Annotated in this window: 51 protein-coding genes and 2 pseudogenes (1 of these 53 cut by a window edge); 23 read left to right on the top strand and 30 right to left on the bottom strand. The window is 72.0% G+C overall.

Annotation, left to right across the window (positions count from 1 at the left end; all coding sequences use genetic code 11):
- Positions 1 to 401, bottom strand: partial view of a hypothetical protein gene (locus tag ACFYZZ_RS13465; protein WP_389174853.1) — the start only. 1024 nt of this gene lie to the left of the window's left edge; only the first 401 of its 1425 coding nucleotides appear in the window; it begins with the start codon at positions 399 to 401; its stop codon lies beyond the left edge, outside the window.
- Between the two features lie 211 nt (positions 402 to 612).
- Between ACFYZZ_RS13465 and ACFYZZ_RS13460 the strand changes: the two genes are divergently transcribed.
- Positions 613 to 1029: a VOC family protein gene (locus ACFYZZ_RS13460; protein WP_389174851.1), complete on the top strand. Its 417-nt coding sequence runs from the start codon at positions 613 to 615 to the stop codon at positions 1027 to 1029.
- A gap of 60 nt (positions 1030 to 1089) precedes the next feature.
- Here the strand turns inward: ACFYZZ_RS13460 and ACFYZZ_RS13455 are convergent, their stop codons facing one another.
- From ACFYZZ_RS13455 to ACFYZZ_RS13425, 7 genes are all read right to left on the bottom strand, one after another.
- Positions 1090 to 2079, bottom strand: a complete 990-nt coding sequence (locus tag ACFYZZ_RS13455; RefSeq protein WP_389174849.1) for an N-acetylglucosamine kinase — start codon at positions 2077 to 2079, stop codon at positions 1090 to 1092.
- Positions 2070 to 3335 (bottom strand): 6-phospho-beta-glucosidase, encoded by a 1266-nt coding sequence (locus tag ACFYZZ_RS13450; RefSeq protein WP_389174847.1) that lies wholly within the window; start codon positions 3333 to 3335, stop codon positions 2070 to 2072. Before ACFYZZ_RS13450 ends, ACFYZZ_RS13455 begins: the two co-directional genes overlap by 10 nt.
- Positions 3336 to 3341: 6 nt before the next feature.
- On the bottom strand, positions 3342 to 4235 hold the full coding sequence (locus ACFYZZ_RS13445; protein WP_389175752.1) for a carbohydrate ABC transporter permease: 894 nt from the start codon (positions 4233 to 4235) through the stop codon (positions 3342 to 3344).
- 2 nt (positions 4236 to 4237) lie between these two features.
- A complete protein-coding gene (locus tag ACFYZZ_RS13440; RefSeq protein WP_389174845.1) occupies positions 4238 to 5179 on the bottom strand; it encodes a carbohydrate ABC transporter permease in 942 nt (313 codons plus the stop codon).
- Between the two features lie 2 nt (positions 5180 to 5181).
- Entirely contained in the window at positions 5182 to 6525 is a 1344-nt protein-coding gene (locus ACFYZZ_RS13435; protein WP_389174842.1) for an ABC transporter substrate-binding protein, read from the bottom strand.
- A 60-nt stretch (positions 6526 to 6585) separates the two neighbouring features.
- A complete protein-coding gene (locus ACFYZZ_RS13430) occupies positions 6586 to 7797 on the bottom strand; it encodes an ROK family protein (protein ID WP_389174840.1) in 1212 nt (403 codons plus the stop codon).
- Positions 7798 to 8013: 216 nt separating this feature from the next.
- On the bottom strand, positions 8014 to 8841 hold the full coding sequence (locus ACFYZZ_RS13425) for a hypothetical protein (RefSeq protein ID WP_389174837.1): 828 nt from the start codon (positions 8839 to 8841) through the stop codon (positions 8014 to 8016).
- Positions 8842 to 9087: 246 nt separating this feature from the next.
- Here ACFYZZ_RS13425 and ACFYZZ_RS13420 point away from each other — a divergent pair, with 246 nt between their 5' ends.
- A complete protein-coding gene (locus ACFYZZ_RS13420; RefSeq protein ID WP_389174834.1) occupies positions 9088 to 9729 on the top strand; it encodes a hypothetical protein in 642 nt (213 codons plus the stop codon).
- On the opposite strand, the gene ACFYZZ_RS13415 is transcribed toward ACFYZZ_RS13420, so the two are convergent.
- On the bottom strand, positions 9698 to 10798 hold the full coding sequence (locus ACFYZZ_RS13415; RefSeq protein ID WP_389174831.1) for a mechanosensitive ion channel family protein: 1101 nt from the start codon (positions 10796 to 10798) through the stop codon (positions 9698 to 9700). The genes ACFYZZ_RS13420 and ACFYZZ_RS13415 overlap by 32 nt on opposite strands.
- 316 nt (positions 10799 to 11114) lie before the next feature.
- On the opposite strand from ACFYZZ_RS13415, the gene ACFYZZ_RS13410 reads away from it, so the two are divergent.
- Complete coding sequence (locus tag ACFYZZ_RS13410; RefSeq protein WP_145878278.1) at positions 11115 to 11651, top strand: HNH endonuclease; 537 nt, start codon at positions 11115 to 11117, stop codon at positions 11649 to 11651.
- 98 nt (positions 11652 to 11749) lie between these two features.
- On the opposite strand, the gene ACFYZZ_RS13405 is transcribed toward ACFYZZ_RS13410, so the two are convergent.
- The 5 genes from ACFYZZ_RS13405 to ACFYZZ_RS13385 form a co-directional block, all read right to left on the bottom strand.
- Entirely contained in the window at positions 11750 to 13105 is a 1356-nt protein-coding gene (locus tag ACFYZZ_RS13405) for an ABC transporter permease (protein WP_389175750.1), read from the bottom strand.
- A 74-nt stretch (positions 13106 to 13179) separates the two neighbouring features.
- On the bottom strand, positions 13180 to 13878 hold the full coding sequence (locus ACFYZZ_RS13400) for an ABC transporter ATP-binding protein (RefSeq protein ID WP_389174828.1): 699 nt from the start codon (positions 13876 to 13878) through the stop codon (positions 13180 to 13182).
- Positions 13875 to 14408 (bottom strand): PadR family transcriptional regulator, encoded by a 534-nt coding sequence (locus ACFYZZ_RS13395; RefSeq protein WP_389174826.1) that lies wholly within the window; start codon positions 14406 to 14408, stop codon positions 13875 to 13877. Before ACFYZZ_RS13395 ends, ACFYZZ_RS13400 begins: the two co-directional genes overlap by 4 nt.
- A 134-nt stretch (positions 14409 to 14542) precedes the next feature.
- Entirely contained in the window at positions 14543 to 14794 is a 252-nt protein-coding gene (locus ACFYZZ_RS13390) for a hypothetical protein (protein WP_389174823.1), read from the bottom strand.
- Complete coding sequence (locus tag ACFYZZ_RS13385; protein WP_389174821.1) at positions 14787 to 15140, bottom strand: hypothetical protein; 354 nt, start codon at positions 15138 to 15140, stop codon at positions 14787 to 14789. Before ACFYZZ_RS13385 ends, ACFYZZ_RS13390 begins: the two co-directional genes overlap by 8 nt.
- 86 nt (positions 15141 to 15226) lie before the next feature.
- Between ACFYZZ_RS13385 and ACFYZZ_RS13380 the strand changes: the two are divergent.
- From ACFYZZ_RS13380 to ACFYZZ_RS13365, 4 genes and pseudogenes are all read left to right on the top strand, one after another.
- Positions 15227 to 15595 (top strand): annotated as a pseudogene (locus ACFYZZ_RS13380) (DUF397 domain-containing protein); the annotation flags it as partial.
- Positions 15596 to 15704: 109 nt separating this feature from the next.
- Positions 15705 to 15959, top strand: a complete 255-nt coding sequence (locus tag ACFYZZ_RS13375; protein ID WP_389174818.1) for a hypothetical protein — start codon at positions 15705 to 15707, stop codon at positions 15957 to 15959.
- A complete protein-coding gene (gene malQ, locus ACFYZZ_RS13370) occupies positions 15960 to 18041 on the top strand; it encodes a 4-alpha-glucanotransferase (RefSeq protein ID WP_389174816.1) in 2082 nt (693 codons plus the stop codon). It abuts the gene before it with no gap.
- Positions 18042 to 18088: 47 nt separating this feature from the next.
- Positions 18089 to 18343, top strand: coding sequence for a hypothetical protein (locus tag ACFYZZ_RS13365; RefSeq protein WP_386571671.1), 255 nt, complete (start codon positions 18089 to 18091; stop codon positions 18341 to 18343).
- 149 nt (positions 18344 to 18492) lie between these two features.
- Here ACFYZZ_RS13365 and ACFYZZ_RS13360 read toward each other — a convergent pair whose 3' ends face one another.
- Positions 18493 to 19089: a TetR family transcriptional regulator gene (locus ACFYZZ_RS13360; protein ID WP_389174813.1), complete on the bottom strand. Its 597-nt coding sequence runs from the start codon at positions 19087 to 19089 to the stop codon at positions 18493 to 18495.
- Between the two features lie 114 nt (positions 19090 to 19203).
- On the opposite strand from ACFYZZ_RS13360, the gene ACFYZZ_RS13355 reads away from it, so the two are divergent.
- A complete protein-coding gene (locus ACFYZZ_RS13355; RefSeq protein WP_389174811.1) occupies positions 19204 to 20676 on the top strand; it encodes an FAD-dependent monooxygenase in 1473 nt (490 codons plus the stop codon).
- A 28-nt stretch (positions 20677 to 20704) separates the two neighbouring features.
- Here ACFYZZ_RS13355 and ACFYZZ_RS13350 read toward each other — a convergent pair whose 3' ends face one another.
- On the bottom strand, positions 20705 to 21223 hold the full coding sequence (locus ACFYZZ_RS13350; RefSeq protein ID WP_389174808.1) for a MarR family winged helix-turn-helix transcriptional regulator: 519 nt from the start codon (positions 21221 to 21223) through the stop codon (positions 20705 to 20707).
- A 118-nt stretch (positions 21224 to 21341) separates the two neighbouring features.
- Between ACFYZZ_RS13350 and ACFYZZ_RS13345 the strand changes: the two genes are divergently transcribed.
- The 3 genes from ACFYZZ_RS13345 to ACFYZZ_RS13335 all read left to right on the top strand — a co-directional run bounded on the left by ACFYZZ_RS13345 (position 21342) and on the right by ACFYZZ_RS13335 (position 24751).
- Positions 21342 to 22631, top strand: a complete 1290-nt coding sequence (locus ACFYZZ_RS13345) for an MFS transporter (protein ID WP_389175749.1) — start codon at positions 21342 to 21344, stop codon at positions 22629 to 22631.
- 34 nt (positions 22632 to 22665) lie between these two features.
- Positions 22666 to 23625, top strand: coding sequence for an EamA family transporter (locus tag ACFYZZ_RS13340; RefSeq protein WP_389174805.1), 960 nt, complete (start codon positions 22666 to 22668; stop codon positions 23623 to 23625).
- 274 nt (positions 23626 to 23899) lie between these two features.
- Positions 23900 to 24751 (top strand): DMT family transporter, encoded by an 852-nt coding sequence (locus tag ACFYZZ_RS13335; RefSeq protein ID WP_389174802.1) that lies wholly within the window; start codon positions 23900 to 23902, stop codon positions 24749 to 24751.
- Positions 24752 to 24814: 63 nt separating this feature from the next.
- On the opposite strand, the gene ACFYZZ_RS13330 is transcribed toward ACFYZZ_RS13335, so the two are convergent.
- On the bottom strand, positions 24815 to 25267 hold the full coding sequence (locus ACFYZZ_RS13330; RefSeq protein WP_389174799.1) for a DUF5707 domain-containing protein: 453 nt from the start codon (positions 25265 to 25267) through the stop codon (positions 24815 to 24817).
- A 168-nt stretch (positions 25268 to 25435) separates the two neighbouring features.
- Between ACFYZZ_RS13330 and ACFYZZ_RS13325 the strand changes: the two genes are divergently transcribed.
- Positions 25436 to 26350 (top strand): LysR family transcriptional regulator, encoded by a 915-nt coding sequence (locus ACFYZZ_RS13325; RefSeq protein WP_389174796.1) that lies wholly within the window; start codon positions 25436 to 25438, stop codon positions 26348 to 26350.
- Positions 26351 to 26389: 39 nt separating this feature from the next.
- Here ACFYZZ_RS13325 and ACFYZZ_RS13320 read toward each other — a convergent pair whose 3' ends face one another.
- Positions 26390 to 27241, bottom strand: coding sequence for a GNAT family N-acetyltransferase (locus ACFYZZ_RS13320; protein WP_389174793.1), 852 nt, complete (start codon positions 27239 to 27241; stop codon positions 26390 to 26392).
- A 71-nt stretch (positions 27242 to 27312) separates the two neighbouring features.
- Complete coding sequence (locus ACFYZZ_RS13315) at positions 27313 to 27792, bottom strand: DUF1203 domain-containing protein (protein ID WP_389174791.1); 480 nt, start codon at positions 27790 to 27792, stop codon at positions 27313 to 27315.
- A 228-nt stretch (positions 27793 to 28020) separates the two neighbouring features.
- Here ACFYZZ_RS13315 and ACFYZZ_RS13310 point away from each other — a divergent pair, with 228 nt between their 5' ends.
- Positions 28021 to 29250, top strand: a complete 1230-nt coding sequence (locus ACFYZZ_RS13310) for a M14 family zinc carboxypeptidase (RefSeq protein WP_389174789.1) — start codon at positions 28021 to 28023, stop codon at positions 29248 to 29250.
- Positions 29251 to 29342: 92 nt separating this feature from the next.
- On the opposite strand, the gene pepN (ACFYZZ_RS13305) is transcribed toward ACFYZZ_RS13310, so the two are convergent.
- The gene (gene pepN, locus ACFYZZ_RS13305) at positions 29343 to 31916 is read right to left on the bottom strand and encodes an aminopeptidase N (RefSeq protein WP_389174785.1); all 2574 of its coding nucleotides are present in this window, start codon (positions 31914 to 31916) and stop codon (positions 29343 to 29345) included.
- Between the two features lie 183 nt (positions 31917 to 32099).
- On the bottom strand, positions 32100 to 33119 hold the full coding sequence (locus ACFYZZ_RS13300; protein WP_389174782.1) for an aspartate-semialdehyde dehydrogenase: 1020 nt from the start codon (positions 33117 to 33119) through the stop codon (positions 32100 to 32102).
- Between the two features lie 333 nt (positions 33120 to 33452).
- Between ACFYZZ_RS13300 and ACFYZZ_RS13295 the strand changes: the two genes are divergently transcribed.
- Together ACFYZZ_RS13295 and ACFYZZ_RS13290 are read left to right on the top strand one after the other, a co-directional pair.
- Positions 33453 to 33998, top strand: coding sequence for a sigma-70 family RNA polymerase sigma factor (locus ACFYZZ_RS13295; protein WP_389174779.1), 546 nt, complete (start codon positions 33453 to 33455; stop codon positions 33996 to 33998).
- Position 33999: 1 nt separating this feature from the next.
- Complete coding sequence (locus ACFYZZ_RS13290) at positions 34000 to 34875, top strand: hypothetical protein (RefSeq protein WP_389174776.1); 876 nt, start codon at positions 34000 to 34002, stop codon at positions 34873 to 34875.
- 54 nt (positions 34876 to 34929) lie between these two features.
- Here the strand turns inward: ACFYZZ_RS13290 and ACFYZZ_RS13285 are convergent, their stop codons facing one another.
- Complete coding sequence (locus tag ACFYZZ_RS13285; RefSeq protein ID WP_389174773.1) at positions 34930 to 38232, bottom strand: S8 family serine peptidase; 3303 nt, start codon at positions 38230 to 38232, stop codon at positions 34930 to 34932.
- A 157-nt stretch (positions 38233 to 38389) separates the two neighbouring features.
- Positions 38390 to 38932: a CGNR zinc finger domain-containing protein gene (locus ACFYZZ_RS13280; protein WP_389174770.1), complete on the bottom strand. Its 543-nt coding sequence runs from the start codon at positions 38930 to 38932 to the stop codon at positions 38390 to 38392.
- 105 nt (positions 38933 to 39037) lie between these two features.
- Here ACFYZZ_RS13280 and ACFYZZ_RS13275 point away from each other — a divergent pair, with 105 nt between their 5' ends.
- From ACFYZZ_RS13275 to ACFYZZ_RS13250, 6 genes are all read left to right on the top strand, one after another.
- A complete protein-coding gene (locus ACFYZZ_RS13275; RefSeq protein WP_389174768.1) occupies positions 39038 to 39484 on the top strand; it encodes a VOC family protein in 447 nt (148 codons plus the stop codon).
- A gap of 2 nt (positions 39485 to 39486) precedes the next feature.
- Positions 39487 to 40440 (top strand): pyridoxamine 5'-phosphate oxidase family protein, encoded by a 954-nt coding sequence (locus tag ACFYZZ_RS13270; RefSeq protein ID WP_389174765.1) that lies wholly within the window; start codon positions 39487 to 39489, stop codon positions 40438 to 40440.
- A 9-nt stretch (positions 40441 to 40449) separates the two neighbouring features.
- Complete coding sequence (locus tag ACFYZZ_RS13265) at positions 40450 to 40896, top strand: NUDIX hydrolase (protein ID WP_386571711.1); 447 nt, start codon at positions 40450 to 40452, stop codon at positions 40894 to 40896.
- Positions 40897 to 41127: 231 nt separating this feature from the next.
- Entirely contained in the window at positions 41128 to 42882 is a 1755-nt protein-coding gene (locus ACFYZZ_RS13260; RefSeq protein WP_389174763.1) for a TIGR03767 family metallophosphoesterase, read from the top strand.
- 94 nt (positions 42883 to 42976) lie between these two features.
- A complete protein-coding gene (locus ACFYZZ_RS13255; protein ID WP_389174760.1) occupies positions 42977 to 44092 on the top strand; it encodes a serine hydrolase domain-containing protein in 1116 nt (371 codons plus the stop codon).
- A gap of 151 nt (positions 44093 to 44243) precedes the next feature.
- A complete protein-coding gene (locus ACFYZZ_RS13250) occupies positions 44244 to 45611 on the top strand; it encodes a glycosyltransferase (RefSeq protein ID WP_389175747.1) in 1368 nt (455 codons plus the stop codon).
- Here ACFYZZ_RS13250 and ACFYZZ_RS13245 read toward each other — a convergent pair.
- The 3 genes and pseudogenes from ACFYZZ_RS13245 to pepN (ACFYZZ_RS13235) form a co-directional block, all read right to left on the bottom strand.
- Positions 45561 to 45929 (bottom strand): annotated as a pseudogene (locus tag ACFYZZ_RS13245) (GNAT family N-acetyltransferase); the annotation flags it as partial. The gene ACFYZZ_RS13250 and the pseudogene ACFYZZ_RS13245 sit on opposite strands and share 51 nt — an antisense overlap.
- Before the next feature lie 110 nt (positions 45930 to 46039).
- On the bottom strand, positions 46040 to 47077 hold the full coding sequence (locus tag ACFYZZ_RS13240) for a hypothetical protein (protein WP_389174758.1): 1038 nt from the start codon (positions 47075 to 47077) through the stop codon (positions 46040 to 46042).
- A 207-nt stretch (positions 47078 to 47284) separates the two neighbouring features.
- Positions 47285 to 49864, bottom strand: coding sequence for an aminopeptidase N (gene pepN / locus ACFYZZ_RS13235; RefSeq protein ID WP_389174755.1), 2580 nt, complete (start codon positions 49862 to 49864; stop codon positions 47285 to 47287).
- 139 nt (positions 49865 to 50003) lie between these two features.
- On the opposite strand from pepN (ACFYZZ_RS13235), the gene ACFYZZ_RS13230 reads away from it, so the two are divergent.
- Entirely contained in the window at positions 50004 to 50666 is a 663-nt protein-coding gene (locus tag ACFYZZ_RS13230) for a DsbA family protein (RefSeq protein WP_389174752.1), read from the top strand.
- 38 nt (positions 50667 to 50704) lie between these two features.
- On the opposite strand, the gene ACFYZZ_RS13225 is transcribed toward ACFYZZ_RS13230, so the two are convergent.
- From ACFYZZ_RS13225 to ACFYZZ_RS13210, 4 genes are all read right to left on the bottom strand, one after another.
- Entirely contained in the window at positions 50705 to 52132 is a 1428-nt protein-coding gene (locus ACFYZZ_RS13225; RefSeq protein ID WP_389174750.1) for an FGGY family carbohydrate kinase, read from the bottom strand.
- 11 nt (positions 52133 to 52143) lie between these two features.
- On the bottom strand, positions 52144 to 53166 hold the full coding sequence (locus ACFYZZ_RS13220) for a 2-hydroxyacid dehydrogenase (RefSeq protein ID WP_389174748.1): 1023 nt from the start codon (positions 53164 to 53166) through the stop codon (positions 52144 to 52146).
- Positions 53163 to 53339, bottom strand: a complete 177-nt coding sequence (locus ACFYZZ_RS13215) for a hypothetical protein (protein WP_389174746.1) — start codon at positions 53337 to 53339, stop codon at positions 53163 to 53165. The genes ACFYZZ_RS13220 and ACFYZZ_RS13215 overlap by 4 nt, the downstream gene beginning before the upstream one ends.
- 157 nt (positions 53340 to 53496) lie before the next feature.
- Positions 53497 to 54276, bottom strand: coding sequence for a DeoR/GlpR family DNA-binding transcription regulator (locus ACFYZZ_RS13210; RefSeq protein WP_389175745.1), 780 nt, complete (start codon positions 54274 to 54276; stop codon positions 53497 to 53499).
- A gap of 177 nt (positions 54277 to 54453) precedes the next feature.
- Between ACFYZZ_RS13210 and ACFYZZ_RS13205 the strand changes: the two genes are divergently transcribed.
- Positions 54454 to 55878: FGGY-family carbohydrate kinase (locus ACFYZZ_RS13205; protein WP_389174744.1), on the top strand; the 1425-nt coding region annotated here is incomplete at its 3' end.

The raw sequence follows: 55878 nt of genomic DNA, 5'->3' as shown, positions 1-55878 counted from the left end.
CGGTCGCGCGAGTCCGCGCTCTCCTGCCCGCCGGCCAGGAACCCGCTGGAGGCGGCCGTGTTGGCGTCGGCCAGCGAACGGTAGATGCCGGCCGCGCCGGAACTGAGCGGCTGGCTGCGGTGCAGCACGTCGTCGGCGGCGGCCGCCCGCTCGGAGGCCTGCCAGGCGGTGACCGCGCCGAACGCGACGACCAGCAGCGCGAGGACGGCCCCGATGATCCGCAGCCGCCCCGGCTCGGTGGTCGCGGCGGCCCGCACCTGCTCGACCCCTTCGGCGAAGGCGGTACGACGCGGGACCGGGGGCGGGCCCACCCGTGCGGGCGAGCCGGGCTGAGAGGGGATCGCGGGCATGGCGGGGCCCGCCGGTGGCGGCGCCGCGCTGCTCTTCGGCGGGTGTGTCACTTGACCTCCCCCATGGTCATCCGTTCGCCGCCAAGTATCACCGCCCGGACTGACATCCGCACCAGCCTTCACTCGATCTTGATCGGATCGCAGCGCAACCCACGGCGTGACGGCGCGGGGCGCTGGCCGCACCCCCCCCGCTGATGAACACGCCGGGTGCGGCGGATCGGTTCCCCCGCAACCCACGGCACTGCTTGTACCCTTCGCCGACATGCACGGTCGACCGAGCCACGAGCCGGGCTCTCCCCGCATGTCACGCCACGACTGGTGGGGGGTGGTCCTCGAAGCCCCCGACCCCCACGCCCTCGCCCGCTTCTACTCCGAACTCCTCGGCTGGGAGATCGCCAAGCAGGACCCCGACGGAGCGGCCATCACCCCACCGGAAGGCGTCGCCTACCTCGCCTTCCAGCGCGCGGACGACTACGTCCCCCCGGTCTGGCCCGCCCGCGAGGGCACCCAACGCATCACCATGCACCTCGACTTCGAGGTGACGGACCTGCCGGCCGCGGTCACCCACGCCCTCGAACTCGGCGCCCGAGAAGCCGACCACCAGCCCCAGGCCAACGTCAGGGTGCTGCTCGACCCGGCCGGGCATCCGTTCTGTCTCTACCTGGACGACAGCGACTGATCTCGATGGGTCGGTCATGAGGCGGGAACGCCCCTGGGCGCTGTTGCGCGCGCCCGGCGTTCAGTCCCCCCTCTCCCAGTAGGCCCGCGCCCGCTCCTGCGACCCCGCACCCGCCCCCAGCCGGTCCAGGCCCAGCAGTGCCGCGCCCAGGACGGGGCTGGCCGTCACCACCCGGACGTCGGCCTTGGGGGCGCGGGACGACAGCAGGTCCTGGACGGTGTCGTTCAGCTGGGTGTGGCCGGCGGTCAGGACGCTGCCGCCGAGGAGGACGGGGGTCTGCTCGGTGAGGAGGTCCAGGCGGGTGAGGGCGACCGTGGCCATCGTCGCGACCTCCTCCGCGAGGCGGTGCACGATCGAGCGGGCGACCGGGTCGCCCTGTGCGGCCGTCTCGAAGAGGACGGGGGTCAGCTCGTGGCGGCGGCTGTGTTCGATGTGGTCGAGGTGCAGGGCCTCGATCAGGGCGTACATGGAGGGGAGGTCGAAGTGGGCGGGGAGGGTGCGGGACAGCGCCGTCGGCTCGCCGCGGCCGTCCTCGGCGCGGGCCGCGTACCAGAGGGCCTCCTCGGCCAGGCCCCAACCGCCGCCCCAGTCGCCGGAGATGCGGCCGATGGCCGGGAAGCGGGCGGTGCGGCCGTCGGGGCGCATGCCGACGCAGTTGATGCCCGCGCCGCACACCACGGCCACGCCCCGGGGCTCGGCCACGCCCGCCCGCAGGATCGCGAAGGTGTCGTTGCGGACCTCCACCGAGGTGCCCCACGCGCGCGCGTGCAGTGCGGTCGCCAGCTGCTCCTCCTCGACCGGCAGATCGGCGTTGGCCAGGCAGGCGGAGACGTGCGAGGCGGCGGGCAGGCCCGCGTCCGAGAGGGCTCGGGTGACCGGGTCGGCGAGGGCGTCCATCGCTGCCGCGACGCCCACCGCCGGCGGGCGGAAGCCCCCGCCGCGGGCCGTGGCCAGGACCTCGCCGTCGGCGGTGACCACGGCCACGTCGGTCTTGCTGTTGCCCGCGTCGATGGCGAGAACACTCCCGCATTCAGGTGTGGTCAGGCCCACGCCAGGTGCTCCCGGTTGTGCGCGACGAGTTGGTCGGTGAGGGCCTCGGCGTACTCGTACTGGCCGATCAGGGGGTGGGACAGCAGCGCCCGGAAGACACGGTCCCGGCCGCCGCGCAGCGCCGCCTCCAGGGCCAGCTCCTCGTACGTCGTCACGTTCGACACCAGGCCCGCGTACAGCGGGTCCAGGTCCGGGACCGGCAGCGGCACCGGGCCCGTCGGGCCGACCGCCGCCTGGACCTCGATCACCGCGTCGTCAGGGAGGAACGGCAGGGTGCCCTTGTTGAGCGTGTTCACCACCTGGTACGGGCTTCCCCCTCCGCCCAGCAGGGCCGCCGCCAGGTCCACCGCCGCCTCCGAGTAGAAGGCGCCGCCCCGCTTGGCCAGCAGCGCCGGCTTCTCGTCCAGGGCCGGGTCGCCGTACATCGTCAGCAACTCGCGCTCCATCGCGGCGACTTCCTCCGCCCGGGAGGGCTTGGTGCGCAGTTCCCGTACCACCGCGTCGTGCGCGTAGAAGTAGCGCAGGTAGTACGAGGGGACCACGCCCAGGCGGTCCAGGAGGGGGCGGGGCAGACGCAGGTCGTCGGCGATGGCGTCGCCGTTCTCGGCCAGCAGCTTGGGCAGCACGTTCGCGCCCTCGGGGCCGCCGAGGCGCACCCCCGTCTCCCAGGTGAGGTGGTTCAGGCCCACGTGGTCCAGGTGGACGTCCTTCGGGTCGGTGCCCAGCATCGCCGCGAACTTGCGCTGGAAGCCGATCGCCACGTTGCACAGGCCCACCGCACGGTGGCCCGCCTGGAGCAGGGCGCGGGTGACGATGCCGACGGGGTTGGTGAAGTCGATGATCCAGGCACGGGGGTTGGTGCGGCGGACGCGTTCGGCGATGTCCAGGACGACCGGGACCGTGCGCAGCGCCTTGGCCAGACCGCCGGCTCCCGTCGTCTCCTGGCCGAGGCAGCCGCACTCCAGCGGCCAGGTCTCGTCCTGCCGGCGGGCCGCCTGGCCGCCGACGCGCAGCTGGAGCAGTACGGCGTCGGCGCCCTCGACACCCGCGTCCAGGTCGGAGGTGGTGACGATCCGGCCCGGATGGCCCTGCCTGGCGAAGATCCGGCGGGCCAGGCCGCCCACCAGCTCCAGGCGTTCGGCCGCCGGGTCCACGAGCACCAGTTCCTCGACGGGCAGGGTGTCCCTGAGGCGCGCGAAGCCGTCGATGAGTTCGGGGGTGTAGGTCGAGCCTCCGCCGACCACAGTGAGTTTCATGTCTGGTTAACCCTTCACTCCGGTGAGCGTGACGCCCTCCACGAACGCCTTCTGGGCGAAGAAGAACACGAGGATCACGGGGGCCATGACCAGCACGGTCGCGGCCATGGTGAGGTTCCAGTCGGTGTGGTGCGCGCCCTTGAAGGACTCCAGGCCGTAGGAGAGGGTCCAGGCGCCGGGGTTCTCCGAGGCGTAGATCTGGGGGCCGAAGTAGTCGTTCCAGGCGTAGAAGAACTGGAAGAGGGCGACGGCGGCGATGCCCGGCTTCGCCATCGGCAGCACGACCCGCAGCAGAGTCCGCAGGTCACCGCAGCCGTCCACCTTCGCCGCGTCGACGTACTCGTTCGGGATCGTCATCAGGAACTGGCGCAGCAGGAAGATGGAGAACGCGTCCCCGAACGCCATCGGGATGATCAGCGGCCACAGCGTGCCGGACAGATCCAGCTGCTTCGCCCAGAACAGGTACATCGGGATGATGACCACCTGCGGGGGCAGCATCATCATCGAGATCACCAGCATGAGTGACAGGTTGCGGCCCCGGAAGCGGAACTTCGCGAGCGCGTACGCCACCGGAATGGACGACACGACGGTCAGCACGGTGCCGAGACCGGCGTAGATCAGGGTGTTCTTCCACCAGGTCAGAAAGCCGGGCGTGTCGAAGACCCTGCGGTAGTTGCCCCACTCCCAGGTGTGCGGGATCAGGTCCCGGCTGAGCGCCTGCGAGTCGCTCATCAGCGAGGTCAGGAACACGAACACGAACGGGAGCGTGAAGAACAGCGCGGCGGCGATCCCCAGGGAGTGGACGGCGATCCATTCGAGCAGCGCCCGGCGGCGGGCGGTCCGCTCCGCCCCGGACACCGGCGGCGCCGGCTTCACCGGCTGGTCCAGTACTTGGGTTATGGTCAGTCACCTGCCTGGATGAGACCGCCCCGGCGCCGCATCAGGAACGCGGTGAACACCATCGACAGGGCGAACAGCACCAGAGCCACCACACAGGCCGAGCCGTAGTCGAAGCGCTGGAAGCCAAGGTTGTAGACGAGCTGGGGGAGGGTGAGCGTGGACTTGTCCGGGTAGCCGGGCTCGAACTGGGTGCCCGCGCCCTGGATCACACCCGAGGCGACCTTCCCCGCGATCAGCGGCTGCGTGTAGTACTGCATCGTCTGGATCACGCCGGTGACCACGGCGAACATCACGATCGGGGAGATGTTCGGCAGGGTGACGTAGCGGAACCGCTGCCACGCCGACGCGCCGTCCAGCTCGGCCGCCTCGTACTGCTCCGTCGGCACGTCGAGCAGCGCGGCCATGAAGATGACCATCAGGTCGCCGATGCCCCACAGCGCCAGCAGGGTCAGGGCCGGCTTGGACCAGGCGGGGTCGTTGAACCAGCCCGGCGCCGGGATGCCCACCTTCTCCAGGATCGAGTTGACCGGCCCCGTACCGGGGTTGAGCAGGAAGGCGAAGGCCATCGTCGCCGCCACGGGCGGGGCGAGGTAGGGCAGGTAGAAGAGGGTGCGGAAGATGCCAGCGCCCGTCTTGATCTTCGTGATGAGCAGGCCCACACCGAGTCCGAAGACGACCCGGAGGGTCACCATCACCAGCACCAGCCACAGGGTGTTGCGCAGGGCGGGCCAGAACAGCGGGTAGTGCTCGAAGACGTACGTCCAGTTCTTCGTTCCGCTCCACGTCGGCGGTTTGAAGCCGTCGTAGTGCATGAACGAGAAGTAGACCGTCGAGATCAGCGGGTACGCGAAGAAGACCGCGAAGCCGATCAGCCAGGGCGACATGAAGGCGGCCGTCCGAAGCGTCGCCCTGCGGCGCTTCGAGGCGAGCGTGATCGTGCTCATGGCTACTTCGCCTGCGCGATGTCCGTGTCGATCTGCGCGGCCGTCTTCTTCAGACCGGCCTTGAGATCGGTGACCTTGCCGCTCTCGTAGTCGTAGCCGAACTGCTGGATCGTCACCAGGTACTGGCCGCCGTTGATCGAGGCGGGACTCGTGGTCGAGTCCGGGTTCGCGGCGATGTCCAGGAAGGTCTTGAACCGCGGGTCGTACTTCAGCTTCGGGGACTTCAGCGCGGCCAGGGTGGAGGGCACGTTGTGGATGTCGTTGGCGAAGCCGACCACCGCATCCGTGTCCGTGGTCATGTACTTCACCAGCTCCCAGGCCGCGTTCTGCTTGTGGCTGGTGGCCGCGATGCCCGCGATGGTGCCGGTGATGTAGCCCTTGCCGTACTGGCCGGCCTGGTCGTCCGGTACGGGCAGCGGAGCCACGCCGATCTCGAACTTCGGTTTGGTGTCGAGCGCCATGCCGAGCCGCCACTCGCCGTCCAGCTGCATGGCCACCTGGCCGGTGTGGAAGGGGTGCTTCGGACCCCACTCGTCGCCGAGGGTGGCCCGGAACTTCTCCAGCTTCTGGAAGCCGCCGAGTTCGTCGACGAGCTTCTTCTGCAGGGTGAAGCCCTTCTCGAACGCCGGGTCCTCGGCCACGGCGGACTTGCCGGCCTTGTCGAAGTACGTCGGCGAGAACTGCCCGAAGTAGTGCTCGGTCGTGGACTCCCAGCCGTGGTAGTCCGGCATGAAGCCCAGCTGCTTGTACCCGTCGCCCTGCGGGACCGTCAGCTTCTTGGCGTCGGCCTCGAACTCCGACCAGGTCTTCGGCGGGGCCGTGATGCCCGCCTTCTCGAACGCCGTCTTGTTGTAGTAGAGGCCGTACGCGTCGCCCAGCAGCGGCACCGAGCAGCGGTTGCCGTCGAACTGGGTGTACTCGTTCATCGCCTTTGGGAAGGTCGTCTCCGGGTCGATGTCCGACTTCTTGAAGAAGGGGTTGAGGTCCACCAGCGCGCCCGAGGAGCAGAACTTGCCCACGTTGTTGGTGGTGAAGGAGGAGATCACGTCCGGGGCCTTGTCGCCGCCGGAGCGCAGCGCCTGGTTGATCTTGTCGTCGGTCATGTTGCCGACGACGTTCACATGGATGTTGGGGTGGGCCTTCTCGAAGCCGGCGACCAGGGACTTGACCGCCTTCACCTCGTTCGGCGCGCTCCACGCGTGCCAGAAGTTGATCGTCGTGTCCTTGGCGGCGTCGTCGGTGGCGCCGGAGTTGGACTGGCCGGTACAGGCGGTGGTGAGCAGGGCGAGCGACGCGGTTACGGCAAAAGCCGCCTTTCGGGCAACAGAGGGTATGACTTCGGGCATGGCGAGGTCTCCCGGGGCAGGGGTGGGTGAGAAGAGGGGGACTGCGGAGGGGGGCGGGGCTCAGTGCGAGGTGTCGAAGACCTCGTCGCGGGTGGCCGCGAGCGCGGACTCCAACGCACCGCGCAGCACGGGGTGTTCACGGACGTCGCCGACGACGAGCCGGGGGCGGGCCGCCGCCAGCTCCTCCAGCTCGGCCTGGACGAGGGTGCGCAGCACCTCGCCGCCGGCCGTCAGGACGGAGCCGCTGAGGACGACGAGGTCGGGGTCGAGGACGGAGACGAGCGAGGCGAGACCGGTGGCCAGCCGGGTCGCGTAGGTCGCGAGCAGCTCCCGGTGGGGCCCGCTCGCATGGTCGGCGGCGCGGGCCAGGAGTTCCGCGGCGGCCTCGGCGTACGGCCCCGACGGCACGTCCTCGATGCCGAGTTCGCGGGCCAGCTTCGGTACGGCCTGGGAGCCGGCCAGCTCCTGGTAGCCGCCGCTGTTGGCCTTGGTCACCTGGCGCACCAGGGGGGTGCCGGGCACGGGGAGGAAGCCGACCTCGCCCGCGCCGCCGGTCCAGCCGCGGTGCAGCCGGCCGCCGAGGACCAGGGCGGCGCCGAGGCCCTCCTGGTTCCACAGCAGCACGAAGTCGCTGTGGCCCCGGGCCGCGCCGAGCCGCTGCTCGGCGAGGGCGACGAGGTTGACGTCGTTCTCGTACTCGACCGGCATCGGGAGCGCCGCCGCGAGGTCGTCGAGCAGCGCGGGGGAGTGCCAGCCGGGCAGGTGGGAGGCGTAGCGCAGCCGGCCGGTGTTGGGGTCGAAGGCGCCGGGGGTGCCGATGACCAGCCGGTGGACGTCGTCCCGGGCCAGCCCGGCGGACTTCACGGCGCCGTCGAGGGCGTCGGTGACCTGCCGGACGACCGGGTGGGCGGGGCGACGGCCGGGGGTGGGCAGTTCGTACTCACCGACCGTGCGGCCGGTGATGTCGGCGACGGCGGCGCGGATGCGCTCGGGGGTGACGTCGAGCCCGGCGGCGTACGCGGCCGTGGGATTGACGGCGTACAGCTGGGCGTTGGGGCCCGGCCGGCCCTCGCTGGTGCCGGTGACCCGGACCAGACCGGCCGCTTCCAGGCGGGCCAGCAGCTGGGAGGCGGTCGGCTTGGACAGGCCGGTGAGCTTGCCGATCCGGGTGCGGGACAGCGGCCCGTGCTCCAGCAGGAGATCCAGGGCGGCGCGGTCGTTCATGGCGCGCAGCACGCGAGGGGTGCCCGGCGTACCGGCGGTTCCTGCCATGGGGGTCGACACCTGCCTTTCCAACTGCCCAGCTTCCCAGTGACCTGGTCATGACGTCCAGTCTTGATCAACGGCCGCCCGAAGATCACTGTTAGGAAACTTTCCTATTCGGGTGGGAGGAACGTAAGCCCAGGACGAAGAGGGCGTCAATAGACAACGCCCCCGAGGCAACAGAGTCGTTACCTCGGGGGCGTGCCCGTAAGGGGTGCTGCCGGTCTAGTTGACCGTCACGTGGTCACCGGCGGAGGCCTTGGCCGCGGTGGTGGCCGTACCCGTGAAGACGAAGCGGTAGGTGCCGCTCTTGGTCGCCGTCACCGTGGTGGACAGGGCGCCCCCGGTGCCGGAGGTGATCGCCTTGACGTTCTTGTACGAGCCGCCGTCCGCCTTGAACTGGAGCAGGACGGTCTGACCCTTGTAGCCCGTGTACTTCTCGCTCATCCAGTCCGCCCGGGTCAGCGAGCCCTTGACGGTGATCGTCTTGCCCTTGACCGCGGGCTCCGGGGAGGCGTTCACGGTCACCTTGGCCGCGCGCTGCACCGTCACCGGGGCGAGGTTGCCCCACAGGGTTACGTCCATCTCGTTGTGCAGGTAGTCGTCCGAGACGGTGCCGTCGGTGTGGGCGTACAGGCCCGCGGCCTTCCAGGTGGTGGCGTCCGCGGCCTCCCACAGGGAGTCTCCCGGTTCCACGACGATCGTCTCGGTGCAGCTCTCGGTGACCGTCGTGTCCGTCGTGGCGGTGGTCGAGCAGCTGGGCGCCGCCTGCGGGTCCAGCTCGTTGCCGACGTTCCGCAGCGTGCCGCGGTAGAGGACGACCGCCTGGAACGTCTTCTTCTGGTCGATGACCAGGTCCTTGGGCCGGGTCAGGGTGTACGTCACCGGCACGCTCACGGCCTTGCTGACACCGACGACGAGCGGCTTGCCGTTGTTCACGGTCACGCCGGCGAAGGTCAGGTCGGGCGTGCCGGACGCGGAGGCGACGGGCGCGGCCAGGCCGGTCAGAGCCAGGGCACCGGACAGGGCGGTGCCTATGGCGAGCTTTCTCATGTATCCCCACATTCGCAACGGGCCCCCGGGCGGCATCGCGCTCCAGAACCAGGGCCCGTCGTGCAGGCGACACTAAAGGATCACCGGATGCGGAGGGAATACGGGGTTCCTGTGAAGACGATCTGAACCCTTGATCGTCACGAGTGCGTCACGGACCTGGTTTCCGCTGGTCAGAGGACCTAGATTCACCGTTCGCGCGAGTGCGTTCGTGGCGCTGTGTCAGATGGTGGGGATGGTGGGGGCGGAATGGGAAGGCGTCACATCGCGGCGGCGGTGGCGCTGCTGCTGGGGGCGGTGGCGTGCACGGCGCAGGAGAAGCCGGTCGCGCACGCGGTGCCCTCCGCGTCCGCCCCCTCCTGCCGGTCCGGAGCCATCCACTGGCGTACGACCGCGACGGAATGGCGGCTCACCGAGGTCTCCCCGGTGGTGACGGTCGGCAAGAGCGACGTCAGGGCCAAGAAGTACGCGCACTTCGAGTTCCCGGCCGTCCACGTGCGCACGGTGACGGCGAGCGTGGAGACCAGCGCGCCGAGCGTCTCGGGCCGGCGCGTGCTGGCCTCGCTCGCCGACCGCCTCGGCGAGGACGTGTCCATGCTGGGCAGGCCCGGCCGGACGACCGTGCACCGGAAGCAGGACCTGGTCACGGTCGACCTCCGCGGAGTCCCGGGCCGCTTCGTCGAGGCCGACGGCGTCCACGTCGTACAGGCGAGCTTCACCGTCACCTGTCCCGGCCGTGACACCGACCTCTACGGCAGCGTGACCACCTGGGACGGCGACGGCAGCGCGCTCCTGCGGTGCGGAGAGCACCCCGGCAAGGACGCCTGGGTCCGCGAGGGCTACCGCCTGGCCTGCGGAACTACTTCGACGCCGGCCGCTGCTGCGGAGTGATCGGCGAAGCGGCCGCCGCCTGCGGCGAGTCCGCGTTGGAGTACACCGAAGGAGCCGCGACCGAGGCCGTCGGGTCCGGGACGTCCTCGACGTTCTCAGTCGCCGTCGCCCCGCCCACGATGCGGACGCCGGCCGCGTCGAACGCCCGCTTGATGCGCCAGCGCAGCTCGCGCTCCACCGCCAGCGACTTGCCGGGCATGGTCCTGGCCGAGACCCGGACCACCATGGAGTCGATCAGCACGCTGTCCAGGCCGAGCACCTCGATCGGCCCCCACAGCAGCTCGTTCCAGGGCTCTTCCTTGGCCAGCTGCTCGGCGACCTCGTCCAGCGTGGCCTTCACCCGGTCCAGGTCCTCGCTCGACCGCACGGTCACGTCGACCCCGGCGGTCGCCCAGCCCTGGGAAAGGTTGCCGATCCGCTTGACCTCGCCGTTGCGGACGTACCAGATCTCGCCGTCGGCGCCGCGCAGCTTGGTCACCCGCAGCCCGACCTCGATCACCTCGCCGGAGGCAATGCCCGCGTCGATCGAGTCGCCGACGCCGTACTGGTCCTCCAGGATCATGAACACGCCGGAGAGGAAGTCCGTGACCAGGTTCCGGGCGCCGAAACCGATCGCCACACCGGCCACACCGGCCGAGGCCAGCAGCGGCGCCAGGTTGATCTTGAAGGTGGACAGCACCATCAGCGCGGCCGTGCCCAGGATCAGAAAGCTGGCCACCGAGCGCAGCACCGAGCCGATCGCCTGCGAGCGCTGCCGGCGCCGCTCGGCGTTGACCAGCAGCCCGCCCAGCGCGGTGCCGTCCACCGACTCCACGGTGCGGTTCATCCGGTCGATCAGCTTGGTGATCGCCCGCCGTACCGCCGCTCTGAGCACGAACGCCACGACCAGGATCAGCAGGATCTGCAGGCCCATCGCGAGCCAGGTCGACCAGTTCTGCTCCACCCAGCTCGCCGCGTTCGTCGCGCTCTCCTGGGCGTCCTGAAGGTTCGGCACGGCCGGGGCCGTCGCCCCCGAGGGAGACGGGGTCGGCGTCGCACCGGCGGCCACTAGGACGACGGGCAAGGACACGGCAGGTACCTCCAACGTGCTGCACGGTCCGTCCGGTGGGGCGGTCAAGGTCACGAAAAGGTCACCGGGCGGACAGGACCACCACACTAACGGGGCATTGTGTGTGCACCACCCCGTTCCGCACAGGAGGGCCACAGGAGAGACCGGTCTCACCCGGGCTTGAACAGGCCATGATCCGGGGGATGAACCAGGTGTGGTCGAAAACACTCCCAGCCCGTTACCGGGACATGGTGGCGCTTCCACCAGGCATGAGGGGAGACTGACTGCAGATCGTCCCGGCGCGAGCCACGCGCCGCCGACGCCCAAGGAGGCACCCGTGCCGCATGTCCTGGTCCTCAACGCGTCGTACGAGCCGCTCGGCGTCGTACCGCTCCGTCGCGCGCTCGTCCTCGTCCTGGAGAACAAGGCTGTCTCCCTCGAGGAATCCGGCGCCTATATGCACAGCGCAACCGTCACAGTCCCCGCACCCAGCGTGGTCCGGCTCAAGCGATTCGTCCGGGTTCCCTATCGGGGGCCCGTTCCTCTTACCCGCAGGGCGCTGTTCGCCCGCGACGGGGGCCGGTGCATGTACTGCGGTGGCGTCGCAACCAGCGTCGACCACGTCATCCCGCGCAGCCGCGGGGGCAAGCACGTCTGGGACAACGTGGTGGCCTCCTGCCGCCGCTGCAACCACGTGAAGGCCGACAAGCACCTCGTCGAGATGGGCTGGCGGCTGCGTCACAAACCGGCCCCGCCCACCGGTCTGGCCTGGCGCATCATCGGGACCGGCCATAGGGACCCGCGCTGGCTGCCCTACCTGCAGCCGTACGGCGCGGACGACGCCATGGCCCGGATCGACGGCATCTCAGCCTGACGATCCGGGCCTTCGCGTACCCGGGGCGGCACCCCGGGCACCCGCGTGGTCCGGCCTCGGGGACCCCCGTACCCCGGGGCCGGACGTTCCGGTGGCGGTCAGGCGTAGCGCAGCTCCGCCGGGTGCACCGAGCGGCGCAGCAGGGGCAGCGAGGTGGCCGCCGCCAGCAGGCAGCAGGCGTACACGCCCACCGGGACCAGCAGCGCGGCGTACGGCACGGCCTGGCTGACGTACTCCTGGGTCACCAAGCCGTACCAGATGCCGATCGCCATCCCGCCCGCGCCGGCCAGTGCGACCGCCGGAGCCAGCGGCAGTGCCGTCTCCAGGAGCAGCGCCCGGCCGAGCACCGCCCGCGGCACCCCGGCAGCGACCTGTGCGGCCAGGCCGCGGCGGCGGTTCGCCAGGGACTCGGCGGTGCCGACGGCGAGGCCGGAGAGGGTGATCACCAGGGCGACGAGGATGGCGGCGCCGGTCAGGTTGATACCGGTCGTGTAGAAGGACACGGGCATGCCGAGGTGATTCCCGCGGCTCATGGCGTGCAGGTCGGCGAGGAACGCCTGACGGACGCCGACGAAGCCCGTGCCGACGATCGTGACCAGCAGGACGGCCGCGTGGGTGCGGGCCGCGGCCCACGGGTCGTCGCGCAGCCGCTCCGCCGCGATCAGTGTCGCCGCGGACCGGGCGCGGCCCGCCAGCACCCGTCCGACCAGTCCGGCCGTGCCCCCGGCCAGCCACACCGTGCCCGCCCCGACCGCGATGACCAGCCCGAACACCGTCAACGGCACCTGCCCCCGGTCCGTGCTCGAGGTGTTCGCGACCGCCCAGAGCGCCAGCAGCAGGACGACCAGCACCCCGCCGACGAACAGCAGCCCCGGCCCCCGGCCGCTGCCGGGCCGCACCCGGCGCACCCACCCGAGCGGGGAGGCCACCACCCGGCGCAGCGCCAGCGCGCCGGTCGCCGCGCCCAGCACCGGCACCCCGAGGGCGACCAGTGCGAGTCCGGCCCAGGCCGCGGGAGTCGGGCTGTCCCACAGGTCCAGCAGGACCGGCACCGCGACGGCGGTGGCGAGGACCGAGCCCAGCAGGCAGGCCGGCCCCGTCTCCAGCGCGGCGATCCGGCGCACCTGGGCCGGGCCGGCGCCGGCCAGCCGCAGCCCGGCCAGCCGCCGGTCGCGGTGCACGGCGCCGATCCGGGCGCACTGTCCGAGGAACCCCAGTACCGGCACCAGCAGAAGCAGCAGGCAGACGATCACCCCCGAGCGCTCGCCGGGGTTGTTCAGCAGACCGTGGCCGAGGGGCACCTGGTGGTACCCCCGGAGCGAGGCCAGGGCGACGGCGGCGAGGGCGAACCCCGTCGCCAGCGCGGCCCCGGCCGCGGTCAGCCCGGCCCGCCACCACTCCTGCCGGTCGGAGCCGCGGATGAGCTGCCAGGCGAGGCGCACATCGGCGGTCACGGTGCCGCGCGTACGGATCGCGGTCAAGGTGCCGCGCGTACGGGGCGCGGTCACGGTGTCGCGCGTACGGGTCGTCACACCGCCACCTCCGCCGGCACCGCGAGCCCGTCGCTCATCCGCGTCTCACGGTCCGCGTAGGCCGCGACCTGGGCGTCGTGCGTGATCAGCAGCACCGCCGTGCCCGCCTCGCGGGCCGTGTGCACCAAGGCCGTCATCACCTGCTCGGTCGCCAGCGAGTCCAGGGCGCCCGTCGGCTCGTCCGCGAAGACCACCTTCGGGCCGGTCACCAGCGCCCGGGCCAGGGCCACCCGCTGCGCCTGGCCCCCGCTCATCTCGCCCGGCCGCAGCTCCTCCTGCCCGCGCACTCCGAACCGCTCCAGCCACGCGCCCGCTCGTTCCCGGGCCCCCGCGCGGTCGGTGCCGGCCAGCAGCAGCGGCAGCGCGACGTTGTCCAGGGCCGTCAGCTCGGGAATCAGCTGCCCGAACTGGAACACCACACCGAAGTCGGTACGGCGCAGCTCGCTCAGCCGCTTCTCCGGCAGCCGGTCGAGCCGCTGCCCGTCGTAGGCCACCGCGCCCTCGTCCGGCCGGACGATCCCGGCCAGGCAGTGGAGCAGCGTCGTTTTTCCGCTGCCGCTGGCACCGGTCACCGCGAGGATCTCGCCCGCGCGCAGTTCGACCGAGGCGCCGCGCAGCGCCTGGGTCCTCCCGTGCGCCTTGACCAGATCCCGGCCCGCCAGAAGCGGCACCGAGGAATCCGCCCTGTTGCTCATGTTGCGTCGACCTCCGCGGTCAGAGTGGTCAGCCGGGCCGCCGTGGTGTTCATCCAGCGGAGGTCGGCGTCGAGATGGTTGAGGGCGTAGTCCGCCGAAAGCACGGTCGCCAGATCGGCGCCCGGGCCCGTCTTCACGGCCGTGAGCTGCCGCATCCGCTCCATGTGCGCGGCACGCTGGGCGCGCAGGTAGGCGGCCGGATCGCCGCCGGAGAGGATCGAGACCACGACCTTGGCGAAGATCTCGTTCGCCACGAACGGCGCGGGCGGGGCGATCTCCCCGGCCCACCGGGCCAGTTCGCGCGCTCCGTCCTCGGTCGACCGGTACAGCGTCCGCTCCGGCCCGCCGTCGGCGTCGGTCCCGTCGACCTCCGCGAGACCGTCCCGGACCAGGCGCTGCAGGGTTGTGTAGACCTGCCCGTACGCCAGCGGACGAGCCTGGGGGAAGCGTTCGTCATGGCGCCGCTTGAGGTCGTAGCCATGGCTCGGCCCTGCCTCCAGCAGCCCCAGAAGGATGTGCCGAGTGCTCATGGAGATCAGTATGCACTGGATACATGTACTGAGTGAATAGTGGTCGCCGGGAAACCCCGACCGGGTTGTCGTTCGGCACTCTCAGCGGGAGTGGGTGCTGTGCCTGGCGCCTGATCCCCGGGGTACGCCGCGCCTCAGCCGAACCAGCTCACCTGGACCAGGACGATCCGCTCGCCGCGCACGTCCGTCAGGTAGGTGAGCATGAGCAGGCCACGAGTCTCGGTCCGTACGCCAGGTCCGGGGCCGGTGTACGCGGCTCCTTCCAGAAACACCATCGACTCGCGTACGGCGATCTCGTTGGCCAGCCGCTCGGTCTCGGCGCGGGCCGCATCCGGGAGCCCGTCCAGCAGGTCGTCCTGGAACTGCTCCCAGTGCCAGTCAGCCACCGGCGACCTCGCGGTGTGCCGCGCGTACGATCTCCCCGGCCTCGCGGATGGCGCGCTCGCGCACGTCCGGGTCGGGGCTGCTGATGGCCTGCTCGGCGGCGTGCAGCCGCCGGGCCGTCACCGGGTGCCGCTCGATCTCGACCACGACGCCCCACTGCCGGTAGAACATCCGGATCGGTACGACGCTGTCCTCGTCCCCGGCGCGTACGAAGGCCTTCTGCAGGTCCTCGAAGAACTCGGGCAGGCGGGAGGGTGCGACCGTGGCCACGGCCTGCCGAAGCGCCGACAGGGTCAATTCGGGCTTGGGGATGAGTGGACCGTTCCCGTCCGCGTACGGCATGGTCATCGGCCGCCCCTTCCGCTCGTCCAGCGCCCATCCGGCACGGCCCCACGCTAGCGCCATTCCCGTCACTTCCGTGTGCGCGTGTGTAGATCGCCACCGCGGAGGGTGAGGCCGAGGCTCCACTCCGCCCAGACCGCGTCCATGCCCGACGCCAACCCCGCCCCCGGGTGAAGCGCCAGGCTCGGCTGTCGGGGCCCGAGCCGCTTCAGGTGTACGCGGTGATCTGGGAAGCTGCGCTTCGGCAGCAGATCGGTGGTCCCGGGGTCATGCGCGCACAGTTGCAGCGCCTGCTCGAGGTGGCCCAACTCCCCAACGTGCGCATCCAGGTGCTGCCCTTCCATGCGGGCGGCCACGCCTGCGTGGCGGGAGCCTTCAAGTCCAGTTACAGCAGCGGCAGCGGCGAATGCGTCGAAGTCGCCCGCAACATCGCCGTCCGCGACTCCAAAACCCCGCACGCTTGTGACCTCATACTCAGAAGCACGCTGTTCGGTCGCTTATGCCTGTCTTCGCGCCCGCTGGGTAGGGCTGCGGTGTCCACCTCATGCCGTGCTCGACAAGGAGACCCCCGTGGCCGCACCGGCTCATCTCTCGATCCCTACCCAGTGGAAACCCACGGCGGAGCCGTCCGCCGAGACCCACGAGGCGTCCGGCGGCGTACTCAGCGTATTCAGCGCGGAGAGCGCGAGCGCCGAGGCGCCGCTGACCAGCGAGCCGCCGCTGCCCGACGCCGAGCCCCTCACCAGCGAGCCACCGCTCGCCGACGCCGCCCCGCTGACCAGCGAGTCCGACCCCGTCCCGGACTTCTTCGGCGCGGGGTTGTAGATGACCGCGGCGCGCGAGGACGAGGAGCTGTCCCGGCTCGCCGGGCTGCACGGGGTCGCCACCTCCTACAGCCCCGCCCCGGACCGTACGGTCGCGGTCTCCGCCTCCGCCGTGGTCGCCGCCCTGGCCGCCCTCGGCGTCGACGCGAGCACCCCCGACGCCGTCCGCACCGCACTCGCCGAACGGGAGCGCGAGCTGCGCGCGCGGCTGCTGCCGCCCACCGTGGTCCAGTGGACCGGTGCCCAGGAGCCGCCCGCCGCCTTCGCCGCGCTGCCGCCCGGCACCCGGCTGCGCGTCGAGACCGAGCAGGGGGAGGAGCGGGACGGGATCGAGGGGCTGCCCACGGGTGTGCACCGGGTGAGCGCCACCGCACCCGACGGGCGCACCGGACACGCCCACCTCATCGTCGCCCCCGACCGGCTGCCCGCCCCCGCCACCCGCTCCTACGGCCTCCTCGTGCAGCTGTACTCACTGCTCTCCCGGCGCTCCTGGGGCATGGGCGACCTCGGTGACCTCGCCGAACTGGCCGGCTGGGCCGGGCGCACCGCCGGAGCCGGGTTCGTGCAGGTCAACCCGCTGCACGCGGCCGTACCCGGGACCCCGACCGACCCGTCCCCGTACCGGCCGTCCTCGCGCCGCTTCCCCGACCCCGTGCACCTGCGGATCGAGGAGATCCCCGAGTTCGCGCACATCGAGGACCAGGGCCGCGTCCGCGCACTGCTGGAGCGTGCCGAGCGGCTGCGCGCCGACGTCCTCGACAAGGGTGCCCTCATCGACCGGGACGCGGTGTGGGAGCTGAAGCGGCAGGCCCTGGAGCTGGTCGTCCGGGTTCCGCTCGGACCAGGACGGCAGGCGGCGTACGACGCCTTCCGCGCCGAGGAGGGGCAGGCGCTGGAGGACCACGCCACCTGGTGCGCCCTCGCCGAGACCCACGGCCCCGACTGGCACGGCTGGCCGGAGCCCCTGCGCGACCCACGCTCCGCCGAGACCGCCCGCGCCCGCGCCGAACTGGCCGACCGGGTCGACTTCCACGCCCGGCTCGCCTGGCTCACCGACGGCCGGCTCCGCGCCGCCCAGCGTGCCGCCCGGGACGCTGGTATGCCCGTCGGTATCGTCCACGACCTCGCCGTGGGCGTGCACCCCGGCGGCGCAGACGCCTGGGCCCAGCAGGACCACTTCGCCGCCGGCATGTCGGTCGGCGCCCCGCCCGACGCGTTCAACGCCCGCGGCCAGGACTGGGGTCTGCCGCCGTGGCGCCCCGACCGCCTCGCCGCCTCCGGCCACGCCCCCTACCGCCACCTCCTGCGCGCCCTCTTCCGCTGTGCCGGCGCCCTGCGCATCGACCACGTGATGGGCCTGTTCCGGCTCTGGTGGGTGCCCCGGGGCTGCCCGCCCACCGAGGGCACCTACGTCCGTTACGACACCGACGCCATGCTCGCCCTGCTCCTCCTGGAGGCCTCCCGCGCCGGATCCGTGGTGATCGGCGAGGACCTGGGCACCGTGGAGCCCGGCGTGCGCGAGACGCTGCAGCGGCGCGGGGTGCTCGGCACCTCCGTGCTGTGGTTCGAGCGGGACTGGGAGGGCGACAGCCGCCCGCTGCCGCCGGAGCGCTGGCGCGCCGACTGCCTGGCCACCGCCACCACCCACGACCTGCCGCCCACCGCCGCCCGGCTCACCGGCGACCATGTCGACCTGCGCGACAGCCTCGGCCTGCTGACCCGCCCCGCCGCCGAGGAGCGCGCGGAGGCGACCGCGGACACCGCGGAGTGGCTCGCCCTGCTGGGCAGCCTGGGCCTGCTCGACTGCCCGGCCGCCGGGCCCCCGGGATCCGACGAGGAGGCGGAGATCCAGGGCGTGTACCGCTTCCTGCTGCGCACCCCGGCCCGCCTGATCGGCGTCTGGCTCCCGGACGGTGTCGGCGACCGCCGCCCGCAGAACCTGCCGGGTACGTGGGACCAGTACCCGAACTGGCGCCTGCCGATCGCCGACGCGGAGGGCAGGCCGGTGCCCCTGGAGGACCTGACGGCCTCGCCCCGGCTGCGGGCACTGCTGGCGGCTCTGAGGGAGGGCGGGCCTGCATAGGGCACCCCGGACGCGCGGCCTTCCTGGGCGTTCGCTAACTTGAGAGCGTGGACAAGAAGAACGCCCTGCGCGCCGGCGCCCTGGCCGCCGGTACGACGCTGATGATGCTGCTCATGTCGTCCCCCGCGCTCGCGCTGACCCGCGACGACGGTGACGACCCCGGCACGGGCCTGAGCGTCGGCGCGACGCTGGGCCTGTACGTGCTGCTTCCGGTGGCACTGTTCGCGGTCATCACCGGCCTGGTGATGGTCCTGGACAAGTCCAAGACGCGCGTGACCAAGCCCGGCAAGGCGAAGGCCTGAGGGCGAACCTGATCTCTGCCGAGGGCGCCGTCCTGCCGCATGTGTGCGGTGGGGTCGGCGCCCTCGGTGCTTTTCCGGGCCGGGCCTGTTGCGCGGGGCTTGTTCGGCCCAGCGCCTGTTTCGCGAGGCTTGTTCGGCCCGAGGCCGGCTCAGGGGTTGGGCGCCGTCAGATAGCGCTGCACCGTGGGCCCGAGCCACGCCACGATCTCCTCGGGACGGAGCGCCACGGTGGGCGGCAGGCGCAGTACGTAGCGGGTGAGGGCCAGCCCGAGCAGCTGTGAGGCGCACAGCGCGGCCCGCGTGGGCACCTGCTCTGGGTCGGGGCACACGTGGAGGGCCACCGGCAGCACCTGGTCCCGGAAGATGCCCTGCATGCGCTCGGCCCCGGCCTGGTTGGTGGCGCCGACCCGGAGTACGGCCGTCAGCTCCTCGTTCTCCTCCCACAGGCTGAGGAAGTGGGTCACGAGGGCCCGGCCGGCCTCGTCCGGCGGTACCCGGGTCAGGTCCGGCAGCCGCAGGTCGAGCGCGACGGCCGCGGCGAACAGGCCGTCCTTGTTGCCGAAGTACCGCATCACCATCGACGGGTCGATCGCTGCGTCCTTGGCGATGGCGCGGATGGTGGCCCGCTCGTAGCCGTCGGCGGCGAAGCGCTCGCGGGCGGCGGTGAGGATCGCGGTGCGGGTGGCGTCGGAGCGGCGGCGGGCGCCGGAACCGGAATCTGTGCTGCTGCTGTCACTGCCATTCATGCCAACGATCGTAGGCCAACATTCGTAGGCCAACAAGCGTTGACACTTCTCGGGGGGCGTAGCTAATCTCGTCAACGAGCGTTGGCAAACAAGCGTTGGCAACAGGAGGTCATCATGACCGGCATCAACAACAGCAGCATCAGCCGCACCGACAGCACCCCGGGCCCCGTGATCATCGTCGGCTCCGGCCCCACAGGCCTCCTCCTCGCCGGCGACCTCGCCACCGCCGGCGTCCCGGTCACCGTCCTCGAAAAGCGCCCGCACGAGATCAGCAACCTCTCCCGCGCCTTCGTCCTGCACGCCCGCACCCTCGAACAACTTGACGCCCGCGGCCTCGCCGACGATCTGGAAGCCGTCGGCCAGTCCCTGGACCGGCTGCGCCTCTTCGGCCGGCTCACCATCGACCTCGACACCCTCCCCTCCCGCTTCAACCACCTCCTCGTCCTCCCGCAGTACGAGGTGGAGAAGGTGCTGGAGCGGCGCGCGGTCGAGGCGGGCGTCGACTTCCGGTACGAGACCGAGCTGACCGGCCTCACCCAGGACGCGGACGGCGTGACGGTGGAGGCCCGCGGACCCGAGGGCCGGACGGAGAACCTGCGGGCCGCGTACGTCGTCGGCGCCGACGGCATGCGCAGCGCCGTGCGGGACGCGATCGGCCTGCCCTTCCCCGGCAAGTCGGTGATCCGCTCCGTCGTCCTCGCCGACGTGCGGCTCGCCGAGAAGCCCCCGACCCTGCTCACCGTCAACGCCGTCGGCGACGCCTTCGCCTTCCTCGCGCCCTTCGGTGACGGCTACTACCGGGTGATCGGCTGGCACCGCGGCCGCAATGTCCCCGACGGGGAGCCGCTGGACCTGGCCGAGGTCAAGGAGATCACCCGCCTCGCGCTCGGCCGGGACTTCGGGATGCACGACGCCCGCTGGATGTCCCGTTTCCACAGCGACGAGCGCCAGGCGCCCGCCTACCGGGTCGGCCGGGTCTTCCTCGCCGGGGACGCCGCGCACGTGCACACCCCGGCCGGCGGCCAGGGCATGAACACCGGGCTGCAGGACGCGGCCAACCTGAGCTGGAAGCTCGCCGCGGTCGTCACCGGCCACGCGGCCCCGGAGCTGCTCGACACCTACCAGGCCGAGCGCCACCCGGTCGGCAAGGCGGTGCTGCGCAGCAGCGGTGGCATCGTCCGCCTCGCCATGGCCAAACGCCCCTGGACGCTGGCGGCCCGCGCCGCGCTCACCACGTTCCTCAACACCGTGGGCCCCGCCCGCCGCAAGGTCGCCGGCCAGGTCGCCGGCGTGGGCTACCGCTACCCCGCGCCCCGTGGCGCGCACCGCCTCACCGGAACCCGCGTCCCGGACGTCGCCCTGGCCGACGGCGGCCGCCTCTACGAGGCCCTGCGCGGCGGCCGCTTCGTCCTGGTCACCCCGGAGCCGTACGAGGGCCGGCGTGGGGAGCGGCTCACCGTGGCACGGTGGGCGAGCGACCGCCGTACGACGGTGCTGGTGCGCCCCGACGGATACGTGGCGTGGGCGGCGGACGCCGCGGACACGGGGCGGATCGAGGCGGCCGTGGCCGAGTACGTCGGAGGTTAGTGACGCCGGAGGTTAGTCACGCCGGAGGTCAGTGCTCCGTCCCCTGAGTCCCCGCGAGCAACTCCCGTAGCAGGCCGGCCAGTTGGTCGGCCTGTTCGGTGTCGAGGGAGGACAGGGCCGCGGTCTGGACGGCGAGGCCCGCGCCGACTGCCTGGTCGATGACGTCCAGCCCCTTCTCGGTCAGTGTCACCTGGAGGCCGCGGCGGTCGTGGGGGTCGGGGGAGCGGCGCAGCAGGCCGGCCCGTTCCAGCTTGTCGAGGCGGCCGGTCATGCCGCCGGTCGTCAGCATCAGGGTTGCCGAGAGCTGGCGCGGGGAGAGGGTGAACGGCTCGCCGGAGCGGCGCAGGGTCGCGAGGACGTCGAACTCGCCGCGCGAGATGCCATAGGGGGCGTAGGCCTTCTCCATGCGGTCGCCCATGGCGCGGGAGAGGCGGTAGATCCGCCCGAAGACCTCCATCGCCTTCGTGTCCAGGTCGGGCCGCACCGCCGCCCACTGGTCGATGATCGCGTCGACGGGGTCCCTGTGCTGCTGCCGGCCTGCGCTCATGGGCCGAGTATCGCCGTCCGGACGGTCACCCGCAAGAAAGTAGCTTGACGGAAAGTAGCTTAGGGCTAAGCTACTTTCCATCGAGTTAGTTCGAAGGGGGAGGCAAGCCGTGAAGAGGATGAACGAGGAGAGCGAACGCGTACCGGGGGAGTGGGCCCTGCCCGTCGCCGCCGCGGTCAACGGCGTCGGCACCGGCATGTACATCCCGTTCACGCTGGTGTTCTTCCACTACGTCACCGGGCTGTCCTTCACGGTCGTGGGTGCCGTGCTCACGGTCACCGGCCTCCTGGGCATCGGCGCCCTTCCGCTCGCCGGGACGGCCGTGGACCGGTACGGCGCGAAGCGCGTGCTGTACCTGCTCTACGGCGTCCGGGTCGTCGGCTTCGCCCTCTTCCCTCTAGCCCAGTCCCTCGCCGCCTTCGCGGCCGTGGCCCTGGTCACCGCGGCCGCCGACCGTGCCTTCCCCGCCGCGCAGCAGTCCCTCATCGGCGAGGTGGCGCGCGGGGGCGGGCGGGACCGGCTGCAGGCGTCCACGCGCGCGCTGCAGAACGCCGGCAACGGCGCGGGCTCGCTGCTGGCCACGCTGGTCATCGCCTTCGCGGGCAGCGCCGGTTACACCTACGCGGCCTGGGGCAACGCCCTCTCCTTCGCGCTGGCGGCGCTGCTGCTGCGCCCGCTGAGGCCGGTGCGCGCGGCCGAGGGGACCGCGGCCCCGCTCCCGCGCCGGTCCGGCGCCGGATACCGGCTCGTTCTCGCCGACCGGCCCTTCCTGGTCGTCACCGGCGCCAACTTCCTGAACGCGCTGAGCTATTCGGCACTGTCCGTCCTCTTCCCGCTGTTCGTCGTGGAGTGGCTGCACGGGCCCGCGGTGTTCACCGGTGCCGCGTTCACCGTCAACACCGTGCTGTGCGCGGTGGCCGGCGTCTTCGTCGGCGCGCGGGTCCGGCGGGCGGGCGCCCGGCGCACCCGGGCCGCGGCGCTGGGCGGGGCCCTGTTCGCGGCCGCCTTCGCCGCGCAGATGGTGCTCGGCACCCTGCGTCCCCGCTCGGGCACGGTCCTGGGCGTCGCCCTGGTCGCCGTGGTCCTCGTCTACACCCTCGGCGAGCTGATCCACAGCCCGGCGGCCGAGGTGCTCGCCGTGTCGGCGGCGCCCGAGGCGGTGCGGGGCCGGTACATGGCGGCCTATCAGATGTCCTGGTCGCTGGCGAAGGCGGTGGCGCCGTCCCTGTTCACGTCCCTGCTCGCGCTGGACGGCCGGGCGCCGTGGGCCGTCCTCGTCCTCACCTCGGCGGTGGCCGCCGCCCTGCTGATCCGGGTGGAGCGCCGACTGCCGGCGGAGGCGGTACGTCCCCAGCCGGTGACCGTGACCCAAGGCGGCGCCCCGGCTCCCTCGCCCGTCACGGCGTAACACCCACCTCTCCCGAATCCGAAGGGACTCGGTCATGAAACGCCCCGCGACTATGACCATCCTGCTCACCGCCCTCGCCCCGGTCTCCTGGGGCACCACCTACGCCGTCACCACCGAGTTCCTGCCGCCGGACCGCCCCCTGTTCACGGGCCTGATGCGGGCCCTGCCGGCCGGGCTGCTGCTGCTCGCCCTCACCCGGGTGCTGCCGCGCGGCGTCTGGTGGGCGAAGGCGGCCGCGCTGGGCGCGCTGAACATCGGCGTCTTCTTCCCGCTGCTGTTCGTGTCGGCGTACCGGCTGCCCGGCGGGATGGCCGCCGTGGTCGGCTCGGTCGGACCGCTGTTCGTCGTGGGCCTCTCGGCGCTGCTCCTGGGGCAGAGGCCGGCCGCGCGCACGCTGGTCGCCGGGGTGGTCGCGGCGTTCGGTGTGAGTCTCGTCGTACTCAAGGGGGCCGGTGCCCTGGACGTGGTCGGGGTGCTCGCGGCCGTCGCCTCCACCGCCTCGATGGCCGCCGGGACGGTGCTGACCAAGCGGTGGGGCCGCCCGGACGGGGTCGGTCCGCTGGTGCTCACCGGCTGGCAGCTCACCGCGGGCGGCCTGCTCATCGCGCCGGTCGCCTTCCTGGCCGAGGGCGCCCCGCCCGCGCTCGACGGCCGTGCGGCCGGCGGCTACCTCTACCTGGCGCTGGCGAACACGGCGCTCGCGTACTGGCTCTGGTTCCGCGGCATCGGCCGGCTCAACGCCACCCAGGTCGGCTTCCTCGGCCCGCTCTCCCCGCTGACCGCCGCCGTGGTCGGCTGGGCGGCCCTCGGGCAGGCACTCGCGCCCCTCCAAGTGGCCGGCATGGCGCTGGCGTTCGGGGCGACGCTGGCCGGGCAGCTGGGCGCGGGGCGACGTGCGGGACGACGTGCGGGACGGCCCCCATCGTTCAGCTTTGCTGAAAAGACCGCTCGAAAAGATTCGATGGACCTGACAGGTCAGGCGTTGCGACGGTAGGTGCACACCCACCACCGAAAGGACCTCCGTGGCCACGGCCTCGCACCAGACCGCCACCACCCCTGTCACTCACCCCTGCACGGCCACCACCCGGGTCGCTCACCCCCGGAAGGCCACCACCGCGGTCACTCACCCCTGCACGGCCACCACCCGGGTCGCTCACCCCCGGAAGGCCACCACCCCGGTCACTCACCCTCGGAAGGCAGCCACCCCGGTCGCTCGCCCCCAGAAAGCCACCACCTCTGTCACTCACCCCCAAAGAGCCGCCGCCCCGGTGCTCGGCCTCGCCCTCGCCGCCCTCGCCACGGTCGTCTGGTCCGGCAGCTTCGTCACCTCCCGCGGACTGGCCGACAGCGTCCCGCCGATCCAGCACGCCTTCTGGCGCTGGGTGATCGCCCTGGCGGCCGTGGCCCCCTTCGGCGCCCGCCAGGCCTGGCGGCAACGGAACCTGATCCGACGCCACCTCCGCTACGTCCTCCTCGCCTCCCTGCTCGGTGTCGCCGTCTACAACACGCTCGTCAACCAGGCGGGTCTGACCACCCCGGCCGCCACCATGGGCATGATCATGGCCGCCTCGCCGGTCCTGATGGCGGTGTTCGAGCGGCTGGGCGGCGTACGGCTCGGAGCGCGGCGGACCGCCGGACTGCTGACCGCCTGCGCGGGCGTGCTGCTGCTCATGGGCGGCGGTGCGAGCTTCGGCGCCGGTGACCTGTGGATGATCGCCGCGTCCTGTTGCTTCGCCGCCTACAGCGCGCTGCTCCGCCGCAGGCCCGCCGAACTGGACGGCACCGGCTTCCTATTCACCACGTTCCTGATCGGCACAGCCTTGCTGCTGCCCGTACAGACGGCGAGCGTGGCGGTACAGGGCGGCTTCACGCCCACGCCCGCAACCGTCCTGCCGTTGCTGTACGTCGGCGTGGCCTCCTCCGCGATCGCCTTCTTCGCCTGGGGCAGGGCCATCGCCCTGATCGGCGCGGCCCGCGCGGGCATCGTCTACTACCTCCAGCCCATCGGCGTGGCCGTGCTCTCCTGGGCATTGCTCGGCGAGAGGACCGGCCTGCCCCAACTCCTGTGCATGGCACTGATCCTGGGCGGTGTCATGCTGGGCGCGGGCTCCCGTCGGTGACGGCGCCGGGCAGCCCGGACCGCCGCGCGACGACACTGCTCGGGACGGCGGACGCGACCCGGCTCAGCCGACGGTGAAGCCCGCCGCCTTGGTGTCCAGGGTGGTGGTGCCGTCCTCGGCGGTGGCGAGCACGGCGACGCGCCAGGGACCGCGCGGGGACGACGCGGCGTCGGCGCCGGTCACCTCGGTCGTGTAGACGCAGCGCACGGTGTCCTTGCCGGCGGGCTTGCAGGTGGCCGGCTCCGCCGCAGCCATCTCCTTGGCGGTCGGCGCCTTCTTGGCGAGGGAGGAGTTCGCCGGCCAGGCCAGCACCTTCAGGCTCTTGACGCCGGAGGACGCCGTGACCTCGGTGGTGAAGGTGAACGATCCGTCCTGGTGGCCGTCGGGCGCGGTGTAGCGGGCGGCGCTGTGCGCCAGGGCGGGGGGCTGGTTCTCGGCGTGGGCGATGGCGAAGGCTCCGGCGCCTCCGAGGAGGACGACGCCGGCGGCCAGGGACAGGGCGACACGTCGGGACATGGCAGGTTCTCCGTAACTGTCTCAGTGGTGTGGAACCGGCGCTCTCGGCTGCGCCGCTGCATCGATACTCGCGGCGCGGGGCCGGCCCGGACCTGAGCCCGGATACTCAATTCGGCCTAGGCGGATTCGCTTGGCCCGGCTGCCCTTTCGGCCCTGTAGCGTGCCCGCATGACCGAGTGGGACCTGAGGAAACTGCAGATCCTGCGTACCTTGCGTGAGCGGGGCACCGTGACCGCGACGGCCAAGGCTTTGCACATGACCCCGTCCGCGGTGTCCCAGCAGCTGACGAACCTCGCCGCCCAGCTCGGTGTGCCCCTGCTGGAGGCCCACGGCCGCCGGGTCCGGCTGACGGACGCCGCCCGGCTGGTGCTGCGGCACACCGAGCCCGTCTTCGAGCAACTGGAGCGCACCGACGCGGCGTTGGCGGCCTACGCGCAGGGCGAGGCGGGCGAGGTGCGGGTCGGCGCCTTCTCCACGGCGGTGCCCGCCCTCGTCGTACCGGCCGTACGTTCCCTCCGGGCGACACACCCCGGAGTGACCGTACGCGTCCGGGAGGCGGAGGCAGCCGAGGCCTACGACCTCCTGTCCGCCGGCGAGGTCGACCTGGCCCTCTCCCTCGCCGCCGAGGCCCCGAGCGCGGCCGACCCCCGCTTCACCCGCCTGCCCCTCCTGACCGACCCCCTGGACATCGCCCTCCCCCCGGACCACCCCCTGGCCGCCGCCCCGGAGCTGACCCTCACCGACCTCGCCGCCGAACCGTGGATCTTCGGCGGCAGCGGCCCCTGGTCCGACATCACCCGCCGCGCCTGCGAGTCCGCCGGCTTCAGCCCCCACCAGGGCCACTCGGCCTCCGGCTGGACCGCGATCCTGGCCATGGTCGAGGCGGGCATGGGCGTCGCCCTGGTCCCCCGCATGGCCGCGGCCCGCCGCGAGGGCGTGCTGATGCGCGAACTGGGCGCGGACCGTCCGGTACGGCATGTGGTGGCGGCGGTGCGGAAGGGGGCGGAGGGGGGAGCGGCGGTGGGCAAGGTGTTGGAGGCCTTGCAGGCGGCGGCGGGTCCGTCGGCGGTCACTCGGGTGTGAACTCGTCCTGCGGTACGCGGAGGTGGTCGGCCTGCACCTTCACGACCGTGCGGGTTGGTCGGCGATCAGCAGGGTGATACCGGCAGCGCGGAAGCCCAAGCGGGCGTAGATACGGGCGATGCTGTCCTCCGCGTAGGCGAGGAAGACGGTGCGCACTCCGTGGTCGCGGGCGTGGCCGGCCAGGGCCGCCGTGACGGCTGCGGCCAGGCCCTGGCGGCGAGCGGTGGGCAGGGTGCCGACGCCGCCGATCTCGGTGGTGCCGTCGGCCGGGTGATAGTGGCCGGCGGCGAGTGGGGTGCCGTCCGGGGCCAGGGCCGCGATGAGGATCTTGTGCCCGGCACGGATGCTGGGGCGGGTCGTCTCGACCGTGCCGTCCGCGGTGAGTTCTTCTGCCACCGCCGACAGTTCCGCACGGCCTGCCGCGCCCACCGCGGTGCCCGTCGAGGCGAACGCCAGGCGGGGCAGGGCGAGAGTGGCCGGCAGGGCCGGGTCGTCGGCCGTCAGCACCCGCATCGTCACACCGTCCGGCAGGGCCTGCTCAGGTACCGGATGATCCGGCGCGAGGGCCATCAGCGGGCGCTCCTCCACCGGGCGGCCGCCGGTCTCGATGCGGGCGCGCAGCGTCGGCGCTGCCTCGGCGAGCCACTCGAAGGACTCCGGCACGCCCAGTTCGCGCTGCCTGGCGCGCACCCGGGCGATGTCAGCGGCGGTGACGATCGAGCCTTCCGCGGTGGGTTGAGCGTGGCTCGGACCGCCGTAGTACGGCTTTCCCGGCTCCTTCCGTACGAACAGCCGCAACGGGCCGAACTCCTCCGCGTCGGCGAACAGCAGGGGCACGGTGGCGTAGTACCGCTCGATACGCGTAAGAAGCGAATTGCTCATGCGGCGCATCCCACCATGGAACAGCGGCGGGCCGCACCCGAAAATGGCCGTCCGGAACACAGGGGCGGCTCGCCAACGGCCTATTGAGGGCGCCGCACCTCATACAGAAAGCACCCGAACTCCACCGCCCGCACATGCACCAGCGCCACCTCGGGGTCCGCGAACGCCTCCGCGAACGCCGGCTCGAAGGCGGTCGGGTCCTCGATCAGGCGGCCGCCCAGGATGCGGCCGTCCGTGGAGTAACGACGCACCGTGCGGTGGGCGTTGGTGAAGGGCAGGGCGGTGTCGGCCGGGCCGGGGCAGTCGTCGGCGTGGATGAAGACGGGGCCCTGCTCGTCGTAGGCGCCCGGCTCGGCCCCCGTCTCGGCCGCCCAGCGGCGCAGGGGTGCGTACGAGACCAGGGCGATGCGCTCACCGGGTGCGCTGCGACGGAGGCAGCAGCGCAGGGGCGCATCGCCCTCGGCGTCGGTGAAGGGGCGCATGGGGCGGCCCGCGTCGTCGCTGGTGCGTAGCTCCTTGAGAACCGGAGGCGTCAGGGGGCGTGCGAGGTAGGTGGTCATGGCTTCAGCGTGGCGCGCGGACGCGCCCATGACCGGCGGGATTCGGACGTGGGGCTGGTGACACCCGTCCTCGTCGGACTGCGCGACCGGCGCCTTGGTCAACGTCATCGGCGGCTGGTTCCCGGGGTGACCTGACGGTGACCTGACATCGCGGGTCACCCTTGACGGGTCCTGCTCCCGACGCTCCCATGGAACCGCTCAACATCCGGTGGCGGAAGTGGAGTTGCCATGGGCTATCCCGGTGTCGGCGAACTGGAGCGGCGGGCTCGCGAGCTGGTCGGCGCGGCCCCCGGCGTGCTGTGGCTGCGCGCCGTCGGCGAGAGCCGGGCCGGCCGGCCGCTGTGGCTGCTGTCCGCCGGGCATGGGGAGCGGCAGATCCTCACCGTCGCCGGGGCGCACGCCAACGAACCGGTGGGCGGCGCCTCCGCACTCCGGCTCGCCAGGCTCCTCGCCCACCGGCCGGAGTATCTGGAAACGCTCGGCTGCACCTGGCACTTCCTGCTGTGTCTCGATCCGGACGGGGCCCGGCTCGCGCACGGCTGGCAGCCCGAGGAGCCCGCCCCCTCGCTGGAGGAGTGCCACCGGCACTTCTACCGGCCCGCGTTCGCCTGTCAGCCCGAGTCGCCGCCCGCCCCCGGCACGGGACGGCAACCGCTGCCCGAGTCGGCGGCGCTCGTGCGGATGCTCGACGAACTGCGGCCCGTGGCCCAGTTCACGCTGCACGGCATCGAGTTCGGCGGTGCGTTCATGATGCAGTCCAGGCGGGTGTCCGGTGCCGCGCGCACCTTCCGGGAGGCGGCCGGGCTCCTGCGCATTCCGCTGGACGACCATCCGTGCGACGGGCCCGACTGGCACTGCGACCCGCCCGGTGTTCTGCGGTTGCCGGAGGAGAGCACCGGAAGCGAACGCGATCCGAGCGGATTCGTCGCCGAGAGCACGTGGCTGTACCCGCGGCGGTACGGCACCCTCACCGTCCTGGTCGAGGCACCCGCCTGGGCCGCCCCGGCGGTGAGCGACCCCCGGCCCGCGCCCGACCCCGAGCGGGAGGTCGCACAGGTCGGTGAGTTGCTGCTGAGTCGTACCCGGGAGATCGCTGAGCTGCTGCAGGACGGCGTACCCGACGAGGAACTGCTGCCGCTGGACACCGCCGCACGGGAGCTGCTCGGCGTGGCGCCGTCGCTCGCCGCCACCTGGGCCGTCGAGGAACGCTCCGGCTCCCGGGGCCACTTCGCGACCCTCGGGCTGGCCGCCCGCCGCCTCCCGCTGCGCGCCGCGGCCATGCTGCGCCGGGCCCTGGCCGGCACCGCCCTCGGGACCGCCTGCGCCCTCACGGAGCTGGTGCACGAGTGGTGCCGGGAACTGGAGAAGACGTACGAGCCGCGGTGGATCCCGGTGTCCGCGCAGACCGGTCTGCATGTGCGGACCATGCTGGACGTCGCCCACCGGGTGTGCGGCTGAGCAAAGGGAAGAGGGAAAAGGGAAAGGGCGCCCCGGTGCACTCGCACACCGGGGCGCCCTCAGCGCCGTACGGGTGACGGCTACGACTGCCGCTACTCGGCCGCCGCGTCCGCCGCCTGGGCCTTCAGCGCCCGCTCGATGCCCGAGCGGGACTCCGAGACCAGCCGGCGCAGGGCCGCGCTGGGCTCGGCCGCGGCCAGCCAGGTGTCCGTCTTGGCCAGGGTCTCTTCGGAGACCTGGACCGACGGGTACAGGCCGACCGCGATCTGCTGGGCGATCTCGTGCGAACGGGAGTCCCAGACGTCCTTGACGACCTCGAAGTACTTGTCCGTGTACGACGCGAGCAGCTCACGCTGGTCGGTCTGCACGAAGCCGCTGATCACGGCCTCCTGCACGGCGTTGGGCAGCTTGTCGGAGTCGATGACCGACGCCCACGCCTCCGCCTTGGCCTCCGGGGTCGGACGGGCCGCGCGGGCGGTGGCCGCGTGGCGCTCACCGGCCGCGGTCCTGTCCCGCTCGTACTCGCCCGCGATCTCCGCCTCGTCGAAGCGGCCGGCCGCAGCGAGCCGCTCCACGAACGCCCAGCGCAGCTCGGTGTCGACGGCCAGGCCCTCGATCGTGTGGGTGCCGTCCAGCAGGCCCTCCAGGAGGTCCAGCTGCTCCGGCGTCCGGGCGGTCGCCGCGAAGGCGCGCGCCCAGGCCAGCTGGTGGTCGCCGGCCGGCTCGGCGGCCCGCAGGTGGGCCAGCGTGGCGTCGGTCCAGCGGGTCAGCAGGGCCTCGCGGGTCGAGGGGTCGGCGTACAGGTCGATCGCCAGCTTCACCTGGCGGTGCAGCGACTGCACGACACCGATGTCCGACTCCTTGCTGATGCCGGACAGCACCAGGGACAGGTAGTCGCGGGTCGCCAGCTCGGCGTCTCGCGTCATGTCCCAGGCCGACGCCCAGCACAGGGCGCGCGGCAGCGAGGCGTCGAAGTCGCCCAGGTGCTCGGTGACGAACGCCAGCGACTCCTCGTCCAGGCGGACCTTGGCGTACGACAGGTCGTCGTCGTTGAGGAGGATGACGGCCGGGCGGCGCCTGCCGGCCAGCTGCGGTACGGCGGTCAGCTCGCCGTCGACGTCCAGCTCGATGCGGTCGGTGCGCACCAGCTTGCCGCTCGCCTCGTCGAGGTCGTAGAGGCCGATCGCGATGCGGTGCGGGCGCAGCACCGGCTCGCCCTTGGCGCCGGCGGGCAGGGCCGGGGCCTCCTGGCGGACGGCGAAGGAGGTGATGACACCCTCGGCGTCCGTGGCGATCTCGGGGCGGAGGACGTTGATGCCCGCCGTCTCCAGCCACTTCTTCGACCAGGTCTTCAGGTCACGCCCCGAGGTCTCCTCCAGGGCGCCCAGCAGGTCGGACAGGCGTGTGTTGCCGAACGCGTGCCGCTTGAAGTAGGCCTGCACGCCCTTGAAGAACTCGTCCATGCCGACGTACGCGACGAGCTGCTTCAGGACCGAAGCCCCCTTGGCGTACGTGATGCCGTCGAAGTTGACGAGCACGTCGTCCAGGTCGCGGATCTCGGCCATGATCGGGTGTGTGGAGGGCAACTGGTCCTGCCGGTACGCCCACGTCTTCATGGAGTTGGCGAAGGTGGTCCAGGAGTGCGGCCACCGGGACTCGGGGGCGTACGCCTGGCAGGCGATGGACGTGTAGGTGGCGAACGACTCGTTCAGCCACAGGTCGTTCCACCACTCCATGGTGACCAGGTCGCCGAACCACATGTGGGCCAGCTCGTGCAGGATCGTCTCCGCGCGCACCTCGTACGCCGCGTCGGTCACCTTGGACCGGAAGACGTACTGGTCACGGATGGTCACCGCGCCCGCGTTCTCCATCGCGCCCGCGTTGAACTCGGGCACGAAGAGCTGGTCGTACTTCGCGAACGGGTAGGCGTAGTCGAACTTCTCCTGGAACCAGTCGAACCCCTGCCGGGTGACCTCGAAGATGGCGTCCGAGTCCAGGAACTCGGCGAGCGAGGGACGGCAGTAGATGCCGAGCGGCACGCTCTGCCCGTCCTTCTCGTACACGCTGTGCACGGAGTGGTACGGGCCGACGATCAGCGCCGTGATGTACGACGAGATGCGCGGCGTCGGCTCGAAGGCCCAGACGTCGTCCTTGGGCTCGGGCGTCGGCGAGTTGGAAATGACCGTCCAGCCAGTCGGTGCCTTCACCGTGAACTGGAAGGTGGCCTTCAGGTCGGGCTGCTCGAACGAGGCGAAGACCCGGCGGGCGTCCGGCACCTCGAACTGGGTGTAGAGGTAGGCCTGCTCGTCGACCGGGTCGACGAAGCGGTGCAGGCCCTCGCCGGTGTTGGTGTAGGCGCAGTCGGCGACGACCCGGAGGACGTTGCGGCCCTCCAGCAGGCCGGGCAGCCCGATCCGCGAGTCCGCGAAGACCTCGGCGGGGTCGAGCGTGTCGCCGTTCAGGGTCACCTCGTGGACCGCCGGCGCGACCAGGTCGATGAAGGACGTGGCGCCGTTTTCGGCTACGTCGAAGCGCACCGTGGTCACGGACCGGTAGGTACCGCCCTCCTGCGCGCCGGAGAGGTCGAGATCGATCTCGTACGAGTCAACGGTGAGCAGCGCGGCCCGCTGCTGTGCCTCTTCGCGAGTCAGGTTTGTGCCAGGCACGCGGTCATCTCCTCGTTATGTGTGCGTTCGGTCATCCTTCCACGGCACCTGTACGGAGGGCGACGTCCTGCGGCTGCGCGGCGCAGCCCTAGGGAAAGCCCTATGGGCAGGAGACACAGGAGGGCGGCCACCCGGAGGTGACCGCCCCGTTTCAGAGCATTCGCGTCACTCGGAGCATGCGTGTCACTTCGCGGACAGCTCGGCCGCCACCAGCTCCGCGATCTGCACCGCGTTCAGTGCGGCGCCCTTGCGCAGGTTGTCGTTGGAGATGAACAGGGCCAGGCCGTTGTCCACCGTCTCGTCGCGGCGGATGCGGCCGACGTACGACGGGTCCTTGCCGGCCGCCTCCAGCGGGGTCGGGATGTCGGAGAGGACGACGCCCGGGGCGCCCGCGAGCAGCTCGGTGGCGCGCTCCGGGGGGATCGGGCGGGCGAAGCGGGCGTTGACCTGGAGGGAGTGGCCGGAGAAGACCGGGACGCGCACACAGGTGCCGGAGACCTTCAGACCCGGGATCTCCAGGATCTTGCGGGACTCGTTGCGCAGCTTCTGCTCCTCGTCGGTCTCGTTCAGGCCGTCGTCGACGATCGAGCCCGCCAGCGGGAGCACGTTGAAGGCGATGGGCCGCTTGTAGACACCCGGCTCGGGGAAGTCGACCGCCTCGCCGTCATGGGTGAGCTTGTCGGCCTCGGCGACGACCTTCTGCGCCTGCCCGTGCAGCTCCGCCACGCCCGCGAGACCCGAACCGGACACCGCCTGGTAGGTGGCGACGACCAGCGCCTCCAGGCCGGCCTCCTCGTGCAGCGGCTTCAGCACCGGCATCGCGGCCATCGTGGTGCAGTTCGGGTTGGCGATGATGCCCTTGGGGCGGTCGGCGATCGCGTGCGGGTTCACCTCGGAGACCACCAGCGGGACCTCGGGGTCCTTGCGCCAGGCCGAGGAGTTGTCGATCACCACGGCGCCCTGGGCGGCGACCTTCTCGGCCAGTGCCCTGGAGGTCGCGCCGCCCGCGGAGAAGATCACGATGTCGAGGCCGGTGTAGTCGGCGGTCGCCGCGTCCTCCACCGTCACGCCGTCCAGCACGGTGCCGGCCGAGCGGGCCGAGGCGAACAGGCGCAGCTCGGTGACCGGGAAGTTCCGCTCCACGAGGATCCTGCGCATGACCGTGCCGACCTGACCGGTGGCTCCGACGATTCCGACCCTCACGGCGACTCCCTCTACGTGTCTCTTGCTGTGTGCCTCTGCATGACCGGGGCTTTTCCATCATGCGGCCGACCCCGGTCCACCTGTCCAATTCTTTGCGATGTGTGCCCGAGTAGTGGGACACGATCACCCGGCCGCCGGTTCCCGATGTCCGCCGTACCCCCTGCTGAGCTGGAGATATTCCCTTGCGGAGGGTCGCGTACCGGAAGCTGTGCTGTCCCGCCCCTGCCCGCCCGGCCCCCGGCCACGCGCGGTGTGACGTACGCCTCTGCGCAAGAGGCCGAACGTTTCCTTCCCCTCCGGCGTCGTAGGGGCAAACGCAGGAGGGGGTGGCTTGTGCTGCGCGGAGGGGCACGCCGCGAGCAGGGGGCGCACGCCGGTGCCGACCAGGCCGGTGACGATCCCCTGGACGCGGCCCAGGAACGCCGGGTGCGGGCGGTGCTCGCCCTCGGTGGCGTGCCGCAGGCGGACCTGCCGGACGGGGTGCAGCAGGTCCGGCTGCGGCTGCTGGAGCGGGCCGCGAGCGGGCGCGAGGCGCCGCGGGACGTGTCGGCGTGGGCGGCGGTGGTCGCCTCCAACCTCGCCATGGACTGGCACCGGGCCAAGCGGCGCCAGGAGCGGCTCGGGGAGCGGCTGGCGTCGCTGCGCGAGCCCGTGCACCCCTCCGGCGAGGAGACCAGCCTGCTCTCCCTCGCCGTCGCCCAGGGCCTGGACGAACTGCCCGACGCCCAGCGGCAGGTGGTGATCCTGCGCTTCTTCGCCGACCTGCCGGTGCGCGGGATCGCCGAGGAACTGGGCGTGCCCGAGGGCACGGTCAAGAGCAGGCTGCACACGGCGGTCCGCGCGCTGCGCGAGAGGCTGCACGAGGACGAGGTGGTGTGACGTGACCGCCGAACACGAGGGCGCGCGAGAGTACGCCGGCATGGACGCGCTCATGGCCGCGATCACGGGCGAACCGCTGCCGGAGGAAGCCCGAGAGGACGCCGCCTACCTGAGCGAACACACCTCGGCCGAAGCCGACGTGGCAGTGCTGAAGGAGCAGCTGACCTGGCTCGCGGAGGCGCTGACCGGGGAGGAACGGACGGCGGCACCGGCGGCACCGGCGGCCGAGGAGACCGGGTCCACGGCGGGCCCCGCCCGCAGCGCGCCGTCCGGGAAGCGCCCCCGCAGCACCACGCGTCCCGCCGCCCCCGCCCGCCCGGCCCGCCCGGGGCGTCCGTCCGGCCCGCGTCTGGCCCTGCGCCTCGCGCTCGGCACGCTCGTCGGCGCGGCGGCCTTCGGCATGGTCTTCGGGCTCGGCCGGCTGATCACGAACTCCGGGGCGAACGACTCGATGGGCGGCAGCAGCGCCGACGCGAAGAGCGACGCCCACGCCCCGGAGTACAGCGGCGACGGCGGCCGGCCATCCGACCCGGCGCTGACCCTGGCCTGCTACCGGCTGGTCGTGGAGGGCACCGTCGCCAAGGTGGAGCCGAAGCCCGAGAACCCCTGGACCCTGGTCGTGCTGAAGGTGAGCCGGTCCTACAAGCCCGCGCACAAACCGGCCGAGGTCAGCTTCCTCCTCGACGGCGGCGCGCAGCCGGCCCCGCGCACGGGACAGCACGTGCTGATCGGGGTCGGCCAGGGTCAGGACAACGCGAGCCTGTGGGCCGTCGGGGACAGCCGGGTGGCCGCCGACCGGGCGTGGATCACCAAGGCGCTGCCCGAGGCCCGGCACACCACGTGCCCGTCCGAGGAGGCGCCGACCGACAAACCGTGAGGGGCGGGTGTCCCTTCGGACACCCGCCCCTCACCTCACCTCAGGCCCGCCGCGTTACGGCGTGACCTTCTCGATCTTCACGCTGCCGACGCCCGCGACCGTGCCGCGCGCGTTCACCAGCTGCAGCCGGCCGAAGAACTCGCGGCCCGCGGGGGCCTCGGCGGCGGCCGTGACCTGGCCGGTCACCGTGGCCGAGTCACCCGTGCCGAGCTTGACCGGGGCCGAGTCGTCGACCGTGACGGTGCCGAGCGTGGAGGCGAAGAACACGTCCCGGTAGTCGTAGTCGGTCGCACCGGACGGGACCGCGTAGCCCACGACCTTGATGGTGTACGTGCCGGCGGCCGGGGACGGGACGGAGACCGCCTCCTCCGAGTCGCCGTCCGCGGACTGCGCGACCTGCTTGCCACTCGCGTCGTACACGGTCAGGTCGAGGTCGGCGGCCGCGTCGGAGACGTTGCCGATGGCCACGTCCAGGGACTTGGCGCCGGCCGGGACGTCCACCGTGGTGGTCTGGGTCTCGCCCTCCTTGATCGACGGACGGGCCGCCTTGGCGGAGCCCAGCGGGCCGCCGACCAGCTTGCCGTCGAGCGCCGCGTACTTGTTGGTCACCTTCCAGGAGGCGGTGGCCGGGGTGCCGACCTTGGCCTCGGGCACGGTCACGGTCTCCGGGTCGAAGGCCGCGCCGAGGACGGAGACGTCCAGCTTGTACGGGTTGTCGAGCAGCGGCGAGGTACGGCGCGACTCGACCTCGATCTCCCAGACACCGGCCTGCGGGTCGGCGTAGGAGCGGACGTCCGGCTTGCAGCCGTTGCCGTCGAGGTAGTTGTTGTAGCAGTACGGGGTGCCGGTGTTGTCGACCGGAGTGCCGTACGGGTGGATCGCGATGAACCGGGTCTGGCTCTTGTCCGTCAGCCCGCTCATCGCGACCTCGAGGGACTTGGCGCCCGCGGGCACGTTCAGGAAGTACGACTGCGTGCTGTTGCGCTGCACCGAACCCGACGCGGAGTAGGTGTAGTTCACCGGGGCGGAGACCACGACGGTGGTGAGGATCTGCTTGTCGACCCCCTCGGTCCGCGGGTCGTCGACCTCCAGGATCGCGCTCTTGATGCCCGCCGACCGCGGCGCCGCCTGGACCTTGACGGTCACCGGCTGGTTCAGCGGCAGTCGCACGACGTCGTCGCCGAGGATCCGGAAGGTGTCACCGGCGTTGTTCGCGAAGTTCAGCTCGTGCCAGACGGCCTTGTCCGGGCCGGAGGTACGGGTGATGGTGACGTCGTACGTCTTCTTCTGGCCGGCCTTCAGGCCGCCCTCGCGGTCGTACAGGCCGGTGCCGAAGCCCGGGGTCTTCAGCGCCTGGTCGAGCGCGGTGTCGACCGGGGCCTTGACGGTGTAGTCGTGGGCGGTCGCGTCGTCGCGGATCGCGTCCCACGCGTCCACGATGTTGATGCGGCCCGCGCCCTCCTCGTACGCCTGCACACCCTTGATGTGGTCGGCGGTCGAGGTCAGCGCCGTGCGCAGGGTGGCGGGCGTCAGGTCGATGCCCTTCTGCTTGGCGGCCGACAGCAGCAGCGCGGAGGCGCCGGTGGCCTGCGGGGACGCCATCGAGGTGCCCTGCAGCATCGAGTAGCCGGCCGGCAGCGAGTAGCCCGACTCGGCGACCGGGGAGCCCGGCAGCCAGGTCTGGGTGGTGTTGATCGCGGCACCGGGCGCGACCAGGGTCGGCGTGAAGCCGCCGTCCTCACGCGGGCCGCGCGAGGAGAACGGCATCATCGCGTACCGCTTCTCCACCTGCGAGCCGTAGTTGGCCGCCCAGGTCTGCTTCGAGATGGCCGCGCCGACCGAGATCACCTTGTCCGCGAGGCCCGGGTCGCCGATGGTGTTGGCGCCGGGGCCGGAGTTGCCCGCGGAGATGACGAGCTGGACGCCGTAGGTGTCGATGAGCCGGGTGTACAGCTCGGCGCGCGCGTTGTTGCCGTCGTTCAGCGCCGGGAGGCCGCCGATCGACATGTTGACGATGTCGACGCCCCGGTTGGTCACCAGGTCGATCATGCCCTCGGTGAGGGCGACGTTGGTGCAGCCGCCGGTCCAGGTGCAGGCACGGGACGAGACGATCTTCGCGCCGGGAGCCGCGCCGTTCATCTCGCCGCCGAACAGGCCGTTGGCGGAGGTGATGCCGGCCACGTGGGTGCCGTGCTCGGACTCGATGACGCCGATGTTGACGAAGTCGGCCTTCTTGCCGACCCAGGACCCGCCGAAGGGGTCCATCGGGACGTCCTTGCGGATCTGCACGACGAACGGCACCCGCTCGACGACGTCCGTCTTCGGGTCGTCGGTACCGAAGTAGCCGATCTGGTAGCCGTCCTTGTACGGCTTCATCGGCGTGTCGTCGGTGAAGTCGTGGTTGTTGTTCAGGTCGACCGTGACCGTGCCGGCCGTCGCGTCGTACAGGACGCCCCAGCTGTCGGTGGTGTCGCCGTCCCGGTCGAGGTCGCCCTTCTCGTCGCCGCCGGTGGTCGCGGACTCCTTGAAGGTGCTGATCCCGTACGAGCCCGCCGCCGCCGTCCAGGTCTGGCCGCCGTAGCTGAAGCTCGGACCGGAGACCGAGGTGACCATGGGCCGCCAGGTGGCGTCGCTGTCCAGGATCGGGTCGGTCGCGGTCACCCAGTCGACGATCTTGCGCTCGCCGGTGGTGGTCTTCTGCAGCGCCGGGTGGCCGAGGTCGACGCCGGAGTCGAGGATGCCGATGGTGACGCCCCGGCCGTCCGCCTTCGGGTGCTCGTCGACGAAGTCGACGGCGCCGGTCTCGAAGGACGGGTTGTACGGGTTCTCGGCCGGCGTGTCCTTGCCGGGGCCCCGGTAAGTCGTCGTGGCCGTCGCCGACTTGGCGGTGTCCGCGTTCGGCGCCGGGTCGTCGAGCGCGATCTCCTGGCGCAGGTCGATGGCGTGCACCGAGGACAGCTTCGCGGCGGCCGCGATCGCCGAGTCCGCCTTGGCGGTCGGGACGGTGGCGCGGACGTAGCCGAGCTTGTCGTAGGTGCGGCCCACCGAGCCGCCCTTGACCGCGTCCAGCTCCTCGGCGACCTGCTCGGTCTTCCCGGGCGCGGTCGCGACCATCATCGTGACGGTCTTGTCGCCGTCCGCCTTGGCCTCGGCGAGCAGGTCCGCGTCGTCCGAACCGAGCTTGTCCCGGGCGGACTTGACGCCGGGGTCGGCGGCCGTGGCGGACGGTGTGTCCGCGGCGAGGGCCAGGGGTATCGGCCCGGTCGCACAGAGAGCGGCCACCACGCCGACGGCCAGGCCCATGCGGGTCAGGCGTCTGTGGCCGGGTATCGGATCGCGCTCGGGGGTGTGGGTCATCGGCATCCCTTGTAGGTAAAGAATCCAGTGCCGGACGAGGGCACAGCTTTACCCAAGGGCCAGGAATTTGGGACCCGTTGACCGAATCGATATGCATGTATGGGGAAAACCCGCGATGGGGTTTGAGCGGATTGGACCCGTCTGGTTCGGGATTCGCTCAGTTCTCCTTGGAGCGGGCGTAATGACGGGACGCCTTCGCCCGGTTGCCGCACGCGGCCATCGAACACCAGCGGCGGGTGCCGTTCCTGGACGTGTCGAAGAAGTGCAGGATGCACGTCTCATGGGCGCAGGCACGGATCCGGTCCGGGGCCTGCGCCAGCAGCTCCAGATAGTTCCGGGCAGCCAGCCAGGCCGGACCCCAGGCCGGGTCGGCGAACTCGGGCTCCTCGGCCGCCCCCCGCTCGGTCAGCCGGGCCCGGATGCGCCCGTGCGCGAGGACGGCGTCGACGAGCGGCGCCCCCTCGGCCAGTGACCCGTCCACCGCGGCCTTCAGCGCCTCCCGTGCCTGGCGCACATGGTCCAGCACGTCCTCGTCGGCCGCGTGGGCGCCGTCGAGCCCGTTGCTCGCGAGCCACACCGCGAGCCCCTCGGTGTCGGCGAGCAGGTCCTGGGTGACGCCCTCCCGGTTCCAGCGGGTGTTGATCAGGTCGAGGGCGAGGGGCTCACCGGTGAGCGGGCGGGGATCGCGGGCGGCGGGCATCGGGCACTCCTTCTCGGCTAACCGCTCAAGAGTACGTGACTGGTTGCACCTCCGCCTCTAACTCTCTACTCTGATGTCAACGGTTACAAACTCGATGGGGGAGCCATGACTCTGCGCACCGGCCACACCGGCCTGAACGTCACCGACCTCGACCGCTCGCTCGCCTTCTACCGGGACGTCCTGGGCTTCACCCTGCTCGCCGAGGGCAAGGAGGACGACCGGCGCTACGCGTTCCTGGGCGACGGCGGCGAAGGCCCCGTCCTCACCCTCTGGCAGCAGGCGCGTCAGGGGTACGACGGCGGCCGGGCCGGACTGCACCACCTGGCCTTCACGGCCGACTCGATGGACCGGGTCCGGGAGTACGAGACGGCGCTGCGCGGCGCCGGGGTGGAGTTCGCCCACGAGGGCGTGGTGGCCCACCGGGAGGGCGCGGCCTCCGGCGGGATCTTCTTCCACGACCCGGACGGCACCCGCCTGGAGATCGCCGCGCCCCTGGGTGCCGAGACCGCCCCCGTCCCGAACGCATCCGCTCCGACCTGCGGTTTCTTCTAGCCATGAGCGTCTACCACGCCGGTTCGCGTGCCGTGCACGACCTGGTCGGCGTCCGCGACCGCGCCGACCACGTCGGCCGCTCCCTCGGCCAGGACATCAAGCCGGTCGCGGCGGCCTTCCTGGGCCTCCAGCCGCTGCTGGTCGTGGGCGCGGAGGCCCCGGAGACGGGCCGGGTGTGGGCGTCCGCCCTCACGGGCGCACCGGGCTTCGTGCGGGTTACGGGTCCGAGGCAGATGTCGGTCGTCACGAACTCCGGCCAGGGGGACCAACCTGAAGGGGCGCGGGGAACTGCGCGACCAACCACATACGACCCGCACTTGCACGACGGAGATCCGCTCACCACGGCCCTGAAAACCCCGGGCACCCATATAGGAACCGTCGCCCTGGATCCCCGCACCCGCCGCCGCATGCGCCTCAACGGCCGGCTCCGGCCCACGGCCCGTGGCTTCGCGGTCGAGGCCGACCAGGTCTTCTCCAACTGCCCCAAGTACATCCAACGCAGGGAGTCCTACGAGACCCTCACCGACCGCACACCAGGCACCCCCCACCCACTGACCGAACTCACCCACCAGGCAGCGGAGTTCATCCACGCGGCCGACACCTTCTTCCTGGCCACCGTGCACCCCGGCGGAGCCGACGTCAGTCACCGCGGCGGCAACCCCGGCTTCGTCCAGGTCCGTTCACCGCACGAACTGAGCTGGCCCGACTACTCCGGCAACGCCATGTTCCTCACCCTCGGCAACCTGCGCACCGACCCGCGCGCCGGGCTGCTCTTCCTGGACTGGACGACCGGCACGGTGCTGCAACTCACTGGCGAGGCGCACACCGAGTTCACGGCCGACGGCGAGCGAACGGTCCGCTTCACCGTCGCCGAGGCGATCGAGACCCCCGCCGCCCTGCCCCTTCGCTGGTCCGCGCCCGAATATTCACCCGCCAACCCGGAGCCCACCCGCTAACGTCCGTCCATGCGACGGAAGCTGAGGGTGGCGGCCTACGCCGTGTGCGTGCGCGACGGACAGATCCTGCTCGCCCGCTCGCCGGGCCTCGACGGGACCCCCGAGTGGGTGCTGCCGGGCGGCGGCATGGAGCACGGCGAGGACCCGTACGACACCGTTCGCCGCGAGGTGACCGAGGAGACCGGCTACCGCATCGAGGTGACCGGCCTCCTCGGCGTGGACTCCCTCCGGCTCACCGGCTCCCGCCGCTTCGGCCGCCGTACGGACCACCACGGCGTGCGGATCGTCTACTCGGGCGAGATCGTCGGCGGTGAACTCCGCAACGAGGTCGGCGGCTCCACCGACTTCGCCGGCTGGCAGGACCTGGATGCCGTACCCGGCCTGAACCGGGTGCCGCTCATCGACACGGCGCTGCGGCTGTGGCGCGAGCGCCCTGCCGCGGGGCGGGTGGAATAGCTTCACTACCCCGGAAGATGAACACGGAGTGACCGCCTCCCGGCCGTCCGAGGAGCGGTTGTGGACGCGAAAGGTGGCCAGAGATCCACGTACGGTGATCGGCGCTGCGCGTTGCTGTCGTGTTCACGTACAGGTCATCCCCGGTGCCAACCATCCAGAGCGAGCGGGATGTTCGCGAGAGCGATCGCCCGCGACCACTGCCGACGCGTTCGCACTCGGGGAGATCGCGCCATGTCGCGCATACGCTCTGTCGCCACCTCCGCACTGGGGGTCCACCGCCGTACCGTCCTTGCCGCCGCCGGAGCGGTCTCACTCTCCGCGGGCCTCGGCTACGCCCTTCGCCCCACCGACAGCCAGGCCGCCGCCAGAACCGCGGAGGCGCCCGTCGCCCACTCCCGGCAGGCCGCCGCGGCGACCGCACTCGCGCCCTACACCAAGGGCACCACCCTCTCCTCCGTCGCCGCACCCCGCACCAGCTCCGGCTACCGGCGCCTCGGCGACGGCGCGGGCTGGAAGCGGGTCGTGCGCAGCGAGCTGGCGGCCCCCAAGTCCGGCCGCGCGTCCCGCCGTACGCCCCTCGCCGCGTTCGTGCAGTTCACCGACCTGCACCTGCAGGACGTCCAGCACCCGCTGCGTCTTGAGTACCTGCGCGCCACCGACCCGCACGCCTGGCGCCCGCAGGAGGCGCTGACCGTGCACGGCGCCATCTCGCTCGTCGAGCGGGTCAACGCGCTGCGCGGCGCCCCCGTCACCGGCTCGCCGCTCCACTTCGTCATGACGACCGGCGACAACACCGACAACAACGCCCACTCCGAACTGGAGTGGTACATGAAAGTGATGAGCGGCGGCCGCATCACGCCCAACTCCGGGGACCCGCGGCACTTCGAGGGCGTGCAGAACAGTGGCCTCAAGCTGTACTGGCAGCCCGACTCCACCACCCGCGACGGCGACAAGGCGCTCGGCTTCCCGTACCTGAAGGGCTTCCTGGCCGCCGCGATCCGCGAGGTGCGCAGCCCCGGCCTCAACCTGCCCTGGTACTCCACCGTCGGCAACCACGACGCCCTTCCGCTCGGCTGCTACGGCTCCCACGGCGACCCCTACCTCGCCGAGGCGGCCATCGGCGGCAAGAAGCTGATGAACGTCACCGCCGCCGAGGCCAAGAAGCTCCAGGACGCCATCAAGCAGGCCACCGACCCCAAGGGTGTCGGCTACCGCGACTTCCTCAAGGCCCACGCCCGCTCGATGCGCTCGGTCACCCCGGACGAGAAGCGGGCGCCGTACACCTCCGCGGACTATCTGAAGGCCCACCTGGACCCCGCTCACCAGGGCCTCGGCCCGGTCGGCCACGGCTACTCCTCGGCGAACCTGGACGCGGGCACCCAGTACTACGCCTTCCGCGTCTCCGAGGACGTCATCGGCATCAGCCTCGACACCACCGACGCCGGCGGCCACTACGAGGGCTCCATCGGCACCGCCCAGCTGAACTGGCTGAAGAAGACCCTGACGGACAACAAGGACTCCTACGCCGTCGTCTTCAGCCACCACACCAGCAAGACGATGACCAACACCCGCCCCGACCCGGCCCACCCGGGGGAGCGCCGCCACAACGGCGCAGAGGTGGTCTCGGTGCTGTCCGCCCACGCCAACGTGCTCGCCTGGGTGAACGGCCACATCCACAAGAACGTCATCACCCCGCACCAGGCGTCCGGCGGCCGCTCCTTCTGGGAGATCTCCACCGCCTCGCACGTCGACTACCCGCACCTCGCCCGGATCATCGAGCTGGTGGACAACAAGGACGGCACGATCTCCCTGTTCACCACCCTGATCGAGTCCGCGGCCCCGCACCGCACCGACTTCGCCGACCTCTCCCAGACCGGCCTCGCTGCCCTCTACCGCGAGCTGGCCTTCAACGCCCCCGGCGCCAAGACGACCCTCGCGGGCACCGCGGCCGACCGGAACACCGAGCTGGTGCTCAAGAAGGGCTGATATTCACTCAACCGGCCTACAGGCGGGCAACCTTCGCGCACCACCACCAGGTCCCTTCCCCCGACCGAACCGAACGGCACAGTTGGGGGAAGACATGCGTGCACGTACGACCCTGGTGGGCGGAACCGCCCTGGTCCTGTCGGCGGCCCTGGCGGGCCCGGCCTTCGCGGCCGGGCCCGACACGGGCGGCCACTCCGCCACGCGCAAGGCCATCGAGGCGGCCGTCCGGGCCGGTGTGCCCGGCGTGACCGCCACCGCGAAGGACACCCACGGCACCTGGTCCACGACGGCCGGCGTCGGCGACACCCGCACGGGCCGGCCGCGCTCGACGGCCGACCGCTACCGCGTCGGCAGCATCACCAAGACGTTCGTCTCCACCGTCCTGCTCCAGCTGGAGGCGGAGGGCCGGCTGTCGCTCGACGACACGGTGGAGAAGTGGCTGCCCGGGGTGGTGCACGGCCACGGCCACGACGGGAGCCGCATCACCGTCCGCGAGCTCCTCAACCACACCAGCGGCATCTACAACTACACCTCCGACGAGGACTTCGGCCGCACCTACTTCACCAAGGACGGCTTCTACGCACACCGCTACGACGCGATCACCCCGCGTGACCTGGTCGCGATCGCGATGAGGCACGAACCGGACTTCGCGCCGGGCACGTCCTGGCGGTACTCCAACACGAACTACGTCGTGGCCGGCATGGTGATCGAGAAGGTGACGGGCCACTCGTACGCCGACGAGATCACCCGCCGCATCATCGCCCCGCTGCACCTGACGGCCACCTCCCTCCCCGGCACGCGGGTCACCGTCCCGCGGCCCAGCAGCCGCGCCTACTCGAAGTTCACCGAGCCGACGGGCCCGTCGTACGACGTCACGAAGCTCAACCCCGCCATCGGCTCCTCGGCCGGCGAGATGATCTCGAACTCCGCCGACCTGGACCGCTTCTACAGCGCCCTCCTGCGGGGCCGGCTGCTCCCGCCCCGGCAGCTGAAGGAGATGAAGACCACGGTGCAGGACACCGGGTACGGCCTCGGCCTGGCGGACTACACGCTGAGCTGCGGCGTCCACGTCTGGGGCCACGACGGCGGCATCCACGGCTCCGCCTCCGCGGCGGTGACGACCGCCGACGGCCGCCACTCCCTGGCGGCCAATTTCAACGGAGACTGGACCGGGGACATGATCGCGGTGGTGGAAGGGGAGTTCTGTTAGTCAACGTTTCATTCGCGTAGTTCTGTGTTAACCCGTACGCAATGTCCGTACCGCCTCATATCGGCTAACCCGCTGTGGACGGGGATGGCTCGATCTTCTCGATCATTTATGCAAGGCGGGTGGTCGTGTGCGTACGAGGCACGGACTGCGTGTGCTGTCGGTCTACGAGGGCTTCTTCTCCGGAGGAGCCAGGATCGTGCACAGTGACGTCGTACTGGGACTGGCCGAGGGCGGCCAGTCCCACCGGGTGCTCAGCATCCATGGTGAGGTCCACCGCGAGGCCACCAGGCAGCGCATGGAGGACGACCACTGCTACCGCGCGCTGACGGCCGGCGAGGTCGCCGTCACGTCGCTGGGCCGCACCGCCGGCCTGGTGGACGGCTCGGTCGCGGCGTCTGTTTTCAGCGGACCGGAGCTGGCCGAAACCGCTCGGGCCATGGCCGGGGCGGATGTGATCCTCTCCCTCAAGGAGCAGCCGCTCGCCCTCCTGAACCAGGCAGGGCTGCCCCGCCGCCCGGTCGTGGTCGGCCTGCACCGCTCCGACCCCGAGAACCAGGGCCCCGCCCTGGACGAGCTGAAGGCGGCGATCGCCGACGGCACCGTGGCGGCGTGCGTGTGCTGCGCCGAGTCGACGCGGGCCGCCTACGAGGCCGCCGGCATCCCGGCCGAGCTGCTGCATGTGATCCCCAACGGCGTCGACCTGCTCCGGTTCCGCCCGGACGCGGCGGCCCGGCTGGCGTTCCGCACGTCCCTGGGCATCCCGGCCGCCGCCCCTGTGGTGGTCTTCGCGGCCCGGTACGCGCACATGAAGAACGTCCCGCTCTTCCTCCGGGCCGCCCGGACCTGGCTCGCCCGCGAGGGCGGCGGCCACGTGGTGATGTGCGGGGCCGGGATGACGGACGCCAACCCCGCCCTGCGGGCGGACCTGGCGGAGGCCTTCGCCGGGGAGCCGGGGCTCGCCGACCGGGTGCACCTGCTCGGCGTGCGGCACGACATGGAGGCCGTCTACGCGGGCTCCGACGTCGTCGCCCTGACCTCCGTCTCCGGGGAGGCGGCGCCGCTGTGCCTGATCGAGGGCATGATGTGCGGCGCGGTCCCGGTGACGACGGACGTCGGCGACAGCGCGGCGATCGTCACCGGCCACGGCTTCGTCACCCCGCCCGACCCCGGCGCGATCGCCCTCGCCTGGTCGGCCGCGATCGTGGGCCGCGCCGAGCTGGCTCCCGCCCTGGAACGCAGCCGTGAGCGCTTCAGCCGCACCCGCATGATCGCCGCGTACGCCGCGCTGCTCGACGAGGTGTACGCCTCACACGTGGGCGGGCAGCTGATCGCCGCGCAGCACGCTGTAGGCGACGCCGTCGCGCCACTTCCCGTCCCGGAAGACGATGCCGCGCAGTACGCCCTCGCGAGTGAAGCCGGCCTTCTCCAGGGCCCGCTGCTCGGCGATGTTCTCGGCCTCGGTGTCCGCCTCGATCCGCATCACGGGGGTGTGGGCGAAGAGGTGGCGGACGAGCTGTAGCTGGGCGCGGGTGCCGATTCCGCGCCCGCAGGCCTCGGGCAGCAGCTGGGCGCCGATGTTCCAGCAGTGGGTGGAGGGCGCGACGACGCGCTTGCGCCAGGCGACGAACCCGAGCGGGTCGGCGGCGTCCGCCACCACCAACAGGCCACCGTCCTCGCCCAGCAGCCCGTTCTCGGCGAAGCGGCGCCGGAACCGCCCGGGGTCCGACCACCCGTACCACTGGAACGGTCCGGCGGTCTCCGGCTCCAGCAGGAACCGTTCCAGCACGGTCAGGTCGTCCTCGCGAGCGGGACGCAGTACGACGGCTTCATCGCTCATCCCGCCACAGTAACGCGCTTGGTGCCTACGGGAGTTGGACATGAGGAGGGGCCACCGGCGTCGCTCCGGTGGCCCCTCCTCTCCCCTCCTGGTGCGTGCCCGGTCCGTCACTACCGCGGGAGCACCACGACATAGGCGGCCGGATCGCGGTCGCCGGAGGCCATCAGGGCCGTGCGGACGACCGCCGCCTGTTGCTCCAGGGACGCCCGGAGCTTCCTGGGGGTGATGTAGACGACCGTGATCCCCAGGCGTTCCAAGTGCTCGCGCTTGCGCGCGTATTCCGACCAGAGGGCGTCGTCGTCCTGGCGAGGGGCGCGGGTGTCCAGTTCCACCGCGACCGCCTGCTCGGGCCAGTACGCGTCCACGCCGCCCAGGTGGGGGCCGCCGGGCAGGCGCAGGTCCACGTTCCAGACCGGGTCGGGCAGGCCGTACTCGGCGACCATCCGGTAGAGGCGGTTCTCCGCGATCGCCCGGCCCTCGGCCAGCAGCGCGTCCACCGCGTCCACCACGTGCGGCCGGTTCAGCAGCTTGGCCTGGGTCAACTCCCGTACGACTTCCGCCGGTTCGCAGTGGCCGGCGCGTACCGCCTCGGTCAGCAGCCGGCGTACCGCGCCCGCGTCCGTCAGCTCGGCCACCGCGTCCGCCAGTGCGCGCGGCACCGGTGCCACCGGCAGGCCCGTCACCGTGCGGGGGGTGGGCAGGGAGGGGGTGCGCAGGACGCGGACGTACCCGCTGGAGCGCAGCCGGCGCAGGCGCGGGATCAGGACGTCGATGCGGTCCAGGGAGAGGAGCGGCGGGGTGGAGGAGAACCCGTGCAGGGTGAGGGCCGCGAGGCCCGTGATGACGGCGTCCGCGTGCACCGGGCGGTGCGGCTCGTCGGCCGTGGGCTGGGCCGGGACGCCGGGGGCCCACTCCCGCGCCGCGTACAGCAGGGCCCCGTGCAGGCGCTCCTCGCTGGTCGCCGGGCCGGGGTGGAGCAGGACCACGCCGGGCAGCAGCTGCTGCCAGGGGCCGCCGGTGCGGCACTGTTCGTTCAGTTCGGCCGTGGAGACGCCGTGGGAGCGGAGCTGACCCGCCGTCAGAACACGGCGGTGGACCTCGGAGAGGTGACGGAGGGGGCGGGGGGAGAGCGGGGTGTTGTGCGTCATGGCGTCGGGATTCCCGCGCTCCGTCCCACCTTTAACCGCTGTTACACGGCCGTCGATAAATGCGGACAAGACGGCACTAAAGGACGCGTGTTCGGGTGCCGAGTAGGCACGGAAAACCCCTGGTCCAATCGGGTGCGGACCAGGGGTTACGGCTGCTATTGCCTGAATTCCGTAACGGTCACCGACCGGGAAAGCTCAGGCCAATGATCAGGCTCCGGCGGCCGCCGTGTCGCACGCCTGTGCGCGCAGCGACCGCGCCAGGTCGTCCCGCGCCTCCAGCACCAGCCGGCGCAGCGCGGGCGCCGCGTCCGCGTGGGCCGCAAGCCACGCGTCCGTCGCGTCCAGCGTCTCCTGCCGGTCCTGGAAGCCGGGGAACAGGCCCCGTACGACGTCCATGCCGATCTGGATCGACCGCTCCTGCCACACCCGCTCGATCGCCGCGAAGTACTTCTCGGCGTACGGCGCCGTCAGCTCCCGCTGCGAGGGCCGGTCGAAGCCCGCGATCGTCGCCTCCACCAGCGCGTTCGACAGGGCGTCGGACTCCACGACCTGCGCCCAGGCCTGCGCCTTGACCGCCGCCGACGGGCGCGCGGCCAGGCAGCGGACCTGGTGACGCTTGCCGGACGCCGTGTCGTCACGGGCCAGTTCGGCCGCGAGGGCGGACTCGTCGGCCACTCCCCGGGCCGCCAGCGCATCCAGGAACGCCCAGCGCAGCTCCTGGTCCACGTCCAGGCCCTCGACCGTCTCCGTGCCGTCGAGCAGACCCTTCAGCAGCGCCAGGTCCGTCTCGCCGGCGGCGACCGTCGCGAAGAACCGCGCCCAGGCCAGCTGGTGCTCACTGCCGGGCTCGGCCGCCTGCAGCTCGCGCAGCGCGCCCTCGGCGAGCAGCTCCTCGCCGGTCGCCCGCCACTCGGGGGCCGCGTAGTGCACCAGCGCCGAGTCCGCCCACGCGTGCAGCATCTGCAGCACGCCGATGTCGGACTCCCGGCCCGCGAACCGCAGCACCAGGTCCACGAAGTCCCGCGCCGGCAGCAGGGCGTCCCGGGTCAGGTTCCACAGCGCCGACCAGCACAGGGCGCGCGCCAGCGGGTCGGTGAGCGCGCCCAGGTGCTCGCGCAGGGTGGCCAGCGAGGTCTCGTCGAAGCGGATCTTGCAGTAGGTCAGGTCGTCGTCGTTGACCAGCACCAGCTCCGGGGCCTCGGCTCCCGCCAGCTCCGCCACGACCGTGCGCGGACCCTCGACGTCCGTCTCCACGCGCGCGTACCGCTCCAGGGCGCCCTCGGGCGTACGGCGGTACAGGCCCACCGCGACCCGGTGCGGGCGCTCCTCGGGGTGCGACTCCGGCGCCACCTGCACCACCGCCAGCTCGGCCACCCGGCCCTCGGCGTCCAGCAGCACCTGCGGGGTCAGCGAGTTCACCCCGGCCGTCTGCAGCCAGGAGCGGGCCCACGCGGACATGTCCCGGCCGCTGGTCTCCGCCAGTACCGACAGCAGGTCGCCCAGGCGCGTGTTGCCGTACGCGTTCCGCTTGAAGTAGCGGCGCGCACCCTCCAGGAACGCGTCCTGGCCGACGTACGCCACCAGCTGCTTGAGCACCGAGGCGCCCTTGGCGTAGGTGATGCCGTCGAAGTTGAGCTTGGCGTCCTGCAGATCGCGGATGTCCGCGGTGATCGGGTGCGTGGAGGGCAGCTGGTCGGCGCGGTAGGCCCAGGCCTTGCGGCGGTTGGCGAAGGTGATCCAGGCGTCGGTGAAGCGGGTCGCGCCGACGTTCGCGAACGTGCCCATGAAGTCCGCGAAGGACTCCTTCAGCCACAGGTCGTCCCACCACACCATGGTGACCAGGTCGCCGAACCACATGTGCGCCATCTCGTGCAGGATGACGTTGGCCCGCGCCTCGTAGGAGGCCTGCGTCACCTTCCCGCGGAAGATGTACTCCTCGCGGAAGGTCACCATCCCCGGGTTCTCCATCGCGCCCAGGTTGTACTCGGGCACGAACGCCTGGTCGTACTTCCCGAACGGATACGGGTAGTCGAAGTGCTCGTGGAAGAAGTCCAGGCCCTGCTTGGTGACCAGGAAGACGTCGTCGGCGTCGAAGTGCGGGGCGAGACCCTTGCGGCACATCGCGCCGAGCGGGATCTCCAGCTTCGTCCCGTCCTCGAAGATCCGCTCGTAGGAGTCCGTCACATAGTGGTACGGACCCGCCACCACGCACGTGATGTACGTCGAGATCGGCTTCGTCTCCGCGAACCGCCAGACGCCTTCGGTGAGTTCACCGGCGCCGTTGCTCCACACCGTCCAGCCCTCGGGCGCCTGCACCTCGAAGCGGTACGGCGCCTTCAGGTCCGGCTGCTCGAAGTTCGTGAAGACACGGCGGGCGTCGGCCGGCTCGTACTGGGTGTAGAGGTAGACCTCGCCGTCCTCGGGGTCCACGAAGCGGTGCATGCCCTCGCCGGTGCGGGAGTAGGCGCACTGCGCGTCGACCGTCAGCTCGTTCTCGGCGGCCAGGTCCTCCAGCGCGATCCGGGTGCCGTCGAAGACCTCGCCCGGGTCCAGGTCCTTCCCGTTCAGCGTGACCGACGTCACGCTCGGGGCGACCAGGTCGGCGAACGTGGACGCGCCCGGCTCGTTGCAGCGGAACCTGATCGTGGTCACCGAGCGGAACGTGCGCGGCTCGCCGTTCGCGTCGCCCACGGCGGAACGCAGGTCCAGCGCCACCTCGTACCCGTCGACGGACAACAGGGCGGCCCGCTCCCGGGCCTCGTCGCGGGTCAGATTCTCACCGGGCACGGGCGGCACTCCCTCGTGATCGCTTGGATGGGATGGATCAGGACCGATCCTGCCACGCACTCCTGACACGGGACACCAGGGAATGGGGATGGCGAAGGGAATGTTGACCTTTCAAAAGACCGTTTCGCTGAGGAGAAGCATGTCCGAGACCGTGACCACGAGCGGCAAGACCCCCGTGGACTTCTGGTTCGACCCGCTGTGCCCCTGGGCCTGGATGACCTCCCGCTGGGTGCTGGAGGTGGAGAAGGTCCGCGAGATCGAGGTCCGCTGGCACATCATGAGCCTCGCCGTCCTCAACGAGAACAAGCTGGACGAGCTGCCCGAGGAGTACCGCGAGATGCTCGCCGTCAAGGCGTGGCAGCCGGTGCGCGTGGTCACCGCGGCCTGGCAGAAGCACGGCGCGGACATCCTCGGCCCGCTCTACACCGCGCTCGGCACCCGCTTCCACAACAACGGCGAGGGCGCCACCCTGGAAGCCATCGCCGCTGCGCTCGCGGACGTCGGCCTGCCCGCCGAGCTGATCGAGTACGCCGAGCAGAAGGACTTCGAGTTCGAGGCCGAGCTGCGCGCCTCCCACCAGGAGGGCATCGAGAAGGTCGGCCAGGACGTCGGCACCCCGGTCATCGCGGTCCCGGGCCCCGACGGTGAGCAGATCGCCTTCTTCGGTCCGGTCGTCACCCCCGCCCCCAAGGGCGAGGAGGCGGCCCGCCTGTGGGACGGCACCCTCGCCGTGGCCTCCGTCCCCGGCTTCTACGAGATCAAGCGGACCCGCACCAAGGGCCCGGACTTCAGCAACCTGTAAGCCCTGAAGCCTTTGTAAGTCATGCCGAACGGGCCCGGTCAGCGCCGGGCCCGTTCCCGTGCCTCCGCCAGGCGCCCGAGGTGCTCCTCGTACCCCCTCGCGTAGTACGCGGCACGGTCCGCGTCCGGCTCGACGACCCGGGTCGGCTCGGTCCAGGCAGCCGCGTCCAGGGCCGTGCCGAACCGCTCGGCCGCCGCCAGCACCGCGCCCCGCGCGCCCACCTCGCCCTCGACCACCCGCAGCGGGCGGCCCAGCACGTCCGCCAGGAGCCGCATCCAGGCGGGGCTGCGGGTGCCGCCGCCGCACACTGCGAGCGTCCCGGTCAGGCCCGCCGCCGCCAGGCAGTGCCGGGCCGCGTAGCCGATCCCCTCGCAGGTGGCGCGGATCAGGTCGGCGGGCGTCGACTCCAGGGAGACACCCGTGAGTTCGGCCCGCAGCCGGGGCTCCACGAAGGGGGCGCGCTCGCCGGAGGGCGCGAAGTACGGCAGCACCCGCACCCCGTGGGCGCCCGGCGGGGTGGCGGCCAGCAGGGCGTCGACCTCTTCGTGCCGCACGCCCGTCGTGTTCAGCACCCAGTCCAGGGCCGCCGTGCCGACCATCGCGGGCATCGCGCGCAGCCAGTGACCTGGCCGGTCGGTGGAGATGTACAGGCCGGCCGGTTCGCCGCCGAGGTCCAGGTCCGTGGTGGCGACCAGCGCGGCCAGGCAGGTGCCGACGATCAGCAGGCCGTCACCGGGCACGGTGACGCCCGCGCCGAGCGCACAGGCCGACAGGTCGTACGGGCCGTTCGCCAGCCGGGTGCCGGGCGGCAGCCCCGCGCCGCGCGCCGCGCCCGTCGCCACCGGATCGCTGACCGGCGCGAGCAGGCCCCTGCGGTGGGTCAGGCCGAGCAGCTCCACGACCCGGTTGTCGTAGGACCGGGTGCGCGGGTCCAGGAACGGCATCGACGCGTCCGACACGTCCGTCACCGCCCGCGCCGCGCCGGTCAGCCGCTGGAAGACCATGTCCTTGCAGTAGACGGCCGCGGCGGCCGCCTCCAGGGCTTTCGGCTCGTACCGGTCGAGCCACGCCAGCAGCGGGCCCGGGCAACCCGGGAACATCGCGCCGCCGGTGCGCCGGAACACGGTCTCGAAGGTGCCGTCCGCCAGCCACTGGTCGACCAGTTCATGGGCCCGGCCGTCCATCCAGGAGGCCGCCGGCCGCACCGGCCGGCCCGCCCCGTCCACCAGCCACACCCCGTCGCCCTGCCCGGTCAGCCCGGCCAGCTCCACCGGCTCCGGCACCCGCGCGGTCAGCGCCTCCAGTACGGCGACGACCGCCCCGTACACCTCCTCCATGTCCTGTTCCACGGCCCCGCCGCGCAGATCGAGCCCCACCGGCCGTGCCTCGACGCCCAGTTCGCGCCCACCGGCGTCGAACGCGGCCGCCTTCACCATGGACGTGCCCACATCGATCCCGACGAACATGTCGCTCCCCTTCAGGTCAGACAGTGCGCGAGCGGCTCCCCGCGCACCCAGCGGCCCACCTCGGCGGCGGCGATCCGGGCCGCCTTCTCCGCGACCGCCCGGCTGGCCCCGCCCAGGTGCGGGGTGAGGACGACACGGTCGGCGAGAGCGGGCAGCCGGGAGTCCGGCGGGAGCGGTTCGCGGGCGTAGGTGTCCAGGGCCGCCGCCGCGAGCCGCCCGCTCTCCAGCGCGTCGCACAGCGCGTCCTCGTCCAGCAGCGGCCCCCGGGCCGCGTTCACCACCACCGCCCCGGGCGGCAGCAGAGCCAGCTCGCGGGCGCCGATCAGACCGCGGGTCTCGGCGGTGAGCCGGGCATGCAGGGTGACGACGGCGGAGCGGCGCAGCAGGTCGTCCAGCGAGGACACCCGCAGCCCGTGCACCTCCCCGCGCACATAGGGGTCGTACACCATCACCCGCGCCCCGAAGGCGCACAGCGCCCGCGCCACCCGGCTGCCCACCGCGCCGTAGCCGACGAGTCCGACCGGCAGGTCCTCCAGCTCCAGACCGCTGTGCTCGTAGGTGTAGTACGCCGATCCGGCCCAACTCCCCTCGCGGGCGAGGAGTTCATGGGCCTGCGGGATGCGGCGCAGGGCGGCGAGGAGCAGACCGACGGTGAACTCGGCGGTGGCGGCGGCGTTGCGCCCGGGCGCGAAGCACACCCGGACGTCGTGCCGCTCGGCCGCCGCCAGGTTGACGTTGACCGGCCCGCCCCGGCAGACCACGACCAGCCGCAGCTCCGGGCAGGCGCCGAGGACGCGTTCGGTGACCGGGCCCATCTGGGTGACCAGGACCTGCGCGCCGGCGAGGGCGCCGATCAGTTCGTCCTCGGCGTCACTGGCCTCGCTCACCTCGGCGACGGGACCGAAGGGCTGCAGCGGCCAACCGAGGGTCAACTCCCGTACGTCACAGGCGGCTTCCTTCCCGAGCGCGGCCGTGATGAGGGACGGCAGGACGAAGTGGTCGCCGGCGGCCACCACACGCACACTGGAGGTCATCGCAGGGTGTCTCCCGTCTCGGCGTCGAAGACATGGGTGAGCCCGGCCGCCACTCGGACCCGCTCGTCGTGCCCGAGGCGGCCCTCAGGCCCGGTGAGCACCACCAGGTGCCGCTCCACCCCGTCGAGGGCGAGCGTGGCGATGCCCGACTCCAAAAGGGGTTCGTGGGCCACGACCCGGGCAGGGATGCCGTCGGCGGCGCCGGTGAGGCTGAGGTCCTCGGGGCGGATGAGGCACCCCCGACCAGCAGTTCACCGGACTTCAGACCCAGGTCCAGGCCACGGACCGCCTCCGCCGCCGGGCGGCCCCGCGACGTACGTCTTGCGCAGCTCACGTAACTCCAGCGCGGTCATCGCCCTCCCTCGGATCCGTGGCGCACACCTCGTAACGCACCTTGTGCTCGTCCAGATCGCGCAGCGCGTCCGGCGACGCCCCGTCGTCCACCAGCAGCCGGTCGAAGCGGGAGAGCGGGGCGACCCGGTGCAGGGCGACCCGGCCCAGCTTGGTGTGGTCGACCAGCAGCACGTTGCGCGCGGCCGCGTCGAGCATGGCCCGCTTCACGGAGACGATGTGCTGCTCCTGGTGGTAGGCGTAGCCGCCGTGCACGCCCGACGTCGACACGAAGCCCACGTCCACCCGCAGTTGCTCGACCGCCTCCACGCAGGACACCCCGAGGAAGGACGAGTGCAGCTGGTCGTAGTCGCCGCCGAGCGCCATCAGATGGATGCCCCGCCGGCCCGCGAGCAGGTTGATCGCCTCCAGGAAGTTGGTGACGACCGTGAGCGGGGTGATCTCGCCGAGCCGCAGCCAGCGGGCTATCTCCAGGGTGGAGGTGGAGTCGTCGAGGAGGATCGCCATGCCGGGCTCGATGGACTTCAGCGCCCGCTCGGCGAGCGCGGCCTTCTGCGGGCGCATGGTCTTCAGCCGGTACTGCACGTTCGACTCGAACACCCCGGACGGCTGCGCGGTCACCCCGCCCCGGAACTTCCGTACGATGCCCTGCCGTTCGAGTTCGTCCAGGTCCCGGTGGATGGTCATCAGGCTCACCGCGAACCGCTCGGCCAGCTCGGCCGCGGAGGCCGAGCCCTCGGCCAGCACGCGTTCGGCCATGGCGGCCTGCCGGGCCGCGGGTCCCGATCCGTGCCGTGCACCACTGCTGCTCGTCACGTGCAGAGGGTGTAACGGCAAAGGAAGGCCGTCAATCCCTTGTGCACGGGGAAAACAGGGGGAAATCTCGGAGGAGCGTGGGAAGTTCACGGAGCCGTTCGCTATCTGCGGGAGGTCCGGATGGGGTTGGCGTGGCTCGGGATCGACCTCGGGACGCAAGGGGTGCGCGCCCTGCTCGTGACGGCCGACGGCGGCGTCCTCGGCAGCGGTGCGGCGCCGCTGCGGCGCGGGCGGCGGGAGGGGGTGCGGCACGAGCAGGACCCGGGGGAGTGGTGGGAGGCGGTGTGCGCGGCCTGCGGGCGTGCGCTCGACGGGGCGCGGGTGAGCCTCGGCGGGGTCGCGGTGTGCGGGACCTCCGGGACCGTACTGCTCACGGACGACACCGGCCGCCCGGTGAGCCCTGCGCTCATGTACGACGACGGGCGGGCGGCGGCCGAGGCGGGCCGGCTGCGGTCGGCGGGGCTCGCGGTGCAGGACACCTGGGCGCTGCCGAAGGTGCGGTGGCTCGTCGAGCGGTACGGCCCCGGCCGGGTGGCGCACCAGCCCGACCTGATCAACGCGCGGCTCGTCGGCGGGCCTGTCCCCGCCGACTCCAGCCACGCCCTGAAGACGGCCTACGACGTGGAGCGCGACCGCTGGCCGGACCTCACCGGCCTGCCCGCGGGGACCCTCCCGGACGTCGTACGCCCCGGCACCCGGCTCGGCGAGGTCTGCCCGGCCGCCGCCGAGGCCACCGGCATCCCGGCCGGCACCCCGGTCATCGCGGGCATGACGGACGGCTGCGCGGCACAGATCGCCTCGGGCGCGCTGCGGGAGGGCGCCTGGAACTCGGTGCTCGGGACGACCCTGGTCCTGAAGGGAGCCGCCGCGGACCCGGTCCACGACCCGACCGGCGTGGTCTACAACCACCGTGCGCCCGACGGCACTTGGCTGCCCGGCGGCGCCTCCAGTGTGGGCGCCGGTGTCCTCACGGCCCGCTTCCCGGGCGCCGACCCGGCCGCTCTGGACACCGAGGCCGCCGCCTTCGAGCCCTCGAACGCGGTCGCCTACCCCCTCGTCTCCCCGGGCGAACGCTTCCCCTTCCGCGCCCCGCACGCCACCGCCCTCCTCCTCGGCGTCCCGGAGTCGGACGCCGACCTGTGGGCGGCCCTCCTCCAGGGCGTCGCCTTCACGGAACGTCTCTGCCTGGACTACCTCCACCACCTCGGCGCCCCCCTGCACGGCCCCCTCACCTTCACCGGCGGCGCGGCCCGCAGCCCTTACTGGACCCAACTCCGCGTCGACGTCCTGGGCCGCCCGGCCAGGATCCCGGAACAGCCGGAACCCGCCCTGGGCATGGCCGCACTGGCCGCCTACGGCACCGGCGCCGCACCCACGCTCGCGGACGCGGCCGAGCACATGTCACGCCCCGGCACGACCGTCGACCCGCGCCCGGACCATTCGGCCCGCTTCACCGAGCCGTACGCCCGGTTGGTGGGCGAGTTGGAGTTTCGGGGGTGGCTGTCGAAGGAGGTCGCCGCGCATGCGCGGGAGCGGCTGGCCCGG

It is taken from the genome of Streptomyces sp. NPDC001816 (assembly GCF_042892235.1).
GTDB lineage: Bacteria > Actinomycetota > Actinomycetes > Streptomycetales > Streptomycetaceae > Streptomyces.
The sequence above is the reverse complement of the archived record's forward strand: the minus strand, read 5'-3'. Positions and strand labels throughout refer to the sequence as shown.

What these genes read in the sequence shown, in the direction of transcription:
- ACFYZZ_RS13460 (WP_389174851.1), top strand. Translation starts at nt 613, where the DNA reads ATGCACGGTCGACCGAGCCACGAGCCGGGCTCTCCCCGCATGTCACGC.
- ACFYZZ_RS13450 (WP_389174847.1), bottom strand. Translation starts at nt 3,335, where the DNA reads ATGAAACTCACTGTGGTCGGCGGAGGCTCGACCTACACCCCCGAACTC.
- ACFYZZ_RS13440 (WP_389174845.1), bottom strand. Translation starts at nt 5,179, where the DNA reads ATGAGCACGATCACGCTCGCCTCGAAGCGCCGCAGGGCGACGCTTCGG.
- ACFYZZ_RS13435 (WP_389174842.1), bottom strand. Translation starts at nt 6,525, where the DNA reads ATGCCCGAAGTCATACCCTCTGTTGCCCGAAAGGCGGCTTTTGCCGTA.
- ACFYZZ_RS13430 (WP_389174840.1), bottom strand. Translation starts at nt 7,797, where the DNA reads ATGGCAGGAACCGCCGGTACGCCGGGCACCCCTCGCGTGCTGCGCGCC.
- ACFYZZ_RS13425 (WP_389174837.1), bottom strand. Translation starts at nt 8,841, where the DNA reads ATGAGAAAGCTCGCCATAGGCACCGCCCTGTCCGGTGCCCTGGCTCTG.
- ACFYZZ_RS13420 (WP_389174834.1), top strand. Translation starts at nt 9,088, where the DNA reads ATGGGAAGGCGTCACATCGCGGCGGCGGTGGCGCTGCTGCTGGGGGCG.
- ACFYZZ_RS13400 (WP_389174828.1), bottom strand. Translation starts at nt 13,878, where the DNA reads ATGAGCAACAGGGCGGATTCCTCGGTGCCGCTTCTGGCGGGCCGGGAT.
- ACFYZZ_RS13395 (WP_389174826.1), bottom strand. Translation starts at nt 14,408, where the DNA reads ATGAGCACTCGGCACATCCTTCTGGGGCTGCTGGAGGCAGGGCCGAGC.
- ACFYZZ_RS13385 (WP_389174821.1), bottom strand. Translation starts at nt 15,140, where the DNA reads ATGACCATGCCGTACGCGGACGGGAACGGTCCACTCATCCCCAAGCCC.
- malQ (WP_389174816.1), top strand. Translation starts at nt 15,960, where the DNA reads ATGACCGCGGCGCGCGAGGACGAGGAGCTGTCCCGGCTCGCCGGGCTG.
- ACFYZZ_RS13360 (WP_389174813.1), bottom strand. Translation starts at nt 19,089, where the DNA reads ATGAATGGCAGTGACAGCAGCAGCACAGATTCCGGTTCCGGCGCCCGC.
- ACFYZZ_RS13355 (WP_389174811.1), top strand. Translation starts at nt 19,204, where the DNA reads ATGACCGGCATCAACAACAGCAGCATCAGCCGCACCGACAGCACCCCG.
- ACFYZZ_RS13350 (WP_389174808.1), bottom strand. Translation starts at nt 21,223, where the DNA reads ATGAGCGCAGGCCGGCAGCAGCACAGGGACCCCGTCGACGCGATCATC.
- ACFYZZ_RS13345 (WP_389175749.1), top strand. Translation starts at nt 21,342, where the DNA reads ATGAACGAGGAGAGCGAACGCGTACCGGGGGAGTGGGCCCTGCCCGTC.
- ACFYZZ_RS13340 (WP_389174805.1), top strand. Translation starts at nt 22,666, where the DNA reads ATGAAACGCCCCGCGACTATGACCATCCTGCTCACCGCCCTCGCCCCG.
- ACFYZZ_RS13330 (WP_389174799.1), bottom strand. Translation starts at nt 25,267, where the DNA reads ATGTCCCGACGTGTCGCCCTGTCCCTGGCCGCCGGCGTCGTCCTCCTC.
- ACFYZZ_RS13325 (WP_389174796.1), top strand. Translation starts at nt 25,436, where the DNA reads ATGACCGAGTGGGACCTGAGGAAACTGCAGATCCTGCGTACCTTGCGT.
- ACFYZZ_RS13320 (WP_389174793.1), bottom strand. Translation starts at nt 27,241, where the DNA reads ATGCGCCGCATGAGCAATTCGCTTCTTACGCGTATCGAGCGGTACTAC.
- ACFYZZ_RS13315 (WP_389174791.1), bottom strand. Translation starts at nt 27,792, where the DNA reads ATGACCACCTACCTCGCACGCCCCCTGACGCCTCCGGTTCTCAAGGAG.
- ACFYZZ_RS13310 (WP_389174789.1), top strand. Translation starts at nt 28,021, where the DNA reads ATGGGCTATCCCGGTGTCGGCGAACTGGAGCGGCGGGCTCGCGAGCTG.
- ACFYZZ_RS13285 (WP_389174773.1), bottom strand. Translation starts at nt 38,232, where the DNA reads ATGACCCACACCCCCGAGCGCGATCCGATACCCGGCCACAGACGCCTG.
- ACFYZZ_RS13280 (WP_389174770.1), bottom strand. Translation starts at nt 38,932, where the DNA reads ATGCCCGCCGCCCGCGATCCCCGCCCGCTCACCGGTGAGCCCCTCGCC.
- ACFYZZ_RS13275 (WP_389174768.1), top strand. Translation starts at nt 39,038, where the DNA reads ATGACTCTGCGCACCGGCCACACCGGCCTGAACGTCACCGACCTCGAC.
- ACFYZZ_RS13270 (WP_389174765.1), top strand. Translation starts at nt 39,487, where the DNA reads ATGAGCGTCTACCACGCCGGTTCGCGTGCCGTGCACGACCTGGTCGGC.
- ACFYZZ_RS13265 (WP_386571711.1), top strand. Translation starts at nt 40,450, where the DNA reads ATGCGACGGAAGCTGAGGGTGGCGGCCTACGCCGTGTGCGTGCGCGAC.
- ACFYZZ_RS13260 (WP_389174763.1), top strand. Translation starts at nt 41,128, where the DNA reads ATGTCGCGCATACGCTCTGTCGCCACCTCCGCACTGGGGGTCCACCGC.
- ACFYZZ_RS13255 (WP_389174760.1), top strand. Translation starts at nt 42,977, where the DNA reads ATGCGTGCACGTACGACCCTGGTGGGCGGAACCGCCCTGGTCCTGTCG.
- ACFYZZ_RS13240 (WP_389174758.1), bottom strand. Translation starts at nt 47,077, where the DNA reads ATGACGCACAACACCCCGCTCTCCCCCCGCCCCCTCCGTCACCTCTCC.
- ACFYZZ_RS13230 (WP_389174752.1), top strand. Translation starts at nt 50,004, where the DNA reads ATGTCCGAGACCGTGACCACGAGCGGCAAGACCCCCGTGGACTTCTGG.
- ACFYZZ_RS13225 (WP_389174750.1), bottom strand. Translation starts at nt 52,132, where the DNA reads ATGTTCGTCGGGATCGATGTGGGCACGTCCATGGTGAAGGCGGCCGCG.
- ACFYZZ_RS13220 (WP_389174748.1), bottom strand. Translation starts at nt 53,166, where the DNA reads ATGACCTCCAGTGTGCGTGTGGTGGCCGCCGGCGACCACTTCGTCCTG.
- ACFYZZ_RS13210 (WP_389175745.1), bottom strand. Translation starts at nt 54,276, where the DNA reads ATGGCCGAACGCGTGCTGGCCGAGGGCTCGGCCTCCGCGGCCGAGCTG.